Source organism: Bradyrhizobium sp. th-b2 (genome assembly GCF_000426785.1).
Taxonomy (GTDB): Bacteria; Pseudomonadota; Alphaproteobacteria; order Rhizobiales; family Xanthobacteraceae; genus Bradyrhizobium; species Bradyrhizobium septentrionale.
The window spans coordinates 1-41612 of record NZ_AUGA01000060.1 but is presented as its reverse complement, the minus strand read 5'-3'; the positions used below and the strand labels follow the sequence as shown (position 1 = coordinate 41612).

45 protein-coding genes and 1 pseudogene are annotated in these 41612 nt (G+C 60.9%); 30 read left to right on the top strand and 16 right to left on the bottom strand.

All coding sequences use genetic code 11. The annotated features are described in order from the left end of the window. The 8 genes from K359_RS54460 to K359_RS0139120 all read left to right on the top strand — a co-directional run. On the top strand, positions 1–305 hold a 305-nt coding region (locus K359_RS54460), incomplete at its 5' end, for an integrase core domain-containing protein (RefSeq protein ID WP_035977886.1). Between the two features lie 1208 nt (positions 306–1513). Continuing rightward, positions 1514–1750, top strand: coding sequence for a hypothetical protein (locus K359_RS62050; protein ID WP_156928909.1), 237 nt, complete (start codon positions 1514–1516; stop codon positions 1748–1750). 339 nt (positions 1751–2089) lie between these two features. Next, on the top strand, positions 2090–4141 hold the full coding sequence (locus K359_RS0139140; RefSeq protein ID WP_029084109.1) for an AAA family ATPase: 2052 nt from the start codon (positions 2090–2092) through the stop codon (positions 4139–4141). Positions 4142–4400: 259 nt separating this feature from the next. Further along, positions 4401–5165 (top strand): hypothetical protein, encoded by a 765-nt coding sequence (locus K359_RS57665; protein ID WP_051346656.1) that lies wholly within the window; start codon positions 4401–4403, stop codon positions 5163–5165. A 169-nt stretch (positions 5166–5334) separates the two neighbouring features. Beyond that, positions 5335–5457, top strand: a complete 123-nt coding sequence (locus K359_RS65940) for a hypothetical protein (protein WP_256375199.1) — start codon at positions 5335–5337, stop codon at positions 5455–5457. 92 nt (positions 5458–5549) lie between these two features. Next, complete coding sequence (locus K359_RS62045; protein WP_156928908.1) at positions 5550–5708, top strand: hypothetical protein; 159 nt, start codon at positions 5550–5552, stop codon at positions 5706–5708. A gap of 36 nt (positions 5709–5744) precedes the next feature. Beyond that, complete coding sequence (locus tag K359_RS62040) at positions 5745–6797, top strand: hypothetical protein (RefSeq protein ID WP_156928907.1); 1053 nt, start codon at positions 5745–5747, stop codon at positions 6795–6797. Positions 6798–6802: 5 nt separating this feature from the next. Then, positions 6803–7162 (top strand): hypothetical protein, encoded by a 360-nt coding sequence (locus tag K359_RS0139120; RefSeq protein WP_029084106.1) that lies wholly within the window; start codon positions 6803–6805, stop codon positions 7160–7162. 54 nt (positions 7163–7216) lie between these two features. Here the strand turns inward: K359_RS0139120 and K359_RS0139115 are convergent, their stop codons facing one another. Then, positions 7217–7735: a hypothetical protein gene (locus K359_RS0139115; RefSeq protein ID WP_029084105.1), complete on the bottom strand. Its 519-nt coding sequence runs from the start codon at positions 7733–7735 to the stop codon at positions 7217–7219. A 111-nt stretch (positions 7736–7846) separates the two neighbouring features. Here K359_RS0139115 and K359_RS0139110 point away from each other — a divergent pair, with 111 nt between their 5' ends. From K359_RS0139110 to K359_RS57660, 5 genes are all read left to right on the top strand, one after another. Beyond that, positions 7847–8929 carry an ImmA/IrrE family metallo-endopeptidase gene (locus K359_RS0139110; protein ID WP_156928906.1) on the top strand — a complete coding sequence of 361 codons (1083 nt, stop codon included), beginning with the start codon at positions 7847–7849 and terminating at the stop codon, positions 8927–8929. After that, on the top strand, positions 8922–9353 hold the full coding sequence (locus K359_RS0139105; protein WP_156928905.1) for a hypothetical protein: 432 nt from the start codon (positions 8922–8924) through the stop codon (positions 9351–9353). The genes K359_RS0139110 and K359_RS0139105 overlap by 8 nt, the downstream gene beginning before the upstream one ends. A 321-nt stretch (positions 9354–9674) precedes the next feature. Further along, positions 9675–11270, top strand: coding sequence for a DUF2235 domain-containing protein (locus K359_RS0139100; protein WP_029084102.1), 1596 nt, complete (start codon positions 9675–9677; stop codon positions 11268–11270). A gap of 60 nt (positions 11271–11330) precedes the next feature. Then, positions 11331–12422 (top strand): PIN domain-containing protein, encoded by a 1092-nt coding sequence (locus tag K359_RS0139095; RefSeq protein ID WP_029084101.1) that lies wholly within the window; start codon positions 11331–11333, stop codon positions 12420–12422. A 597-nt stretch (positions 12423–13019) separates the two neighbouring features. Further along, complete coding sequence (locus tag K359_RS57660; protein ID WP_165128699.1) at positions 13020–13853, top strand: DUF2971 domain-containing protein; 834 nt, start codon at positions 13020–13022, stop codon at positions 13851–13853. A gap of 68 nt (positions 13854–13921) precedes the next feature. Here the strand turns inward: K359_RS57660 and K359_RS66355 are convergent, their stop codons facing one another. From K359_RS66355 to K359_RS54435, 6 genes are all read right to left on the bottom strand, one after another. After that, positions 13922–14416 carry a hypothetical protein gene (locus K359_RS66355; protein ID WP_371261242.1) on the bottom strand — a complete coding sequence of 165 codons (495 nt, stop codon included), beginning with the start codon at positions 14414–14416 and terminating at the stop codon, positions 13922–13924. Between the two features lie 39 nt (positions 14417–14455). Further along, a complete protein-coding gene (locus K359_RS66350) occupies positions 14456–14959 on the bottom strand; it encodes a hypothetical protein (protein WP_334262044.1) in 504 nt (167 codons plus the stop codon). Between the two features lie 153 nt (positions 14960–15112). Beyond that, a complete protein-coding gene (locus K359_RS54440) occupies positions 15113–16066 on the bottom strand; it encodes a hypothetical protein (protein ID WP_156928904.1) in 954 nt (317 codons plus the stop codon). 11 nt (positions 16067–16077) lie between these two features. Continuing rightward, complete coding sequence (locus tag K359_RS0139075) at positions 16078–16548, bottom strand: hypothetical protein (RefSeq protein WP_156928903.1); 471 nt, start codon at positions 16546–16548, stop codon at positions 16078–16080. Between the two features lie 244 nt (positions 16549–16792). Next, positions 16793–17170, bottom strand: a complete 378-nt coding sequence (locus K359_RS0139070; protein WP_029084099.1) for a hypothetical protein — start codon at positions 17168–17170, stop codon at positions 16793–16795. 36 nt (positions 17171–17206) lie between these two features. Further along, positions 17207–18601 carry a tyrosine-type recombinase/integrase gene (locus tag K359_RS54435; protein ID WP_051346653.1) on the bottom strand — a complete coding sequence of 465 codons (1395 nt, stop codon included), beginning with the start codon at positions 18599–18601 and terminating at the stop codon, positions 17207–17209. Between the two features lie 1011 nt (positions 18602–19612). On the opposite strand from K359_RS54435, the gene K359_RS0139060 reads away from it, so the two are divergent. The 5 genes from K359_RS0139060 (at position 19613) to K359_RS0139040 (ending at position 25500) form a co-directional block, all read left to right on the top strand. Then, complete coding sequence (locus tag K359_RS0139060) at positions 19613–20836, top strand: ABC transporter substrate-binding protein (RefSeq protein WP_029084098.1); 1224 nt, start codon at positions 19613–19615, stop codon at positions 20834–20836. A 93-nt stretch (positions 20837–20929) separates the two neighbouring features. After that, the gene (locus K359_RS0139055) at positions 20930–21805 is read left to right on the top strand and encodes a branched-chain amino acid ABC transporter permease (protein ID WP_029084097.1); all 876 of its coding nucleotides are present in this window, start codon (positions 20930–20932) and stop codon (positions 21803–21805) included. 1 nt (position 21806) lies between these two features. Next, on the top strand, positions 21807–22733 hold the full coding sequence (locus K359_RS0139050; RefSeq protein ID WP_029084096.1) for a branched-chain amino acid ABC transporter permease: 927 nt from the start codon (positions 21807–21809) through the stop codon (positions 22731–22733). After that, positions 22733–24214, top strand: a complete 1482-nt coding sequence (locus K359_RS0139045) for an ATP-binding cassette domain-containing protein (RefSeq protein WP_029084095.1) — start codon at positions 22733–22735, stop codon at positions 24212–24214. Before K359_RS0139050 ends, K359_RS0139045 begins: the two co-directional genes overlap by 1 nt. Before the next feature lie 41 nt (positions 24215–24255). After that, positions 24256–25500: an ABC transporter substrate-binding protein gene (locus K359_RS0139040; RefSeq protein WP_029084094.1), complete on the top strand. Its 1245-nt coding sequence runs from the start codon at positions 24256–24258 to the stop codon at positions 25498–25500. Between the two features lie 52 nt (positions 25501–25552). Here the strand turns inward: K359_RS0139040 and K359_RS0139035 are convergent, their stop codons facing one another. After that, positions 25553–26767 (bottom strand): NAD(P)/FAD-dependent oxidoreductase, encoded by a 1215-nt coding sequence (locus K359_RS0139035; RefSeq protein ID WP_029084093.1) that lies wholly within the window; start codon positions 26765–26767, stop codon positions 25553–25555. Between the two features lie 235 nt (positions 26768–27002). Beyond that, positions 27003–28715 carry a thiamine pyrophosphate-requiring protein gene (locus tag K359_RS0139030; protein WP_256375198.1) on the bottom strand — a complete coding sequence of 571 codons (1713 nt, stop codon included), beginning with the start codon at positions 28713–28715 and terminating at the stop codon, positions 27003–27005. A gap of 244 nt (positions 28716–28959) precedes the next feature. On the opposite strand from K359_RS0139030, the gene K359_RS0139025 reads away from it, so the two are divergent. After that, the gene (locus K359_RS0139025) at positions 28960–29124 is read left to right on the top strand and encodes a Flp family type IVb pilin (protein WP_029084091.1); all 165 of its coding nucleotides are present in this window, start codon (positions 28960–28962) and stop codon (positions 29122–29124) included. Positions 29125–29334: 210 nt separating this feature from the next. Here the strand turns inward: K359_RS0139025 and K359_RS0139020 are convergent, their stop codons facing one another. Then, positions 29335–30312, bottom strand: a complete 978-nt coding sequence (locus K359_RS0139020; protein ID WP_029084090.1) for a Ku protein — start codon at positions 30310–30312, stop codon at positions 29335–29337. A gap of 258 nt (positions 30313–30570) precedes the next feature. Between K359_RS0139020 and K359_RS63625 the strand changes: the two genes are divergently transcribed. The 7 genes from K359_RS63625 to K359_RS0138980 all read left to right on the top strand — a co-directional run bounded on the left by K359_RS63625 (position 30571) and on the right by K359_RS0138980 (position 34068). Next, on the top strand, positions 30571–30723 hold the full coding sequence (locus K359_RS63625; RefSeq protein WP_165128755.1) for a hypothetical protein: 153 nt from the start codon (positions 30571–30573) through the stop codon (positions 30721–30723). 351 nt (positions 30724–31074) lie between these two features. After that, positions 31075–31233, top strand: a complete 159-nt coding sequence (locus tag K359_RS63620) for a hypothetical protein (RefSeq protein ID WP_165128757.1) — start codon at positions 31075–31077, stop codon at positions 31231–31233. Between the two features lie 91 nt (positions 31234–31324). Further along, positions 31325–31642, top strand: coding sequence for a hypothetical protein (locus K359_RS0139005; RefSeq protein WP_198031241.1), 318 nt, complete (start codon positions 31325–31327; stop codon positions 31640–31642). A gap of 230 nt (positions 31643–31872) precedes the next feature. After that, a complete protein-coding gene (locus tag K359_RS0138995) occupies positions 31873–32139 on the top strand; it encodes a hypothetical protein (RefSeq protein WP_029084088.1) in 267 nt (88 codons plus the stop codon). Between the two features lie 55 nt (positions 32140–32194). After that, positions 32195–32611, top strand: a complete 417-nt coding sequence (locus tag K359_RS0138990; protein ID WP_029084087.1) for a hypothetical protein — start codon at positions 32195–32197, stop codon at positions 32609–32611. A gap of 110 nt (positions 32612–32721) precedes the next feature. Further along, the gene (locus K359_RS0138985) at positions 32722–33750 is read left to right on the top strand and encodes an NAD-dependent epimerase (RefSeq protein ID WP_371261240.1); all 1029 of its coding nucleotides are present in this window, start codon (positions 32722–32724) and stop codon (positions 33748–33750) included. A 60-nt stretch (positions 33751–33810) separates the two neighbouring features. Further along, complete coding sequence (locus tag K359_RS0138980) at positions 33811–34068, top strand: hypothetical protein (protein WP_051346652.1); 258 nt, start codon at positions 33811–33813, stop codon at positions 34066–34068. A 413-nt stretch (positions 34069–34481) separates the two neighbouring features. Here K359_RS0138980 and K359_RS0138975 read toward each other — a convergent pair whose 3' ends face one another. Beyond that, complete coding sequence (locus K359_RS0138975; protein ID WP_029084084.1) at positions 34482–34799, bottom strand: hypothetical protein; 318 nt, start codon at positions 34797–34799, stop codon at positions 34482–34484. 109 nt (positions 34800–34908) lie between these two features. Between K359_RS0138975 and K359_RS0138970 the strand changes: the two genes are divergently transcribed. Continuing rightward, positions 34909–35118 carry a hypothetical protein gene (locus K359_RS0138970; protein WP_029084083.1) on the top strand — a complete coding sequence of 70 codons (210 nt, stop codon included), beginning with the start codon at positions 34909–34911 and terminating at the stop codon, positions 35116–35118. Positions 35119–35311: 193 nt separating this feature from the next. Here K359_RS0138970 and K359_RS0138965 read toward each other — a convergent pair whose 3' ends face one another. Next, positions 35312–35500 (bottom strand): hypothetical protein, encoded by a 189-nt coding sequence (locus K359_RS0138965; protein ID WP_029084082.1) that lies wholly within the window; start codon positions 35498–35500, stop codon positions 35312–35314. Positions 35501–36168: 668 nt separating this feature from the next. Here K359_RS0138965 and K359_RS0138960 point away from each other — a divergent pair. Next, the gene (locus tag K359_RS0138960) at positions 36169–36543 is read left to right on the top strand and encodes a helix-turn-helix domain-containing protein (protein WP_029084081.1); all 375 of its coding nucleotides are present in this window, start codon (positions 36169–36171) and stop codon (positions 36541–36543) included. Positions 36544–36557: 14 nt separating this feature from the next. On the opposite strand, the gene K359_RS0138955 is transcribed toward K359_RS0138960, so the two are convergent. Further along, the gene (locus tag K359_RS0138955) at positions 36558–36800 is read right to left on the bottom strand and encodes a hypothetical protein (RefSeq protein ID WP_245284852.1); all 243 of its coding nucleotides are present in this window, start codon (positions 36798–36800) and stop codon (positions 36558–36560) included. Positions 36801–36958: 158 nt separating this feature from the next. Here K359_RS0138955 and K359_RS0138950 point away from each other — a divergent pair, with 158 nt between their 5' ends. After that, the gene (locus K359_RS0138950; RefSeq protein WP_029084079.1) at positions 36959–38401 is read left to right on the top strand and encodes an undecaprenyl-phosphate glucose phosphotransferase; all 1443 of its coding nucleotides are present in this window, start codon (positions 36959–36961) and stop codon (positions 38399–38401) included. Positions 38402–38443: 42 nt separating this feature from the next. Here the strand turns inward: K359_RS0138950 and K359_RS0138945 are convergent, their stop codons facing one another. Genes K359_RS0138945 through K359_RS0138935 form a run of 3 tightly spaced genes read right to left on the bottom strand, consistent with a single transcriptional unit; the run spans position 38444 to position 41121 of the window. Then, entirely contained in the window at positions 38444–39028 is a 585-nt protein-coding gene (locus K359_RS0138945; protein WP_029084078.1) for a hypothetical protein, read from the bottom strand. A 4-nt stretch (positions 39029–39032) separates the two neighbouring features. Beyond that, a complete protein-coding gene (locus K359_RS0138940) occupies positions 39033–39821 on the bottom strand; it encodes a metallophosphoesterase family protein (protein ID WP_029084077.1) in 789 nt (262 codons plus the stop codon). Between the two features lie 7 nt (positions 39822–39828). After that, the gene (locus tag K359_RS0138935; RefSeq protein WP_029084076.1) at positions 39829–41121 is read right to left on the bottom strand and encodes a hypothetical protein; all 1293 of its coding nucleotides are present in this window, start codon (positions 41119–41121) and stop codon (positions 39829–39831) included. A 183-nt stretch (positions 41122–41304) separates the two neighbouring features. Between K359_RS0138935 and K359_RS59510 the strand changes: the two are divergent. Then, positions 41305–41612: pseudogene (locus tag K359_RS59510) on the top strand (transposase); the annotation flags it as partial.

Below are 41612 nucleotides of genomic sequence, written 5' to 3'. Positions count from 1 at the left end.
ATATGCGCTGCCAAGAGAATGGCATCGAACATCGGCTGACCAAGATCAAGCATCCCTGGACCAATGGGCAGGTCGAGCGCATGAACCGCACGATCAAGGAAGCGACCGTCCAACGCTATCATTACGATCGACACGATCAGCTCGAAGCACACCTTGCTGACTTCATTAACGCATACAACTACGCTCGGCGGCTGAAGACCCTGAAGGGCCTCACGCCCTACGAATATATCTGCAAAGCCTGGACAAAGGAGCCCGAACGATTCACCCTCAATCCGCTCCAGCAAATGCCGGGACTAAACACCTAGTGCGCAATTGCGCACGGGAGCCGGGACCCATGACCACCGATTTTGGTTGTCGTAGCGATCGTGGCCGCAGCGTCGCGCAACAATTGCCATTTGGGGTAATGGGTCCTGGCTCCCGTGCGCAATTGCGCACTAGGCCAGGACGACGATGAGGATGGTTCTCGATTCAACCTGTCAAACCGCGCGGTGTCATCGCCCGGCTTGACCGGGCGATCCAGTATTCCAGAAACAGTTGTGCTTGAGTGGATGGGCCACGGCGTACTGGATCGCCCGGTCGAGCCGGGCGATGACAGTGTGAGTGGGGATACAGCTTCGCGTTCTCACGACATGAATTGCCCGAGTCTTGCTCTTCGTTCCGCCCTCTCGTTGAGCAGAGGGCGCAGGGAAAGCCGGGTGCCGATCGCACCCATGGGCCCCGAGCAAAGGTAGAAAGCTCGGGGGTAGGACCACAGGTGTAACCGGAGCAATCCGGCTTTCCCTGCGCGATGGGTTACGGCTTATTTCGTGCTCTCCCCGGCGAGACTGGGCTTGTTTGTCACCGCCTTCGCAGAAACGCGTTCGCGTTTCGCAAGGGGACACCGGCCACTAGGGCGTCAGGACCACACGGCCTGATGTCCAGCCCCTTCACCGCATGAAAAATGTGGGCTTTTCAATACCTTGGAAAACAGCAGGGACCGAGCGGGTGGCTCAGGCCCCGTTTAGGCCCCAGCACAGATCAGTTTGAAGGCTGAGCCGATCTGGGGCGCCTTGGCCTCCGCCGCCGCGATGCGCCGCCCTGTTCAGCTGGAATCAGCACCGCCAGCTTCTGAAAGCGAGCGCGCTAACGTGCCTGACGGCATCGCCTCGGTGCGGCCACCCTTCCTAAATTTACCTTGCGCGGTAATTCTAGCCGCTGGAGCGCCGCGCGGTGCCTTCGGCACCTTGCCGATCTCTTCTCCGATCGGCACACTCCGCGCGCAGGCGTATCTCGCAGGCCTATCGCTCCGCTTCGATGTTGTGCGTCTTAGCAGCGGAACGAACAAGCGAAGCGCCGATCTCGCTGACGCACGAGGCGCTAAAAACGCGCTGCTCGTTCTCTTATCTGAAAACAACTTCCATCGAGCCCAACTGGCCTCGCTTGGCCTTATCTGTTTGCTTGCACAAAATTGGCCGCAGCGAGATGCTTGCGTGAGGCGGTGCAGTACGCCGCATGATGCCAGAGGATAACGACGATGGCACGCTCCCGCGAAGCAAACAGCAAGAAGTACGCAGCTGTGCCGAGGCTCAGTTACAGCGTTGATGAATTTTGCACCGCGATGAACATCAGCCGGTCCTTGTACGAAAAAATGAAGCGAGCCGGTTGGAATCCGCGCGAGATGCGGATCGGCAAGGCCGTGCGGATCAGCAAGGAGGCCGCCGCGCGGTGGATCATCGAGCGCGAGGGCATGAGCAGGCCGGACGCTGCCTGAACAAACGGGAGACCCCAGAGGCCACGGCCCCTTGGGGCAGAACTACTTCATCGGCGGGCATGCCGGAGATCAACGCGCGGTCCTGTCAACGGGAGACACCGAACAGGTACTGCCAACGCTTTCGCCCCTTGCGTCTATTGCGACGGCTTGAAGCGCTGAACAGCGGCGTTGCTCCCATGCCCAACATCATCCCTTTTTCCACATATCCAAACAAAAGGCCCCGGAGGGGAATCCGGGGCCCTGAACTGTTCTGACCGTTGGCGCGGTCAGACCGAGCAAGCCAGAACCCTCCGTCTATGCCGCGCCCCTGAAAATTTCAAGTGGGACAGGCGCACGCCGATGACCGATCCGCGCGACGACATCGCCCGACAGATGGAGCCCATCGCGCGCAGGCTGCTCGGCGAGCCAAACGAAGCGCTGTCGTCGGAAGGCGAACTGCGGTTTGGCAACCACGGATCGATGGCTATCAATTTGCAAACAGGCTGCTGGTTCGATCACGAGCGCGGTGTCGGCGGCGGCGTGCTCGCCCTAATCAAGGATGTCACTGGCGTCGATGGCCGCACCTGGATCGAGCGCAACGGCTTTGAGGCTGAGCGTGCCGCGCCGCGCAAGGCGAACGGAAGGCAGCGAGCGCCGCTCGGTAAGATCGTCGCTACCTATCCGTACCGTGACGCCAACGGCGAGCTGCTGTTCGAGGTGCTGCGCTATTCGCCTAAAAATTTTCGCCAGCGTCGTCCCGATCGGAACAGCCCCGGCAAGTGGATATGGGATGTCGAGGGCGTGCCGCGTGTGCCCTACCGCCTGCCCGAACTTAACGAGCAGATCGAGCTAGGGCGCAGGGTCGTCATTGTCGAGGGCGAGAAAGATGCTGATCGGCTCTGGGGCCTCGGCGTCCCGGCCACATGCAATGCCGGTGGCGCTGGCAAGTGGCACGATGACCTGACCGCGTTTTTTGTGGGTGCTCATGTCGTCGTCGTTGGCGATCACGATCCGCAGAAGCGACACCAGAAGACCGGCGACCTGATGTTTCATGAGGACGGCTCGGCGATCTTCGCCGGACAGGATCATGCGCAGGCGGTGGCGCGCGCGCTGTCAGGAGTAGCGCGGGTCCGCGTGCTGGATCTTTCCAAACATTGGCCCGATATCCCGCCGAAAGCCGACATCAGCGATTGGCTGGCGCTCGGGCATTCGCGCGAAGACCTCGACAGACTGCTCGATCAGGCCGAGGATCATCGGCAGGCCAAGGTACTTGGCGAGTGGGATGCGGGCACCGATAAGCAATATCTCCCGCCGCCGCGCGGCTGGCTGCTGGGCACCGCCTTCTGTCGCAAATTCATTTCATCCATCGTCGCACCCGGGGGCGTCGGCAAGAGCGCGCTGCGCCTCGCACAGTTGATCTCGCTCGCCATCGGTCGCCCGCTTACAGGCGAGCATGTCTTCCAGCGCTGCCGCGTGTTGATCGTCAGTTTAGAGGACGATGCCGATGAGTTGCGCCGCAGGTTGCGCGCAGCCTGTCTGCATCATGGTGTGGCACAGCCCGAACTGGAGGGCTGGCTGTTTCTGGCATCACCCGGAGCCGATGGCGGTAAGTTGATGGTGCCCGATCAGCACGGCAGGCCCGTGGTCGGCGCGCTGGCGGGAAAGCTGGCCGCCACAATCATGGATCGCAAGATCGATATCTGCTGCATCGATCCGTTCGTGAAGAGCCACAGCGTCGAAGAAAATTCCAATTCGATGATCGACAAGGTGGTGCAGATACTTTCCGACATGGCAGGGGCCCTTAACTGCGCCATCGATCTGCCGCACCACACCGCAAAGGGGCAGGCCGATCCCGGCAACCCGGATCGTGGTCGTGGCGCGTCTTCGATGCGGGACGCTGGCAGGCTGGTTTACACCCTGACGCCGATGACGCCTGAAGAGGCGCAGGCCCTCGGGGTGAGCGAGGCCGAGCGCCGCAGCCTGATCAGACTCGACAGCGCCAAGGTCAACATCATGCCACCGATGACAGCGGCAAAATGGTTCCGACTGGTTGGTGTCGAGATCGGCAACGAGACGGACGGCTATCCGAGCGGCGACAACGTCCAGACGGTCGAGGCGTGGTCGCCACCGGGGCTGTTCGCCGACATCAGCGTCCCGGTCCTGAACGCCATCCTCGACGACATCGAGGCGGGCCTGCCAGACGGGAACCGATATAGCGATGCACCCAATGTCACCGACCGCGCCGCCTGGCGCGTGATCGATAGGCACTGCGGCAAGGGTGAAGGTCCAGCCCGGCAGATCATCAAGATGTGGGTCGGCGCCGGCCTTTTGATCCAACATTCCTATGAAAACCCGACCACCCGGAAGCCCGTCAAAGGTCTTCGGGTGGATGCCGTAAAGAGGCCGTCATGAGGGCTGCGCCGTTGACCCGGTTTCAATGGCGCATCAAGGGCGCAAGCGGTCTGCGCCGTTGTTACCGGAGCGCCTATAGTAAAAACCAATGGCACATTGGGTGCGCCATTATGGTTTTTCTAACGGCGCTCCAATGGCGCAGCATCGGCCAAAACCACGCTAGGACGGAACCCAAGGAATCGCGCCAACGGAGCCGGTATCATGGCGCACGGGCTGCACGCGGTACTGGGGGGACGATGCCGACCGCAGGCGGCCGGTCATGAACCGGGCCGATCCCCGCGCCCTTGAGGCCTATGGCGGTTTGATCGAAGGCGTCCATATCGCGGGCTACACCTTCGAGCGCGCCTGCGGCAAGCTGGAATGGCTGCTGGAGCAGGATCGCTGGCGCGGCGTCGGGAATGGCTTCGATGACGTCAACGCCTTCATGGCTTCTGTCAGGCTCGACAATTTGAAAGCGGTCGCCGAGCAGCGCAAGCGAGTCGCACTGCGGATCAAGCAGCTGCAGCCGAAGGTCTCGAACCGCGCCATCGCCAAGTCTCTGGGCGTTAACCGCAGCACAGTGGATCGCGACACTGGCGCAAATGCGCCACCGACTACAAGGAAGGCCAGCAATATCAACGGCGGCCAGACGCGAGCTGGCGCAAATGCGCCACCTGTCCTGACCGGCGCGGTAGCTGCGCGAACCGTCGAGGCCAAGGAAAGCAAAGAAGAGCGGCAGGCCGAGAAGCTGGAAGCGCGCGTGCAACGCGAGGCCGCGCTCGGATCGAAGCAGCTGGCGCTGCCTGACAAAAACTATGGCGTGATCGTCGCTGACCCGGAATGGCAATTCGAGTTCTATTCGCCGCGCGGCTCGCTCAACTCTTCGCCGGACAACCATTATCCGACATCGCCGCTCGCCGCGATCAAGGCGCGCGATGTGCCGAGCATTGCGGCGGACGATAGCGTGCTTTTCCTCTCGGCCACGGTGCCAATGCTGCCGCGGACGCTGGAGGTCATGGCGGCGTGGGGGGCTTCGCGTATGTAAGCAACTTCGCCTGGATGAAGGACAAGGCGGGCACTGGCTACTGGAATCGGAATCAGCACGAGCTGCTGCTCGTCGGCAGAAAGGGCGACATCCCGGCGCCGGCACCGGGGATGCAATGGGAATTCGGTGATCGAGGCTCCGGTCAGCGACCATTCGGCGAAGCCCGAGCATGATCGAAAGCTATTTCCCGACGCTGCCGAAGATCGAGCTGAACCGGCGCGGCCCTGAGCGAGCTGGATGGGATGCATGGGGCAACGAGGCGGAGGGTGCCGCACATTTTGAAGCCGACTGAAGATGCACAAGCGCACACCACCGGGTCGTAGCAGTTCTCCGGGTGCCGCACGCGCCCGCAACTTTCGGGCTCGGCAGCGCGCCGGATACAAAATGCTGCATGTCTTGGTGGACGAGCGCCGGTTCGCTGCGGCCCTGCGCGCGAGAGATCAGTTGGAAAGCGCTGCCCCAACCAAAGACATCGAGACGGCAGCCAGTGAAGTGCTGTCCAGTTTCTGTGACCGCTGGCTCGGAAAGAAACCGTGCGCGTGACGATCCAGAGCCTAGTTGCGGGCTTATAGTTGTCACATGCAGACCACAAGAGCACTTGTTCCAGAGGATTTGCAGAACTCACATCATGAGCGCCGCAGCTGGCATCGCGCCATCACCGCCAGCGCGCTCGCGACTTTGCAACGCTCCGATCCTGCTGACATCCTAAGAGCTGCCTGGCCCAGAGATGATCAAGCAGCCCTGATCCTGCGCGCCGCACAGAGCCCAACCAGCACAGAGGACTTCCCTGCCTTCGACAAAACGGGCCTATTCCAAAGTCTCAGCCCATCAAGCGCGGCGGTCGCGTTGTTCGAGCGCGGGCTGAAGCTGGACTTGAGGGGCGTCAACACCATCAGCATCCCGAATATCGCCACCTGGGAGCCGCAACCGATCTTCGTTACTGAGGGAGGAGCAGGACCGAACGTGCAGTGGGGGCTGGGCAGCACCACCGTTGGACCGACCCGAAAAATATTAATCATGGCAGCGACGACCGCCGAACTGGAAAATGCCACTCCCGAGGCGGCATCCGCCATCATTGGTCGGCTTCTCGCCGACGCATCGAACAAGTCCATCGATACAGTCGCCTTTGGCACAGCGGCGGCTGATGACGCGCAACCAGCAGGATTGTTGCATGGCGTTGCACCGCTTGCAGCCGTCGCCGCCGGTCCGGATGCAATGGCTGAAGACCTCGGCGGTCTGATCGGCGCTATCGGCACGTCGGGGATCGATTCCTTCGGAGCCGTATTCGTCTGCTCGCCGCGTGAGGCGACGGTCATCAAGACCAAGGTTGGCCCGAAGTTCGATCATCCGGTTCTCTCGACGCTGGGGCTGCCAGCAAAGACCGTTGCCTGTTTCGCGCTCCCTGCGGTCGCATCAGGCTATCAGGACGCACCCCAGATCGAGACCAGCAGGACCGCGACCGTTCACTTTGAAGATGACAGCCCAGTGGACATTGTTGGATCAGGCGGTGCAGTAGCGCTGCCAACCAAGACCGCCTTCCAGACCGATCTGATCTCGATCCGAGTGCGCGCCCGCGCGGCATGGGCCGTCACGCCGGGCGGAGCGCAGGTCATCAACAACGTTAATTGGTGAACGTCATGACCGACAAACACCGCGAGACCGACTGGTCTGCCTGGAACAACTGGTGCGACTCACGGATCGACGCCAGACGCAGCTTTGATCGCGCAGTGCTCGTCGAATTGATCGCCGAATTGAAGGCCATGATCCAGGATCAAGACGAGAAGTTGAATAGACAAGCCGAGAACATTCGCAGCCTTGAACTCAAACTGGTGGAATTGGTGGGCGCGAACGACGTGCGGTCAGCTGAGGACCATGAAACCAGCGTCAGGCTGGCAGAACACCAAATCGCGATTGCCGAACTGCGCCGCTTGGCAAATGCAGAGCAGGCCAAGGTGATCGACCTGCCGGACGCGGTGCAGCGGCCCGGGCTGAACTAAAAAACGCTGTAGCGTCACGAGACACCGGGGGTGTTTATGCAGCGGCGGCACCGCTTATCCGCCCGCCAGATCCGTTCCGGCCGGTGAATTGAGGGCGACTTCTAGCGCCCGCTTCTCGATACTGTCTGCTTTGGATTTCAATGCCTTCACTCGTTTCCGCGCGTCAAACCAAAGGGAGCCAAGTATCAGCGGCGCTGGCAGAAAGGAGCCCGCTATTGCGAAAACGGCAAACCACTCGAAGCCATCCAATATTTGATCATCGGCTTTGAATGCAATGACAATGAGGAATGCGGCCAATATGACCGCTACGGCTGAGTTGAGTGCGACGCACCATCGGTATTCCCGGAAAAATTCAATCTTGAAGAGTCCATATCTACTTTCAACCCAGTTCAGCTCCTCTTCAAGGTCGCGGCAGGGCCGTTCTGCTTCTGGTAAGCTGAATAACCTCTTTATTCGAGCGATACGGCGTTCAAGCGGAGCAACGCCCAGCTCTCCGTAAAGCTGAAGAACGGCAGTCCCGACGTGCAAGCCAACCCCTAGTTGCACAATACTGGAAAGGTCGCCATACTTCATAAATTGACTTTACCCCGTAACGCGCGATTCGTGGCATATAACCCTAATATTCTCCAAGAAGCTCTTCGTGCGCGGCGGCTGACTCCCGCCAAGCTGTCGGAGCGGCTGGGCATGGACCCCACCGAGCTGGCTCGGGAGCTGCGTCGTGACCCAGAGCCGAAGCGAGACCTCCTTCGGTCGGTTGCGCGCGAACTGGTTTTACCAGCATTCGCGTTCTACATGCAGCGGCTCCCCGCCCTAGAGGAGTCCATTCCGGATTTTCGCTCGCTCATCCCCGAGCCAGGTCCGAAATCGCGGGAAACGGTTGAAGCAATCAAACTCGCTGAAGGCATTCAGAAGTCGCTAATCCAGTTTGAAGCTTCCGCCGTAACTGGTCTGCCCGCGTTCACGGCCGAAACGGACGAAGACATCGACCGTTTTGCGCTCAAGGCCCGCGCTCACTTTTCCATAACGCTTGAGGATCAGCAGGAAACCCGAGACGCGAGGACATTCTACGTCCTAGTGCGCAGGAAGATCGAAGAAAAGGGTGTCGTGGTTCTGCAGGACTCGTTTCCGCGCGAGGATGGCAGCGGGTTCTGTCTGGCGCACCGTACTCACCCTCTAATCCTGATAAATACCAAGCAGCAGACCCGGGCGCGCCGACTATTCACGCTCGCGCACGAACTTGCTCACGTACTTATGGGAATGTCCGGCATCTCTGACCCGTTTGTCAGAAGAAATGCGATAGAGCGGCGCTGCAATCGTTTCGCTGGCAGCTTTCTAGTTCCGCAGGCTTACGTCCCCAGTCTACTTGGCGTGCCTGTCACACGTGATCCTGACTTGGATGATGTGAGGTGGGCGGCTCGCAAGCTTAAGGTGAGTCAAGAAGCAACCGTCCTGCGTTTAGAGCAGCTCAAGATTTATAAAAATGGCAGCCACAGTAAGTGGCTCGCATTGGTCCACAACGACAATCCGGACTATTCCGAAAAGGGAGGCGGAGGCAAACAACCGCCTGCCCAAGAGAAGGTAAAGCTGGCAAAATATGGGTTCACGTTTGCCAGAGCCTTCAGGCAATTTTTGGAGCATGGGATCATTAGCGAAATTGATCTCTATCGCGCCTCTGGACTGAAGCCGAAATACCAAAAATCCTACTTTGAGTACGTGAACTCGCTATCCGCTAACGAGCTCCGTAATTTGGAGCTGGATGATGGCTAAGAAGCCGGACTCCGATTGTTCATGTGTGATTGACACAAGCGGGCTGCACGAACTGGCGAATGCCACCGGCAATCTGAAGGCAGCGCTGATTGCACGTCTCGAGGACGGCACGATTGGTGTGCCTAGCTGGGCTTTGCAAGAACTCAGGGACCTTTACGAGGACGATGCAGACGAACTCGCCCCGTACATTGTTAAAAAAATCCAGTTGAGCACGCATGTGGAAGTGCGGGCCGCGCGCATTACGGAAGAGTTGAACTTGGGGTTTTCGCGAGGAGCGTACGACAATCACGTTGAACTCCACACCGCATCGGTAGCGCTGAACAAAGGATACACCGTCCTTACATCCGCGAACAACCTCGCTGCTTACGATGGGATGGATTGCGCCGTTATGGATCTCGCAGATTGGGTGGAAAATGCCGCATAAGTCGGATCGGGATCAGGTGGGAGACCTCCGACGCCCGCAATGTTAGAGCGCTTTGAGCTGCACTATGCACGCGAACTTTACCTGCAGTTTTTGGTCCTCTGATGGTCCGAACGACGATCATAATACGCTGCTGCACGATCCTCCTTTTCGGTCCAACGCGCGACAATTTTGAGCCAGCCGGATAACGGTCGCTGGAGCGCTGCGCCCGCAGCTCTCCAATAGGCGCGGTTCCCGAGGGGTAGGATATTTGGTCAGACTCAACTACTGTAGCGTGTGGTCGCTTTTATGACGTTTGCTGCTTGCGCGGCGGAGCTACATTTCATGCAGAAGAACATTGTCGTCTATTCCGACGGCACGGGTCAGGACGGGGGCGTTCGCCCTGAGCAACGCATCAGCAACGTTTACAAGCTGTATAGGTCGTCCCGCGTGCATCCGGACAACCCGATCAACCCTATCGAACAGGTTTGCTTTTATGACCCTGGTCTAGGAACGGATAGCGGCGCAGGCGGGCTTACCGGCATCATGCGCAAAATTGACAAGCTGCTGCAGTCGGTGACCGGTCGCGGCATCACCAAGAACATGGCCGACTGCTACGAGTTCATCATTAATCACTACCAGGAAGGTGACAGGGTTTACCTGATCGGCTTTAGTCGTGGCGCGTACACTGTCCGCTGCCTTGCCAACACGCTCATGCTGTGTGGCATTCCGACAAAGGCGGAGAACGGACCGCTGCTGCGCTACCGCAAGCAGGTTCACGATATCGCTAGGGAAGCAGTTGAAACCGTCTATGAGCATGGCGCTGGACATGCGCGTGCCGACTATGAGACCGAGCGTGACGAACAGGCCCGAAGATTTCGCGCGAAGTATGGCTCGAATTTTGTCGGTGAGGATACCGACAAGGATCGGTCAAATGCGGCGGCGTACTTTGTTGGCGTCTTTGACACTGTCGCCGCGCTCGGCGCCAGCGGCATGCGCAGGTTCTTGATTCAAGCGGGCCTGACACTTCTCTTCACCGGCGTCGCCACCGTAGCGTCTGCTGTACTCGCGGTCGTGCCGTCGCTAATCGCAGACTACTATCTTGGCTTCGGCTTCTGGTGGTCAGAACTTGCGATAAGTGCTGCTCTGGTCGTGCTGTTGGTTCTTTGGTTTCTGCACAGGCAGCGCGCGCAATACACGAAGACAATCTACGATTACCCCAAGAAGGGCGAAAACCGCTCCCATCAAGCCGAATGGAAGTCGGGGAACTTCGACCGCCTCCTGTCGAGGTATGTCGGCACGGCCCGTTCCGCCAACGCCATCGACGAGAGGCGGAAGGATTTTGACCGCGTCACTTGGGGCCAAGCAGACAGCACGCACTTGTCGCAAGCGTGGTTTGCGGGCAACCACTCCGACGTCGGTGGCAGCTATCCGGAGACGGAGTCTCGGCTTTCTGATATTTCGCTGCAGTGGATGCTGGAAGAGATCCTTGCGCTAGAACATCCGATCAAGTTCGGACCGGTAACGGTCAACGATGAAGCCGTGGCCGGTACAAGCACAACAGGCACACCTCTGCATCTCTACCCTGATGCAACGAGCATGCAGCACAGCGAGATTGCGGGTACGAGAGACGCAATTGATGCATTTAGAGAGCGGTTGCCCCGCATCCTTCGAGGCCTTCTGGCTAACGCCAACTATGAGATTATCAAGCGATCCATTCTACCTCAAGCGAAGATTCATCCGACGGTGAAGGAGCGGTTTGCGCTGGAAACGATTATTGATTGCGCAAGCGACAAAGTCGGCGAATACCGCCCGGAAGCACTTCGTGAACACGATGACTTCAAACAGTTTTACATTGTCTCACCGGCTTCGGATGCGCCGCCCGGCAGAAGCGAAGAACCGGGACCTCCAGCTGCATCCAGCCCGGCACCCTCGGCCTAACCTGCCGCCTCGACTGCGTAAAGATGCGCACGCAGTACGCTTGTCTGGAGAAGATGCAAAGTGAAATACGATGCCGTCACATTAGACACCAACATATTTGACCAGAAGCACTTGAATCTTGAGCGCGGCATTCTTGCGCAGTTTAAACAATTCGCCGAAGGCTCTGCAACATTCGTTCTGTCTGAAGTTGTGCTGAGGGAAGTTTTCCGACACCTGCAATCTGACGCCGATCTCGCGAAACAACAGCTAGAAACCGCTATACGTCAAAGTGCACTTGCACGGCTTTTCGACGCGAAAACGCTAGCGTCGCTAAAAACGCTCGTCGGCGGTGGCCTCGACGCATCCGACGCGGCGAACCGTAGTCTCAGGAACTGGACTGGGCTCACCGGCTGCGAGATCGTTCGCGCGTCAGGCGCGAACATCGAACGCTTAATCGAAATGTACTTTGCTCCAGAGGTGCCTTTTGAGGCGGGCAGAAAGCACGAATTTCCGGACGCAATCGCGCTTATCACACTTGAAGATTGGGCGAAGACCAACGGCAAAAAGCTGCTCGCGATTACGCGCGACAAGGGCTGGATTTCCTTTTGTGGAAAGTCCGAATGGATTGACGCAGAGCAAGATGTTTCAAGTGCGCTGCAGCGCTTCCAGGCCCACACGGAAAGCGCCCGCCGGTTAGTTGCATCCCTGCTTAGCTCAATAGCTGCGGGCGGTCGACAAGACTTTAAAAACGAATTGGACCAACGGCTGGGTAGAGAAATCGCAGAAATCGAACCGGAGATCGAGGCATATTCGGACGACTTTTACTGGAGCGTCGTTGATTTTGATGTCCGACTGAAGGACATCAGCCCCCTTACGTCTGCCGACTCCTTCAAAATCATACAAACACAAAAGGATGGTTTTGTTGCTCAGATAACCGTCGAGACTACCGCTCGAGTGAACGCGGAGTTCAATTACTTTGCTGACGCAGCTCATGACCGCAAGATCGGTGAGAGCCGTGAGAGCATTGCGGCGGAGTTTCGCGCCGATGTTCTCGTAAGCATACGAGGGGACGCCGTCGATGACTGCACGTTGGCCGATGTTGAATTGGTCAACGCCCCCGTTGAACTGGACTTTGGTGACATTGGCCCGGACTATTCAGGCTATGAGGAATGACGATCCGGTCAACCGCGCCGCCGGAGCGAAGACAGCTTCTGTAGCAGACCTCGTGCGATGAACTACTTGTGCCCGCATCAGCGGACATCGGCCTCTTGTTGGTTTCCTTAACAAAGTGCGCGCCTGCTGAGCGCACTTTTTATCATCAGGCTCTCAAAAGTGCGCGGATGGCTGCAGCGGTTTGAGGCTATCTCCGCTATGTGGTGGGGGCAACTCGGTTTGACGCATGTAGCGCGGCTCCGGCCAGCCGGGCGGGACATTTGGGCGGGGGGGATGGTCGCCGTTTGTAGACGGGCACCGTTCCCGAGCGCTGGCGGCGCTGCCGAATGAACGGCTGCACATTGTCAATTTGCCTCAAGAACAATTTTCCATCAACACCCTGTGAGGCCGGTGACATGCGCGCATCCGCCTTGCGACTCACCGATAAACGTCGCTGATGGGATGGCTCTCCGCCTGCAGCGCCAGCCGCATCACTCCCAGTGACATCCAGGCCCGTCGGGGTGAGTGCGACGGCATCGACGCAGAACGCGCCAAGGGCTAAATCGCGCTTTGTTGCCGCTCATGGTAGACCTTAAGGGGGAGACCATGGGGGCATTGATGATCTACAGTCGTAAACTAGGCGACGAGGAGTTCCTTTGGCGTAAGACGATGAACCGCCATTTTCGAGCCCTCTGGGACAATGCAGGCTATGGAAATAAAGAACATCCTGGCCGAAAGTACGGGAGTGCTGCAGTTGTCCGACCACCGAGCGCCGAGTGGTTTCGCGCTTACCACCTTTGCCCGTCCGAGTACGCGATCAGCAACATCGTTTTCAGCAGGCTTAAGGTCGGACAAATTTCTGATCTGAATGATCCGTTCGAGCTGCTTGCATACCAGAAGGGAGGAAAGCATCAGACCTTCCTCGACTACCGGAAGGAATTTGACCATTCATCGGGACTGCTTTGTTTCAGTGAAGATTGGACCGACCCCGTCTTATGGAGCCACTACGCAGCCAAACACAGTGGTATGTGTCTTGGTTTTGATATTGATCGAAGCCTAGTACTTAGAAAGGTTAGCTACAGAACCGAACGCCTAGGCCGCCGAGTAGGCTCATTGCCAGCGGAAAGCCCCTTGCCAGTGGAAATAGATCAAGAATTGGCAGGATTGCTCATGACAACAAAATTCAGCAGTTGGAGCTACGAGCGGGAGTGGCGAGTGATCTTGTCTCTTCAAGATACTATCGAAGAGAAAAGTCTTCGGTTTTATCCAGTTGGAAAACTTATTCGTCTCGCCGAAGTGATCATCGGCGACACCTGCAGCATACCATGGGAGCAGGTCCGCGCGGTCGTCAAAAAGCATCATCCTGATGCAAGCGTAATCAGGGCACGGCTCGCCGACCTTTCCTTTAACGTCGTGCCCCGCGAGGAAACAGTTGCATACGTCGCGCCTTAGTCGTTGCGCTAAGGAGTCTTGCCTTCTGCGCCGGCGCACAACGTCTGCAGCAAGTGGTGACTTGCTGATTACATCCTACGAACAAGGCTTTTGATCCAGATCATCGCATTTTCGATGGCCCAATTCGTCTGATGCTCAGTGAGGCTCGGCATAGGTGCCGCGCCGGGACCGTGTCCAAATGGATTGCGGACTTTCGCAAAGAAATGGTGGAGCGCCTCCAATTCCCACACCTCGATCAGCTCCGCGCCTCTAAGATTGTTGATGTAGTTGGCTGCGCCTTTCTCTTTGCCCGTGGTAAGCTGCTTTTCGCCTGAGATTATCTTAATTGTGCTCTCCAACGAACGGGCTGCATAAAAGGCCGGGTCACGACCGCCAGTATCGCGCAAATCAATCGCCTCTTTCATGTCGTGATCGACGTTGTGCCACTTCGGGTCCGCCACTAGTCTCCAGAACGGATTTTCAATCTCTTGCGCAACCGTATCGTCCTGAGAGATTTGGATAAAGCCATTGTGGTAATGCAATTTGCATTCAGCCTGGCGAAGCCGGGAATTTAGCTCCGCCACGGCCTCGCCAAAGTCCTTGTTGATTTTGTCGTTTGCCGCTCAAAGACCATCAACACGGCTCCCTGGAACGCGAGGCTTTCCGCTACGTGAGGCGCGCGAGTCGTAGAAAATGTCCACTTGCCTAATAGCGGATGGTAAGTTGGCGTTATGGGTGGCGACGCGCTCCTCAATAAGTCGAAAAGCAAGTTCAATGAAACTCATTCGCTCCTTAAAAAATCTGTCTGCGGATTCGCCTCCATCGAAATCGGCCAAGAACCACGTTTTGCAAACATCATTCATCCCCCACGATCCATGATAGTGGTGCGGTTGGCCGTTCCATGTCCCCATGAAGTTGTAGGTCAGTGGCGAAAGGGACGTTCGCCCCAATTCCATTGACAGCCTGCTTTGAACGTCCGACCAGAGGGTCTTGTTGCCGTCGTTGAACGGACATAGCTGTTCCGAGAACAATCGGTACGCCTGAACCAACAGCCGTCGCTCGGTGTCTGTGAACATGGTCCAAAGCGTCGTCAGCTTGTAACGCTCTGCAAAAATATCTGTCAGCATTGGTTTTACTACCGCAATGCCCGTTGCGAATCGGGAGCCTACACGGTGGCACAATGCAGGGTAGCGTTGAGGCGATTAGGACGCTTGTCCCGGTTATTCACAGGCGTGGCCGGTGCCAGCGCTCGGTTGCGGGCTATAAACACGCGGGCGAAGCTATGATTTAGAGGGGTTGTGATTTTCAATAAGCTGGCGGGAGACAACTTTCGCCGGGTCACGCTCTCGGTACTGCTTTGCGAAGTCCTCGTCCGTCATTTCCACATCGCCGTAATCGACGTAGTCGAGATGAGTCCAGCTCCCGTCGGGCAGCCGCTCCATTCCGTACAGGTATCCTACAAACCCGCTGCGCGGCACAATGTACGCGCGGACGAACGGATTGTGCTCATGCGCCTTCTTTATAAATTGAGCGCCCGGCGTGCCTTCGATGAACCATGGCTGATTGCCGAAGTACCCGAACTGTTTGGAGATGATGGCATTGAGCCGCTGCAAGGCTGAGAGGGCGTCTGCGCGCAAGGTCTGATAAGTCTCCGGACTGAAATGAATAGAGCGATTGCGAAGTTCGCCGAGAGCAAGAAAGTCCGGTCTGACACCATCCGCCAATGCGCGCCAGTCCGATAAGACCGAAGTCGCGAACTCCCAGTTATCAAACGAATCCTTGCGGTAGACCTTCTTGTAGTGTTCGGATGACTTGAAGAAATCACGCAGGTCGAGCACCAGATGGTTCAAGATGCGCTCACCTAATGCGCAGGCAGCAACGAGGGCGGGATAGTACGCCTCAGCTACAAAGGCTCGACGCGCCTGTTCGTGCAGCGGATTATGATACGACAGCATAGACATCGACTTCGGTCCCAGATCGACCGTATTCCTTACGACTTCCGCGATGCGCAAGGTGCCGTACCGTAGCTTCAAATGCTCAATCGCCCGCTCGCGGCTCTCCGAATGCTGCTGCTTTACTTGCTCGTCCCAGTGCTCTCCGGGATCATCGAGGCTCATTGGGGTCGAATCGAAGTCGAATGAAAAAGGATGATAACGGCGGGCCTGGCGGTCAGACAGATTGGGATGACCCGCGTCGTAGACGCCACGGGGAAGGTCGGCGATTGTTGTTCGCATCGGCGACCGAACTAAGTCCAGCCGCCAGAACGAGGCGGAAGCTGCCTATTAAACTTCCTCGCTTCGTCTGAATCGAAGCGCAGTCTCGTCTTGCAATCGGGACACATTAGATGTGCTGCATCGGAGCGTTGCAAGATTTTCTTTTTGCGATCTTCGTAGCAATTCGGACAGATGTAATGGGACGGGAGGTTGCCGGCAGCGGGGGGCTTGCGCAAATAGGCGAAGGTGTCGGCGCTGATGGTCACAAGTTGGTAGTTTTCCTTTTCAACGTCCCATCTGTCAAAATCAGCCACCGTCTTTTCGAGTTGACCGACTTTTTCCAAGAGCGCTGTCTGTTCCTCTCGCGCGGCCAGTATCTTTTCTTGAAGTTCAATGACCGCCGCATTTCGGATGGTGGCGTCGTTGATGTCCTTGAGCGCTTTTGTCATATCAAGCGCAGCTTTGAGTGCGCTTAAGCCGCCGAGAGTTTCGGCTACAACCATGTCGACCCCCTCGAGTTTCAACAATTGACGGAGTGAAACATATCCGCGCCAAGGGAAATCTACTATGGCGCAAGCAAAAATGGCACGTTTATACACTGACCTAACACTCGGGCGATTGCCGATTGATTTTATTCGACAATTCCCGCTATTGACTTTCCCGCAAGGCGAGAATGTACGACGCCAAAGAGCCCGCCTCGATCTGGAGCGGGCTCTCTGCTGCTAAGATCAGGCACTTAGCGGCGGCTTACGAGTTGAGTGGTGGCAGCTTGTTAAAGGCACGGCGGGAGGCAGTGCTCTCGTATTCGTCTCGCTGGGACTGTTCTTTGACGGTTGCGACATGGCGCTGCGCCGCTTCAATCGAACCGTCTAAGCCATCGGACAGCAAGACGGTATGCAGCGCCTCTTGAAGGTCGGCCAGCTTCAGCACAGCGATGCTGGAGAAGCCAGTCACGGCGGCGATTTCACGCATGATATGCATGGCCATGAACTCGTCGTAAGCGACGGCCCCCTCGACGTTGGAGTCCGGGGTTGCGCAAATGAGCTTGCGATAGGTTTCGCCGCGCGCGATCAGGCTATGATGCAGTGCTCGAACGCCAGTGACGGCTTCGTCGGTGGTCGCCATAGTAGTTGCTCCTCTCTTGGCAATTATTTCCTTGCGTCATGCTGCCAGCCGCGGCCCAGCATCAGCGGCTTCCATGGGTTCGGCGACAATGCGCCTGATCTCATTAGCCAGTTTCTGAAGGGCCTCGCGCTTTTCGCCGATGCGCGGGTCCTGATCGTAGACCTTGCCGGTGATCGCCGAGACATCCCCGTGCTCGTCCTTCGCGACGGTATGGTCGAGGCATAGCGAGATGATCGAGCGCGGGATTCCGATGCTGCCCATCAGGCTGGCGGCGGTGCGGCGCAGATCATGGGGCGTGAAAGGTTTGATGCCGAGCAGTTCGCAAAGCCCGATGGACCGCACGACCACCTTGCCGTTCCGCTTGGTCTTGTTGCCCCGCAGCGCGCAGGCCATCGCCTTGCGGTTCAAAGGCTCGTCCTGCCAGCGGCCCGCGAACAGCCACGGATAATTGCCCATGGCTTCCTTGGCGATCTCGACCGCCAGATCGGACAGCGGCTGATGAATTTCCCGGCCCGCCTTGACGCGCTCCTCGGAGATCACCACCAGCGGCGCGGCGCTGTTCAGATCGCCCTGCAGTTCATCGCGATGGATGTGCAGCAGCTCGACCGACCGCAGCATGCTGACCAGCGCGAACTTGATCGCGAGGCAGATGCGGCGATCCGTGGTGATGTCGGGCCGGTCTAGCCCATGCCAGAGCACCTTGATCTCGTCAGGGCTCAGCTTGCGCTTGCGCGGCTCCTCGGGGGGCAACAGGGGCAGGTTCACGCAGGGCGATGCGCAGACATAGTCGCGGCCAGCTTCAGCCGCCCAGTTGAAGAGCCCCGATACAGCCTTGCGCATATGCCGGGCGCTGGAGACCGATGCTTTCAGCGGCTTGCCGTATAGGATCAGCTTGCCTGCGAGGATGTCGGCCTGCAGCTGCGCGATGTCGTGCTTTGTGACATCACCTGCGACCATCCTGCCGAGGCGCGGGCGCACGAATCGGTTCAGATGGCGGCTTTGTTCTTCCCAGCTCTTCATGCGCGGGGCTTTTTTGATGACCACGCCATGCTCAGTGTGGCGGCGCGTCTGGACCTCCTCGCTGATCCAAGCGATGCGCTTGTCGATGATCTCGCCAACCGTGATGCCTGCCTGCTTGGCTTGCCGACTGCGGACCTGCCGGGCTGTCTGCGCTACATCCTCGCCATTGGCGATCCTTAGCTTCAGCTTCCACGCTTCCTTCCGCCAGAACGCCAGGTCATGCTCGGGCATTTGGTAGACGCCCAGGCGATGCGTGCCGCGCCTCTTGGTGATCGGGCAGGTATATTTCAGGGAGAAGGTCGGCGGCGCTGTCGGGCTCAGGCTGACGTAGAAGCCAGCGCAAGAGGCGTCATAGATCTTGCGGCGCTGCTTGACCTGCGCGCGGCAGTTTTTCTCGGTGATGTTGGGCATGGGGTGCTCTCAGGCGGATCGGGGCGGATACCGCGCTGGGGCCTTGCCCCAGCAGCGACGGTTCAGCGAAGCCCCCAGCGGCCTTGATGGAAAAGCGTATTACCAAAAGAGCCTAGTTTTAAAGGGTTTTCATAGGCTCGATGGAGGCCAGTGGGGCTCGCCTGAGATCAAAATAGAGCCCACACGACTTCACCGTCCGCCTCCAATCACGCTTCGTCCGTCGTGATCTCAGCGTCCACCGCGTCTCACACCGCGTTCGTGACGACCGCGAAGCGCCCCTCGATCGGGTGAGACGGACGGATTTATACACTGGGCTAAACTTCTGATAACGCGAAATATTTTTGCGCGAGGGGCTTGCGCCGTCGGGCAACTCAGTGATTGGCGTGTAAGGGAAGCACCGGCGGACGGGTTCCCTCTCCCCTTGCGGGAGAGGGTTAGGGAGAGGGGTGCTACACGACGTGCTCTCTCAATGTGTGCTTGAATGCTAGGTGATCGAAATTGCGAGAACGAGCTTCATGGCGACTATCTCGCCCGCGGCTTACCCCTCTCCCCAACCCTCCCCCGCAAGGGGGGAGGGAGCCCAATCGGCGTGCTCACCTCGCTGTCATTCCGCGACATCGCGATGCGACGAGCAGGAATCCATGTCACCCAATGCATGCTGCTCGATGGATTCCGGTCTCTCGCTTCGCTCACCCCCAGATGCGCAATTGCGCACCGGGGAATGACGAGAAGAGAGATCGGCGTTCGTCGGACTGAAAGGAGTCGTCAGCCATTCCGCGTCCTGCTTCACGGAAGATCACGGCGCCGAGACCCCACTGCCTCATCTTTGTTCAGCCCGAAAGCGCCGACCCACTACTTTAGTTGCCGTCGATGCATGGCGATCTGCGCGCAGTTTCACTTGCTGCGCATTTTGTCGCAGCTATAGTCCCGCCCCAAGAGCTCGAAGCGGCCGAAGAAGAACAAGAGGAGTGAAACAGGGTGAAAACAACATCGCGACTGCCTTTTCATGCGATGCAGCAACTTACCGGAGCGGCCGTGTTGGGCCTGCTGGCCGCGGCGCCGAGCGGAGCGCTGGCCGCCGATACCCTCAAGATCGGCGTGATCGCCGAAGCGCAGGCGATCGCGGGGGCGTCGATCCCGCAGGCGGCGCAGCTGGCCGCCGACGAGATCAACGCCAAGGGCGGCATCGACGGCCGCAAGATCGAGATCGTCTCTTACGACAATCACTCATCCTCGGCGGATTCGGTGCGCGCATTCCAGCGCGCGGTCAACGAGGACAAGGTCAACGTCGTCATCTCGAGCTATATCAGCGAAGTGGTGCTGGCGCTTGAGCCGTGGGCCTCGCGCCTGAAGACGCCGTTCGTCACGCCCGGCGCCGCCTCCAACGAGATCAGCAAGAGCGTTCACGCCGACTATGAGAAGAACAAGTACACCTTCCACGGCTATCTGACCTCGGCGGCGCTGGCGCTGTCGGTCTGCGATGCCGCCAAGGATCTTTTGGTCGATCAGAAGCACATGAAGACCGCGGTCATCATGAGCGAGGACGCGGCGTGGACCAAGCCGCTCGATGTCGGCTATGAAGAATGCCTGCCGAAGATCGGGCTCAAGGTCGTCGACCATATCCGCTTCTCGCCCGATACCACCGACTTCACGCCGATCTTCAACAAGGTCGAAGCCGCGAAGCCCGACGTGATCATCAGCGGCATCTCGCATGTCGGCGTGCAGCCGACGGTGCAGTGGAAAAACCAGCAGGTGCCGATCCCGATGTTCGGCATTTCCTCGCAGGCGACCAACGAGACCTTCGGCAAGGACACCAACGATGCGGCGGAAGGCGTGCTGTATCAGGGCGTGTCGGGCCCGAACGTCGCGGTGACGCCGAAGTCGGTGCCGTTCGCGGAGGACTTCAAGAAGCGCTACGGCAACTATCCGTCCTACGCCGGCTACACCGCCTATGACGAGGTCTACTACATCGCCGATGCGGTGAAGCGCGCCGGCTCGGTCGAGGCCGACAAGATGGTCGATGCGCTGGAGAAGACCGATTGGGAAGGCACCATCGGGCGCGTCCAGTTCTACGGCAAGGACGATCCGTTCACCCATTCGATCAAGTACGGCAAGGGTCTGATCACCGGACTGATGCTGCAGTGGCAGGGCGGCAAGCAGGTCGCGGTCTGGCCGAAGGAGGTCGCCAAGAGCGATCTCAAGTTCCCGAGCTTCGTCAAGGTCCCCACGAACTGACCGATCAGCATGCTCCCGAGTCCCTCCCGGGAGCATCCGTTTCGGTTTCGCGTCCTCCACAACAGGCAGCCTTGCTGCCGCGGCCAATCTGAGATGCTCGCCTTACAAATCCTGATCGATGGCTTTGCCATCAGTGCGCTCTATGCGCTCGGCGCGACCGGCTTCACCCTGATCTTCGGTGTCTCCGGCGTTCTCAACCTCTCCCACGGTGCCATCATGGTGGCCGCAGCGGTCGCGGCTTGGGCCGCGGCCAGCGTGTTGCACCTCGACATCTACACCGGCGCGCTGTTCGGTGTCGGCGTGGCGCTGATCGTGTCGTTCGCGACCTATTTCGCGGTCGTCAAGCCGATCCAGAATTCCAGGCGAATCCCCAACGAGGAGAAGGAAATCTTCGTCCTCACCGGCACCTTGCTGTGGGGCATCATGATCCAGGAACTGATCGCCTATTTCTTCACCAACAACGCCAAGACGGTGCTGCCGATCGTCGAGGGCGTCGTCGATATCTTCGGCAACCGCACGCCGCGCAACAACATCTTCACCGCGCTGGTGTGCTGCCTCGTGATCGGCCTGCTCTGGCTTTTGGTGAACCGCACCCGCACCGGCAAAGCAGTGCTGGCGGCCTCGATGAACCCGCGCGGCGTCACCTTGCTCGGCCTCGAACTCACGCAGATCTATATCGTGGTGTGGGCCATCTACGGCATTCTCGCCGGCATCGCCGGCGTGCTGCTCGGCATGTTCCTCGGCGTCAGCTCCTACAGCGTCGGGCCGCTGACCGCGAGCGCGTTCTCGATCGTGGTGCTCGGCGGCCTCGGCAGCGTCTCGGGCTCGCTGATCGCGGCCTTCGTCGTCGGCTATCTCGAGACCATCACGGCCTACATGATCTCGCCGGCCTACCGCACCATTCCAGCGCTGCTGCTCTTGGTGTTCGTGATGTATATCCGGCCCCAGGGCCTGCTCGGGAGGCGCTGACATGGCCAATTTCTTCACGTCGCGCCTGTTCTTCATTTCTCTGGTCTGCGTGGTGCTTGCCGCAACGCTGCCGTTCTACGTCTCGGGCTACATCCTTGGCCTCCTCACCGTTGCGTTCTATTTCGGCGTGTTCGCGATGGCCTGGGACCTCTTGTTCGGCTTCGCCGGCGAGGTCAATTTCGGCCCGACCTTCCTGATCGGCACCGGCGCCTACACCGCGGGCATCCTCAACAACCAGTTCGGCTGGTCGGTCTATCTCTGCATCCTGCTCGGCGCGCTGGCGTCGGTCGTCGCGGGCTTCGTGCTGGCGCTGCCGGCGCTGCGGGTGAGGGGGCCGTATTTCGGCCTGACCACACTGGTTGCTGTCTTGATGCTGCAGAATTTCATCGTGGTGTTCGCTGACCTGACCGGCGGCGAGATCGGGCTCACCATTCCCGATGTCATCACCATCAATGCCGGCGCCAATTACTGGATCGCGCTCGGTTTCATGACCATCAGCGCGGCTATCCTCTACGGGCTGTCGCAATCGCCTGTCGGCCTGGTGCTGCAGGCGAGCGGGCAGGACCCGGTGCAGGCCGGCGCGCTCGGCTTCAACATCGTCAAGCACAAGCTCGCGGCGTTCATCGTCAGCGCCTTCTTCTCGGGCCTGTCGGGGGCGCTGCTGGTGTTCTACTTCGGCACCGCCTCGGTCGGCACCGTGGTCGACGTCGCGGTCGGCGTGAACGTCATCGTGTCTGCCGTGCTCGGCGGCCGGCGCACCGTGCTGGGTGCTGCGCTCGGTGCGATCTTCCTGATCGTCGCCGGCGAATTCCTGCGCCCGACCGGCGAGCTTGCGACCTTCATCGTCTCGGCGGTGGCGCTGCTCGTCGTCCTGTTCTTCCCCGGCGGTTTCCTCGGAGCGGCCCTGTCACGCGAGGCGCGCTCCTGATGGACCAGACTGTGATCACCACCCCGACGCTCGCGGTGCGCGGCCTGACCAAGCGGTTCGGCGGCCTCACCGCGGTGAAGAATCTAAGCTTCGAGCTGCGCCCCGGCGAGATCCTCGGCCTGATCGGGCCGAACGGCTCCGGCAAGTCGACCGCGATGAAGAGCGTGATGGGCATCGAGCGCCCGACCGCGGGCGAGGTGCTGTTCGAGGGCGAGAACGTCGCCGGGCTGCCTGCGCACAAGATCGCGCGCAAGGGCTTTGGCATGGTGTTCCAGCACTCGCGGCCGCTGAACCGGCAGACTGTGCTCGAAAACATCATGGTCGCGCTGCTGCCCGACAGCCTGTTCATGCTGTTTCCCGACAAGGCGCTGACCGAGCGCGCCAAGTGGATCGCCGAGCGCGTTGGCCTTGGCGCGGTGATGAACCGTCGTCCACCGACGCTGCCATTCGCGGATCTGCGTCGGCTGGAACTCGCCAAAGCGATCGCGCGCGATCCAAAAGTCGTGCTGGTCGACGAGCCCTTCGCGGGCCTCACCAGCACCGAGGTCGGAACGTTCTCGCAATTGATCCGCAGCTTCCGCGATGAGGGCCGCGCGGTGATGCTGGTCGACCACAACGTCAAGAGCGTCGCAGCGCTGGTCGACCGCGTGCTCGCGATGTATCTCGGCGAGGAGATCACGACCGGCCGCGCCGACGAGGTGATGAAGAACGAGACCGTGCGTCGGGTCTATCTCGGCGGCGCGATCGAAACCCATGCGCGGCCCGAGACCTCGTTCAAGGACAAGGTGCCGCTGCTGCAGGTCCAGAATGTCAGCGTGCATTACGGCAAGGCGCAGGCGCTGGAGAACGTCTCGATCCACGTCCATGAGGGCGAGTTCGTCTCCATCGTTGGCCTCAACGGCGCCGGCAAGACCACGCTGTTCAACACCATCTCGGGCTTCCTGCCCTATACCGGCGAGATCCTGCGCGGCGGCGAGAAATTGCACGGCACGGGGCCGGCGAAGATTGCCCGCTCGGGCCTCGTGCAGTGCCCGGAATCGCGCGAACTGTTCGGCGAAATGACGGTGCGGGAAAACCTCGATCTCGGCGGCCAGCATCTCGACGACGCGGCGCGGGCCAAGCAACTTGCCTGGCTGTTCGAGCTGTTCCCGATCCTGAAAGAACGTCAGGGCCAGATGGCGCAGACGCTGTCCGGCGGCGAGCAGCAGATGCTGGCGATCGGCCGCGCGCTGATGATGCAACCGCAGATCCTGATCCTGGACGAGCCGACGCTTGGACTTGCGCCGGTCATCCTCGAACTGCTGTCGAAGGCGCTGGAGAAGCTGCGCCAGACCACCAGGATCACGGTGCTGCTTGGCGAGCAGAACGTGACGTTTGCGCTTCCGCATGCCGACCGCGTCTATGTGCTGGAGCACGCGCGGATCGTGTGGGAGGGCGACCCCGGCCGGTTCGCGGCGGAGGCCGGCAAAGACTTTCTCTGACGTTCGACCATCAACAACAAGAAAGCAAAGCAAGGGAGATCATGATGCCAGGATATTCGACCGCCACCCGCGTGAGCTTTTTGGCCTCCGCGCTCGCGCTATGCCTCGCGGCGCCGGCCTATGCGCAATCCAACGACCCGATCAAGATCGGCGTCATCGCCGAGGTGCAGTCGATCGCGGGTGCGGCGACGCCGGGCGGCGCGCAGATCGCGGCCGACGAGATCAACGCCAAGGGCGGCGTGATGGGCCGCAAGATCGAGATCGTGACCTACGACAACAAGAGCTCGTCGGCGGACTCGGTGCGCGCCTTCCAGCGCGCGGTGAGCGAGGACAAGGTTTCCGCCGTGATCGCAAGCTACATCAGCGAGGTCGTGCTCGCGCTGGAGCCGTGGGCCTCGCGGCTGAAGATGCCGCTGATCACGCCGGGCGCCGCCTCGAACGAGATCACCAAGGCTGTTCATAACGACTATGAGAAGAACAAGTACACGTTCCACGGCTATCTGACCTCGGCGGCGCAGGCGCAGCTGGTCTGCGACGCTGCCAAGGAGCTGCTGGTCGACCAGCTCAAGATGAAGACCGTTGCGATCATGAGCGAGGACGCGGCCTGGACCAAGCCGCTCGACGTCGGCTACGAGGCCTGCCTGCCGAAGGCCGGGCTGAAGGTGGTCGAGCACATCCGCTTCTCGCCCGACACCACCGACTTCACGCCGATCTTCAACAAGATGGAGAGCGCAAAACCCGACGTGATCGTCACCGGCATCTCCCATGTCGGCGTGCAGCCGACCGTGCAGTGGAAGAACCAGCAGGTGCCGATCCCGATGTTCGGCATCAGCGCGCAGGCGCTGAGCCCGTCGTTCTGGGGCGATACCAACGGCGCGGCGGAAGGTGTGCCATCGCTCGCGGTGGCGACGCCCGACGTCGCGGTGACGCCGAAGACAAAGCCGTTCGCGGCCGCCTTCAAGGCCAAGTTCGGCACGCCGCCGGCCTATACCGGCTACACCGCCTATGACGAGGTCTATATCATCGCGGAGGCGATCCAGCGCGCCGGCTCGACCGATCCGGACAAGATGGTCACCGAGCTCGAGAAGACCGACTTCGACGGCACCATCGGCAAGATCCAGTTCTACGGCAAGAACGACGAGTTCACCCACGGCATCAAGTCCGGTCCCGGCGCGGTCACCGGCCTCGTGTTCCAGTGGCAAAGCGGCAAGCAGATCACGGTCTGGCCGAAGGCGATCGCTGAGGGCCAGCTGAAGTTTCCGAATTTTGTGAAGCTGTCGCAGTAAGGGAGCGAGCCGTCACGTCTAGAGAGGGGCGGTCACACGGTGGCCGCCCTTCTTACTTGCGCGTCGGCGGTGCCGCCTGGGTGGTCGGCGCCGCCGCGGCGAGCAGTGCGGCGCGATCGCCGTTGCGCGGCGGATAGATGCGCTGCTGGTTGATGGTCTGCTTGGTGAGCTTTGCGGCGGCGCCGGTGGTGTGCACCTCGCGGTCCCAGCCGGTCGTGTAGAGCGCGCCCCAGGCGCCGAGATCGAGAACCGTCACATACCAGTCGATATTGAGCGGCAGCAGCTTTTCACCGAACAGATCCGCCACCACATTGTGGCCGGCGAAGCGGCCCATCGGCCGCGCGAACTGGCAGGACATCACGGTCGGATGCTCGCCGTCGATCAGGCAGGCGGCGACATCGCCGGCGGCGAAGACATCAGCAAGGCCCTCGGCGCGCATATAATCATCCACCGTAAGGCGGCCGAGCCCGTCGCGCTTGACCGGCAGCGTTGCGGCGAGGTGGCTGGCGCGCATGCCGCCGCACCACACTACGGTCTCCGTCGGAATGATCTCGCCCGAGCTTAGTGTGATGCTCGTGGCATCGACGGCGTTGACCCTGACATTCAGCCGCGTCTCGACGCCGAGCGCGGACAGCGCCTCGTTGATGACGGGACGGCCATGCGCGCCGAAGGTTGCGCCGACCACGGGATTGGGATCGACGAGAATGATGCGGCGGTCGCCCGTGATGCCGGCGTGCGCGAGCTTGGCCGGCATCTCGGCCGCGACCTCGATCCCGGTGAAGCCGGCACCGACCACCACGACCGTCGCGCGGGCCTGCGACGGCGGCTGCTTGCCGAGTGCCGAAAGATGCGCGTCGAGCTTGATGGCGGCTTCATAGGTGTCGACGTCGAAGCCATGGGCGGCAAGGCCTGATATCGCGGGGCGCACCAGCTCGCTGCCGGTCGTCAGCACCAGCCGGTCATAGCCGAGGTGCTCGGTGCCTGCGCTCGTTCTGACCGTGACCTCACGCTTCGCCGGATCGATCGCCGCGACATCGGCCACGATGTGCTTGACGCCGACCGGATCGAGCAATTCCTTGAGCGGCAGCGCGACATCGCCGAGATCGACCTCGTAATTGCGCACCCGGATGTTGTGATAGGCGTTGCGATCGACGACGAGAATCTCGGTGTCCGCCGCCCGCGCGCCGATCTCGTCGCGCTTGCGGGCAGCACCAAGCGCAGCCCACAGCCCGGCAAAGCCGGCTCCCAGCACCAGGATGCGCGCCATCTCTCCCTCCGATCTTCTGTCGGAGGGAGCTTGCCCGCGCATGCGAGGTCAAATCAAGTGGGCTGTGAAATTGGACATTTGAAACTCGTCATGCCCGGCCTCGTGCCGGGCATCCACGTCTTTGCTTCAGTCAGTCAAGAAAGACGTGGATGGCCGGGACATAGGCGAGCGGAAGCGACGCCGTCCTTCGGACGGCTATGCCCGGCCATGAAGGTGGGTCACATTCTGATGCTGCTCACGTCCCCGGCCGCGACACCTCGGTTTCCTTGCTGGTGATGAACTCCAGCAGCACCGGCACGCCTTCTTTGGTTTTCTGGATGCCGCGCTTGATCGCGGCGATGATGTCCTCGGGCCTGGTCACCCGCTCGCCGTAGCCGCCGAAGGCGCGGGCCATCGCGGCGTAATCGCCGGAGATATCGGTCGAGCGGTATTTCTCGGTCGAGATCGGCATCACCTTCAGTTCGATCGCCATCGAGAAATTGTTGAGCAGGATCGACATGATCGGAATCCGCTCGCGCACCGCGGTCTCGAAGTCCATCCCAGTAAAGCCAATCGCGGCATCGCCCCAGACATTGATGCAGAGCTTGTCCGGTTTTGCCAGTTTGGCGCCCATCGCGAGGCCGAGGCCGTAGCCGAGCTGCGTGGTCTTGCCCCAGCCGATATACGACAGCGGCTCGACCGACTTCCAGAACGGCGAGAGCTGGTCGCGCGGGCTGCCGGCGTCGTGGGTGATGATGGTGTTGTGGATGTCGACGGTGTGCTGCAGGTCCCACAGCACGCGGTAGGGATTGAGCGGCGCGTCGTTGTGCGTCAGCTTCGGCATCCATTTGGCGAGCCACTCCTTGTGGGACGCGGCGATCTCCTCGGCGACGGCGCTCGCGCTGCGATCCGCGGGCACGGTCTTGCCGATCTGCTCCAGCAGCGCGTCGAGCACGAGGCCGGCATCGCCGACCAGGCCAATCCTGGCCTCGACATCCTTGTTGATGTGGTTCGGATCGAGCGTCGAATGGATGATGGTCTTGCCCTTCGGCATCGCGATGCCGAACGACGTCTCGGTGAATGAGCAGCCGATGCCGAAGATCACGTCAGCTTCGGCCAGGAATTTCGGCACCGCGCGCGGCACCGCCAGGCCGCCGGAGCCGAGCGAGAGCGGATGGGTCTCCGGGAAGGACGACTTGCCGCCGAGGCTTGTGGTGACCGGGATCGCGAGCCGCTCGGCGAGGCGCTTCAGCTGCGGCCAGGCCTTTGCGTAGTGCACGCCCTGGCCGGCATAGATCACCGGACGCTTGGCGTTGACGAGCAGGGCGGCCGCCTCCTTCACATGGACGGGGTCGGCGCCGTAGCGGGTACGCAGCACCGGCGTGTAGTTCAAGGGCTCCGGCACCTCCTCGTTCCACATGTCGGCGGGGATTTCGACGATCACGGGCCCGCCGCGGCCGTTCTTCAATTTGGTGAAGGCGCGGCGGAAGATGTTGCAGACCTCCGAGGCGATGTTGATCGGCTCGGACGACTTCGAGAACGCCTTCATCGCCTGGCTGGAATTGAAGTTCGGATCGATGTTGGCAAGCCTGCGCGCATAACCCATCGGCAGCACCAGCACCGGCACGGATTCGCCATGGCACTGCGCGACGCCGCCCATCGCGTTCTCGGCGCCCGGGCCGTGCTGCATGCAGAAGGCGCCGATCTTCTCACCCGAGGTGACGCGGGAGATGGCGTCCGCCATGTGCACGCCGATGCGCTCCTGGCGCACCATCACCGGGCGGATGTCGGCACTGGCGGCGTATTCGATCAGGTGGTTGACCGGGTAGCCCGTGAGGATCTCGATCCCCTCGCGCTTCATGATTTCCGCGATCGCGGTGCCGAGCTTCATGACGGTCACTCCCTTTGGATGCGGCCGGTTTGGTCCGGCCTCGTTGTCGTCCTGTCCGATAAAGGAACAGGATTCCATCGACCGGTAAAGCGCGGCCGAGGCCGGATCAGGTAGTCCTGATAGGCGTTTACGCCCAATCGCGGCTTGGCGCCTTGCCGGCTGGCGGGAAGCCGCAGGCAGAACTAGCATCCAGTTTCTGTGCAACCTTTAAGCGACCGTTCATCCTGTCCCTCAACGGGCCGTCAACCAATGTGACCTAGTTTTGCTGGCATATTGCTACGGCGCGGGCGAAAAAGCCGCGAGCGTCGGACAGGAGCTTTTCATGCGCGCGTTGCTTGCAAGATTTCTGGGTGATGAGGTCGGCGCGACGGCGATTGAATACGCCATCATCGCGGGCGGCATCAGCATCGTGATCGTCGCCGGCGTCAGGGGCATCGGCACCAGCGTGAGCGGTCAATTCAACGCCGTCAGTTCGGCCTTCAAGTAAGCGGGGTCGGAAACGCTTCGCATTCTTCCGGATTCAATCGTCCCCGTTCAACGCGCGCAACATCGCGATGTGCGCAAACATCAGCCAGCCCGTTATTGCGCCGTGTTGATCGGATGCTCGAGCGATCTGCCAGCGTGCCTCCCGCCGGGCGTCTTCCAATAATCTCATGATGTAGCCGGCGGCCTGTTGCTATCGCCGGGTGACGCCCGCTCAGCCCGCCTTCTTGCGCGCCGTGGTGCCTTGCGCGCGCGCCGGCTTCTCGGCCTTCTTCGGCTCGGGCTTGACCGCCTCCTTGGGCTCGCGCTTGCCGCTGCCCGAGATCGGCAGCAGCATCTCGCGCTGGCCCTCGATGCGCTTCTTCGGCTTCTTGCCCTTCGCCGCCTTCGCCTCAGCCTTGGCGGGAGCTGCCTGCTTCTCGTTGGCGAGGCTCTTCTTCAGCGCGTCCATCAGGTTGATGACGTTGCCGCTGGTCTTCGCCGCGGGCTTGGTGATCTTGATGCCGTTGCGCTTCTGGTTGATCAGGTCGATCAGCGCCTGCTCGTACCGGTCCTCGAAATCCTCCGGATCGAACTCGGCGGACTTCTGCTCGACGATATGCTTGGCGAGATCGAGCATGTCCTTGGTGATCTTCACATCCTGGATGTCGTCGAAATACTCCTTCTCGCTGCGCACCTCATAGGGGTAGCGCAGCAGCGTTCCCATCAGCCCGTTGTCGAGCGGCTCGAGCGCGATGATGTGCTCGCGATTGGTCAGCACCACGCGGCCGATCGCGACCTTGTTCAGGCTGCGGATGGTCTCGCGGATCACCGCAAAGGCGTCGTGGCCGACCTTGCCGTCGGGAACGAGGTAGTAGGGGCGGATCAGATAGCGGCTGTCGATCTCTGTGCGCGGCACGAATTCGTCGATCTCGATGGTGCGGGTCGAATCCAGCGCGATATCGTCGAGCTCTTCCTTGGTGACCTCGATATAGGTGTCGGTGTCGACCTTGTAGCCCTTCATGATGTCGTCGGTGGCCACTTCCTCGCCGGTCTCCGCGTCGACCTTGGCGTATTTGATCCGGTGGCCGGTCTTGCGGTTGATCTGGTTGAAGGAGACCTTTTCGGTATCCGAGGTCGCCGGGTACAGGGCAACCGGGCAGGTCACGAGCGAAAGGCGCAAAAAGCCCTTCCAGTTGGCGCGGGGGGCCATAGGCAAAACTCCGATAACGCAACCGACGGAACGGTCAAGGATAACACCGGGAACCCCAGTTTGAAACAACACGGGCCGGTGAATCTCGCAACGGCGTTAACCGTGGCCTCGAGCCTGCGCCGGTTTGACGCGGTCCGCGGCGGTATCGCCGGCCGGCCGCGCACAGAAGGCCCGGAACATCGCCCCCGATCTGGCGTTGGCTTTTCGAAGGGGAGCGGCAACCGCCGGAATTACAAGCACTTAAGCACAGACGTCGCCATGGCAACGGAACGGCACGGTCAGATCGTTGAAACCCCGACCGCGGTGCGCCAGGCCGAGCCCGGACCTTCGGTTCTCGCGCTTCTCACGGCCTCGACAGGGCTCGCGGTCCTGATCCTCGGCATCGTCTGGTTCGCCTTCTTCCGCGTCTGAAGCCCTTATCGGTTACGGCGCATGCGAGGCCTCATTGTTAAACGAGGCGCGGCGCAACGCTCTACCCGCAACACGCGCGCCTGGTCCTCTGAAAATCGCCTGAGCGCAAAAGATAGCTGCGCGGAGGCGCGCAATCGATCACGGTTGCCGCAGTCCAACTGCGGATCATGTCGAGTAGAATTTTCTTGAGCCAAACATTTTTTCTTGAGCGACGGCTCGCGCCTCTCGGCCTCACAAAATTCTGCGATGACGATCAGTGATGCGCGGGGCGAATAGCTGCCTCGCGCCGCGTCACGAGATCATCGAAATTGACTGCTAGCTGATTTGAATCAGATCTGCCTCGAGCTTGAGATGTTCTATCAACAGGAAGAAAAAACCTCGCTGCTGGCGCGCTTCAAGGAGAAAAGCGTTTCAGGCGCGTTCGTCGGATTGACGGTTCTGGCGATGGCGGGATGGATCTATCTTCTCAGCTCGATGTTCCTGAAATTCATGCTCTGGTGGTTTTCCTGAGACGTCGCTGTCGAGAACGCTTCTCTCTCGAGAACACTTCTCTCTCGCCAACACCTGCCGCGCGAGAACACCTGACGTCGGCGCCTGATTATTGTCGCGCCGTTCGGTTGCACAAAAATTTCGGCCGCTGAACAATTTTTCGGCGCGCCCAATCATGATGTCGTCACAACTCGGAATGTTAATAACATCGGGGCTGATGTGGACGATCGTGATGCTTTCTTCTGTTGTTATTCTCGCGGCGGTGTTCGTCGCAGGCTTTTTCGCCGGTTTCGCCGCGCGTTCGTGGCGATCGCACAGGCGCCGCGCGCGGTATCGGATCTATGCGCCGTATGTGGCGCCGTCAGCCGCCAGATCGTCGAGACCGAAACAGCCGGTCACCGCGTTCGGCCACATGCGTCGCGCGTTCTAAAGCATGATCCGGAAAAGTGCGGAGCGGTTTTCCCTCGCGACAAACGCGAAGCGTTTGCGCGGGGATCATGCTCAAACAAGCGAAACGGGCTAGTTCGATCGAGGTAGCGCGACGTTGTGGTGAGTTGGGGTTGGCGGGCGACATGCAATCGGTCATCCTGTCTTCGTTGCGGCAGCCGGGCTCGGTTCGCGTGCCGTTGGCCCTGCGCATCGTGAGGGAACTTGCACAGCATGAGTGATCTCAGGGGTCATTCGCCGAGGCGGTATGTCGTCGATGTCAGTGGCCGGCGCGTGCTGGTCGGTCTTACGCTCGAAGAGACGTCGGAATTCGAGGGGCTGGACACTTCCCTCCCGCAACTGCCGGACCGGGGCGAGCAGGGTGCATCGGCCGTCGAGGGACGGTGGCTCGAGCTCTATGACAAGCACGACAAGGCCTGGATCAAGTGGAAGGCCGACCTGAGGGCCGGGCAGCAGGTCAATTCACCCTTTTTTAACTAAGACCGGGCGATTTTGATCTATGCCGCCTGAATGGGCCCGAACCGGATACTGACAGATGTTTCAGCTGTTTCTGCGGGCTCGCGCGCATGACCTGTCCCGGTCGCGGCGTGGCGAGGAAGGCTTCAAGGCACGCTCGGCCGAGCGGGATGCCGAGACCGATCGCGCCCGGATCGGATCGATCATCGCCGCCATCGACGCCGCGCTGCAGGCCGCCGAAAGCGAGCAATCCGGCCTTGGCCGCCGTGTCGATGATGTGCTGGCCCGCGCCGCGGTGACGCTTGGCAACGGCACCGACGAATATCTGGAACGCGAGGCGCTTGACAACCATCATCAAGACCTGTTTGACGCCGAGATCTTGAACGGCCAGCGCCGGCTGAAGGAATTGGCGACCGAGATTGCGCACTTCAAGTTCGTGAAGGCCGCAGTCCTGAGCCGCTTTCCGGACTACAAGGCTCCGGCCGCCAGCAACTGACGCGTCAACCGAGGCGCCTTGCGGCCCGGAACGCACAGCCAGTCGCTGCGGCCGCGTTTGAGGGCGGTATCCGGCCGGCTTCGGCGCAAGGCGAAAGGCACAGGCAGGACGTGGTGATCGCAGGCAATCTACTCGTCACGGGCTGCGCCGGCTTTATCGGCTTCCATCTGGCAGAGCACCTGCTGCGGGCGGGGCAGCCGGTCATCGGCATCGACAATCTGAACGATTACTATGACCCGGCGCTGAAGCGCGCGCGGCTCGACCTGCTCAAGCAGCACCGTGGCTTCACCTTCCAGCAACTCGACCTCGCCGACCGCGCCGGGATGAAGGCGCTGTTCGAGCGCTATCGCTTCGAGGTCGTGGTACATCTCGCCGCCCAGGCCGGCGTGCGCTACTCGCTGCAAAACCCCCATGCCTACGCGGATTCCAATCTGGAGGGGTTTATCAACGTGCTGGAGGGCTGCCGGCATACCGCGTGCCGGCACCTGCTGTTTGCCTCCTCATCGTCGGTCTACGGCGCCAATACCAAGCTGCCGTTTTCGATCCACGACAATGTCGATCATCCGGTCAGCCTGTACGCCGCGACCAAGAAGGCCAACGAACTGCTCGCCCATTCCTATAGCCACCTCTATCGCGTCCCGACGACCGGGCTGCGCTTCTTCACCGTGTACGGGACGTGGTATCGGCCGGACATGGCGCTCTATGCCTTCGCGGACGCGATCACCAAGGGGAAGCCGATCCAATTGTTCAACAACGGCCAGATGCGGCGCGACTTCACCTATGTCGATGACGTGGTCGAGGCGATGGTGCGCCTGATCGGCCGCGCGCCCGAGGGCGATGCCAACTGGTCGGGCGCGCATCCCGATCCGGGCTCGAGCAGGGCGCCCTGGCGGGTCTACAATATCGGCAACTCCAGGCCAGAAGAACTGATGCATGTGGTGGGGCTGCTGGAGCAGGGCTTCGGCCGGCAGGCCGAAAAGCAGTTGCTGCCGATGCAACCTGGGGATGTTCTGGAGACGGCAGCCGATGTCTCCGATCTCGAGCGCGAAATCGGCTTTCGGCCGCAGACGCGGATCGAGGACGGCATCGCCAGATTTGTCGATTGGTATCGGGCCTATCACAACGTCGATCGGACGTAGTGCGCTGCTTGCGAATCCGGGCGCCAGAAAAGCTGGTTCGGCGTGGAACGGAGTTTCACAATGAGAGTTATCATCGGTTTTGCCGTCGTTTCGGCCGTGACCATCGTCTCCAGCGCAATCGTTCCGGCGCGCGCGATCGACGTCAAGGTGGCACGCGCCTGCGATGCGCTGGTGGCGAAGGCATTTCCGCCCCGGCAGCCGGGCAATCCGGCATCCAGCAGCGCGAACGGCAATGCGAAGGTCCAGCGCGACTACTTCAACAAGTGCGTCGCCAATGGCGGCAAGATGGACGACGCCGCCGCTGCCAAATCGAAATAGCGTGCGATCGCGACGCGTTGCGAATTAGCGATGCTTATGGCAGTTGGCGCACGAATTGCCGCTCGTCGCGATGATTGCGCCATGCGCCAATGCGGGGACGAAGCGCGAAGGCGTTCGGCCCATCCGTCCAGGCCGAAAGCGCATCGATGCCATCTCTCGAATTGGAATAGCATTGTCGCGTTCGGCTCCGGTTCGAGGCGAATATTGTGCGTGGCCGGACGTCGCGCGTTGAAAGCTTCCGCTGCATCGTCAGAGCCGATCGGAACGGATCAAATCAGAGGATGTCTCACTATCCGTAATGGATCGAAACATTCTGCGATCCGTGCAGATGGCGGCGTTCGCTGCCCACATCCATGCTGCTCGGTTCAACCTGTTATGCGCAGAGCGAGTCCGATCGATCGGCAGCAGCAGATTTAGTGTGTGCGCGCTGCCTTTGGTGGAATATCTGGTTCGGCGTCGGAACTCCTCTTCAACGCGCGAGCCTTTGACGCGGCGGCATTTTGATCGCTCGAACGCGCGCCTCCGGTTTCAATAGCGATCGCTTCAATCAACGATCGCCGAATGATTTCATGCGCTTGGTCGCGTTCAACGCTCGGCGCGACCTGCGCCGTTTCGGCGCGCATCTCATAGCTGCCGCTGACTTCCCATCGCGACGACACAATACGGTCATCGATTAAATGTTTCGCGATCTGGTTGTGGAACCCGAATGGGAAAATTTCTGTCAGAGCCATGTTGGTCGCAAACCTGCCCCATTAATTTCCTTCCATGTGCGTGATCAGCTCTGTCATTCAAACTTCAATCACATCGCTCATACCCGTAACCGCAGAGCGAGGGCGCGCCATGAAGCAGCACAAGATTCAACATTTGCATCGGCCGATCGAAGAGGCGTTGCTCGCGACCAATCGATCGCTGCGCGACGAGGTCGTTGCGCTGATGCTGGATATCGCTGAGTTGCGTGAGCTGCACGAAGGCCCGGTTGCGTCTCGTTCGTTCGGTGCATCCTGTGAGCAGACCCGCCCGCGCGTCGCGCTGCGCCGGGTTCATCGCTGACATTCGTCCGCGAATTCCTCCCTGAGCAGTTGTGTCTAGTCTGCGCCGGCGCTAGCGAAGGCCGCCGGCTCGCATGTGGTTGCGGGTGATTCAATCCAGAGTTGAAGAGTATTCGGCCCTCTCCGCAATGCGGCCGGGGCCCCTGACGGCTTTTCCCGGCAAGTCCGCGTATGAGGGAGGGCAGCTGGAGCGATCAGTGCTCTTGCGGCACGGACTTGTGCGCCCCGACATCGGACAGACGCTCGCGCAGGATCCAAGTCTGCAAGACCAGCTCGACGGCGGTATGTCGGAGTTCGAAATTCTCCGCGACGAGCCGTTCCAGGGCGTCGGTCGCATCGCTGGAAGCGGACTGGTTCCCCTCGAAGACCTTGAGACGCGCCATAGTGTCGATCCTCGCAAAAATGTTGATCAGAGACGGGCTCTGACAAGCGTCAGCACAGAATAGTTCGCAGACTCTCAGGCGGTCGTGGTTCCGCCTGATCGCCAAGGGTGGGAAAGCGCTTAATCGTTAATTTGTGGGTCGAGCGATCAACGTTAGGTTTCGTGAAAATAATCCTCAAATATGTTGAAACCCTCATGACACCCAATGTCTTCGTACGTACCGCTGCGCATGCGCGCCCGCAAGCCGCCGGACGCGAAGGTCGAGAGATTAATTTGTTAGGATTTTGTGAAAGTCTTGCTTGACTGGCTGCGCGGATATCACAGAGGGGCATGGTGCACTCACAATCTGTCGAGGGACCGATTGGGTATTTCTCATTTGCTTCTCACTTGGGAATGCAAACGGTGCGCCAGTTATCCAGATCAAATTCTCATACGTAGAAAGTCGTATAACTTTTTCTCCCTGATACCATTTGCGGGGGAATATTGCGTACATATTCCGGGTAAATACCTTGCAGCTTCGGCGTTTCTTCGCACAATGCGTCGCTGCCGACGGCAAGTTCGAGGCTCCCGAAGGCCCCCCGGGATATCCTCAATTTGAATTTCCTGTTGCATTTACATAGCTTATAGGCCATGCGATTATTGCTAATCTAGGGGGCAACGAGATGACCAATGAGGCGTCATTCTACTGAGGAGATCACTTCCAAGGTCAAACAGGCCGAGGAACTCATGGCGCGGGGGCAATCACAGGCCCAAGCGTGCAAGGTGCTGGGCGTGAGCGTGATGACGTTTCACCGCTGGCGCAAGCAGGAAGCCGCGCGCGGTCACCATGGGAATGGTACTGTTACTGAGCTCGTCGCTCGTACCGATGATCGAGATGGGAGCCCCCCCGTCCGCAACCGTATTGACGAATTGCGGCTGGAAAATGAACGGCTGCGTCGGATCGTAACCGACCTGCTCCTCGAGAAAATGAAGATTGAGGAGAAGCTTGCGCTCAGGTCCAGCGGCGGCAGCGGTTTGCCCCGCCGTGGTGAAGTCCAGAGCTAACGTAAGCTGATCCGTTAATGGATCCGTGAGGGCCTGGGCGCCAGCAGCAGCTGGTCGCTCAGATGCGCTTTCTCTGATCGTGCGCGCAGCTCCTCGAAGATCGGACGTAGTCTGGCCTGCGCCAGGTCCAGACCTCCGACAATGTCCTGATTCGGCATTTCTGCCGGGAATCGGGCCGCTCTCAGCTTTGTTTCGATCGCCTTGACCAGCACCTCGACATCGTCGCGATGCTGGCCTGCGACCAGCTCGGCGCCCATCAAGCGGATCAAATGGAGGAGGGCCACCAGCGCGGCCTCGGTTTCGCCAGCTGACGAACTCATCGTCGTTCTCTGCCCGATATGTGCGGCAGGTCTTGCGAGCTTATCACCTGCCTGATAAGAGAGATATGAATTGTTAACACGAATGTTAATTCCCGATGACCGACCTTTCGGACGCTCGATTAGCGAAGGCACCGGTTAGCTTCGGCGCCTTTTCATTCGCTTTCGCCTCTCTCGAGGCGTTCGCCGTCACCTTCGAGATGATCATCGTCGTGCTGTCCAGCATCATCGGCGGCGCGGCCTATCATCTGTTTTACTACCACACGGTTTATAGCAACAGCTTCGAGGGTTTTCTAGGGATCGGCGTCCTCGCCGCGATCCTTCACATGTTCGTCGCCAAGTCGCAGGGCCTCTACAATGCGCAGGTGCTGGCCGGCCTCGACCGGCGCTGGAGCAGCCTGCTCGGCGGGTGGCTGCTGGTCGTCCTGCTGATGACCCTGATCATCTTCCTCCTGAAGGTGGGTTCCGGCGTCTCGCGCGGCTCGGTGATGTCGTTCGGGCTGATCGGCGGCCTCGGGCTGGTGACCGGACGGATGCTGCTGCAGGCGCCGCTGCAACGCGCGATCGACCGCGGCATGCTGGCGACGCGCCGCGCCGTCGTGGTCGGGATGGCGGACGAATTGTCCCGGGTGCGGCAATCGAGCCTGCTGCGCGATTTCGGTCTCAGCGAGGTGCGACGGGCGCAGCTTTCCGGCACGTCGGACGACGACGGCGACCGGGCGGCGGTCGCGTCAGCCATTCGCGCCGCGCGGGAGTGCGGCGCCGACGAGATCGTCCTGGCGATGCCATGGCAGCAGGAGCCGCGCATCCAGTTCGTGTGCGACCTGCTGCGGGCGTCGCCGCTGCCGGTGCGGCTGTTGCCCGACCGGACGGCTGAACGGTTCCTGGCGCTGCGGATGGTGGCGTCTGGCCCGATCCCGACGCTGGAAATGCAGCGCTCGCCGCTCACCTCGTTCGAGCGCGCCGGCAAGCGGCTGTTCGACATCGTGGCGTCCAGCGGCCTGCTGCTGCTGTTCGCGCCGCTGCTGATCGGGACGGCGATTGCGATCAAGCTCGACTCCCGCGGGCCGGTGCTGTTCCGGCAGCGCCGCAACGGGTTTGACGGCAAGCAATTCCGCATCCTCAAATTCCGCTCCATGCATGTGCTCGAGGACGGCGATGTCATCACGCAGGCCCGTCCGAACGATCCGCGGCTGACCGGGATCGGCGCGACGCTGCGCCGCCGCAGCATCGACGAGCTGCCGCAGCTGGTGAACGTGCTGCGCGGCGACATGTCGCTGGTCGGGCCGCGGCCGCACGCACTGGCGCATGACGACAAATATTCCAAGCTGATCGCGAGCTATGCGCAACGCCAACACGTCAAGCCGGGCATCACCGGTCTCGCGCAGGTGCAGGGCTTGCGCGGCGCGACGCCCGCGATCGAGGACATGCAGCTGCGCGTCGCCCACGACCTCGTCTACATCAAGAGCTGGAGCTTCATGCTGGACCTGCGCATCCTGTTGCGCACGATCGGCGCAGTGCTGCGGCACAAGGGCGTTTGAAAGTTGGGTGTTCGAAGGTTGGGCGTCTGCCGGCTGCTCGCGCTACTGCGGAATGCTTTGATTGGCGTCCCTGAATTCCTGCTCGATGATGCGCCGGTTGGCGTCATCAGCCACGCGATAGGCCTGGCCGATCGCGCCCTTGAGCTCCGGCGCGCGGGTGAGGATCAGGCGGATCTGCCGCCGCAACAGATCGACCAGCTCGACATCGCGCGTCGTGTCGACTTGCGCCAGCAGGATCAGGCGTGGCGCAATCAGATCGCTGCGGTTGAAGCCGGTATAGTAGGACATCTTCAGCGCCCGCGACGCGGTCGGATTCAGCCAGTCGAACCGGCCGGTCGCCGAGGCGAGGCCGAACCAGGCGCCGGCGTCCATCGGCGAGAGCCGAAGCGCGCGCGTAAAGGCGGCTTCGGCCGCCTCTGGCGATGCCGGCAATTCGCTCCAGCCGTCGGCGAGCCACAGCTCGCTTCTGACCATACCGACCTCGGCAGCGAGCCCAGGCTTGCCGCGCAACGCATCGGCGACGAGCCACCAGGCCGACAGCGCCAGCGTCGCGGCACCGATTGCCACTGCGGCCGGCAGGAAAGCCGGCGACAGGCGTCGCGCGTGCCGGCGGACCGCGTCAGCCATTGTGTTAGCCATCGTTATAGCCATGGCGCGCTGCGCGGTTGCCGGTCATCAGCAGGGTTCGCCGCGGTCCCTCCAGCTTGACGCAGGTCAGGCGGCCGGTGGCGTAGGCGCCGGTGTCGACATTGATGCGGTTGCGCAGCAACTCGGCCTCGCGCACCGGCGTATGGCCGTGGACGACGACCTTGCCGAAATCATCTTCCGACACCAGGAAATCGTCGCGGATCCACAGCAGGTCCTCCTTGCGCTGTTGCTTGAGCGCGATGCCGGGCCGGACGCCGGCATGCACGAAGAAGTAACGGCCGTAGGAAAAGGTGATCGGCAGCGCGCGCAGGAAGGCGAGATGCGCCGGCGGCATCTGACGGATCAATTGTTGCGCCAGCGCCCTGCGTTCGGCGGCGTCGGGATTGGGCGAGGGCGACAGGCCGTAGGACATCAGTGTTTGCAGACCGCCGAACTGCCGCCATTGCGCGAGCATGTCGGGATTGACGAGAAACTCCAGCAGGCAGGCCTCGTGATTGCCGAGCAGGCAGACCACGCTGTGGGTTCGGCGGCGTTGATCGAGCATCGCGATCACATCGCGCGAATCCGGTCCGCGATCGATGTAGTCGCCGAGGAACACCTGGATCGGCCGTGCCGGCCGGAACTTGCGGATATCGGCATCGATGCGCGCGCAGATATCGTGCAGCAGCTCGGCGTGTCCGTGGATGTCGCCGATGGCGTAGATGCAGGTCTCGTCGCCCTCATGTTCGAGGTCGCCGGGCTGGCCGACAAGGCGCCGGAAGAGGCTGCGCATCTTTGGTCTAGCCCGCCTGCAACCGTGAACGGCTGATCCGCTGTGCCAGTCCTGTTCCGATCACGGCTCCCAACACGATCACTCCGGGCAGCGCCGGTAATTCCGGCAAGGTGAAGGCGCCGAGCAGCAGCGTCAGCAGGACGGCTGCAGCGGATGCGGGATAGGACCAGTCGCGGCCGCGATTGCGCGCACCGGCCGTGAAGGCAGCGATGCACGTGACCGTAACCGCGAGTAAAGTCCAGAACATGGCGGAACCGAACTGGGCGATCAAGGCGGCCGCGCTGGTCGCCACCACGGGGCGCGTGGCTGCGCCTTGCCAGTCCATATAGGTCGACGCCAGCGTTGCGGTGGTACCGGCGCCGCTGCCGAGCGCGGGCAGGTCGGCGAGCAGAGTGTGGGTCGACTGCACGAGGTCGGCCGGGGCATCCGCGAAGGCGACGGCAAAGGCCAGGTCGGGATGACGGTTGGCGACCGCCGTCGCCAGCGCGATCAGCGCGACCGCCGTGGCCGCGCCGGCGCTGCTCCAGCGATGCAGATGAAGCTTTCGCGCGGCGAAGGTCATCAGGACGAGCCCGATGCCCGCAGCGAGTGCGATCGCGGCGCCGCGATGCCCGTACCAGCAGGCGCTGGCGGCGCAGAACAGCGCGCTCGCGGCGAACAGCGCGCGCAGCTGCGCGAGCTGGGCCGCGCTGCGGCCATCAGCGTGACCGCCGATGTCGAGCGCGCGCGCGAGGCCGAGCGGAGCGCCCACGAGAACGAGCATCAGAAATCCGTTTGCTGTCTCATCGCGCGCAGCTCCGGCAGCGCCAAGCCAGGCCTGGAGCGGATCGCTGTGCAGCAGCACGATCAGTGCGGCGACCACGGCCGTCGCCGCAATGCTGCGGCTCATCATATCGGCGCGGCGGGCATCGATCGCGATCGCGGCGGCGGCGATCATCACCGACAGCAGCGACAGCCAGAGCAGCAGCGCGCCAAGGCTTGCGCCGGTATCGACCGTGATGCTGCCGCTGAACGGCACGCCTAGTGTTTCGCCGGCGAACTTCCACACCGGATGCGCCCAGAACGATAGCGGAAGCATCTGCAGGATGATCCAGACCGCCGGAACCAGCGCCGCCGCAACCGCAGGGCCGACAATTTGTTTCAGGAAGGACAGTTCACCCGGACGGATCGCGGTCAGGCCTGCCAGCAGGCCAAGCGACGTTGCGGCGCCGACGAGACCGGTGGCGAGCGAGGCGTCGAGCAGACCCAGGGGAATCGACGCCCCGATCAAGATGCAGATGAAAGCCGTGACGTTCCACACGAGAGGGGCAGATCCTGCGGAAGATGACAACGCAAGGCAGCGGGATGCCCCGGGCTTGTCGCGAGGTCAACGGAAATCGGGCGCGCCAACTGAGGCACCGTTATGCCGCGTTAGAGCATTTTCGGTTCTGATTAAATCCACCGGCTAAAGCGCCGGAACACGCTGTTCCAGTCGCCGAACGTTTGGGCACGGATTTTCGAGGCGATGTCGGACGATCCGGACTTCGAATATCTGATCGTCGACTCCACCATCGTCCGGGCGCATCAGCACGCCGCCGGAGCGAAAAAAGGGGGTCTGAAGATCAAGCGCTCGGCCGCTCGCGCGGCGGCCTGAGCACCAAGATACATCTGGCCGTCCGAGGCCTGGGATGCCCGGTGCGGTTCACGCTGACCGCAGGCCAGAAGGGCGACGCGCCGCAAGCTGCCGAACTGATCGAGGGATTGCCTGCCGAGGTCGTTATGGCTGATACGGCCTACGACGCCGATCATTCG

Coding starts and splice junctions, on each gene's coding strand:
- K359_RS63620 (WP_165128757.1), top strand. CDS start 31,075: ATGTTCTATCAACAGGAAGAAAAAACCTCGCTGCTGGCGCGCTTCAAG.
- K359_RS0138965 (WP_029084082.1), bottom strand. CDS start 35,500: ATGGCGCGTCTCAAGGTCTTCGAGGGGAACCAGTCCGCTTCCAGCGAT.
- K359_RS54440 (WP_156928904.1), bottom strand. CDS start 16,066: ATGCGAACAACAATCGCCGACCTTCCCCGTGGCGTCTACGACGCGGGT.
- K359_RS62040 (WP_156928907.1), top strand. CDS start 5,745: ATGCAGACCACAAGAGCACTTGTTCCAGAGGATTTGCAGAACTCACAT.
- K359_RS0139035 (WP_029084093.1), bottom strand. CDS start 26,767: ATGGCGCGCATCCTGGTGCTGGGAGCCGGCTTTGCCGGGCTGTGGGCT.
- K359_RS57660 (WP_165128699.1), top strand. CDS start 13,020: ATGATCTACAGTCGTAAACTAGGCGACGAGGAGTTCCTTTGGCGTAAG.
- K359_RS66350 (WP_334262044.1), bottom strand. CDS start 14,959: ATGCTGACAGATATTTTTGCAGAGCGTTACAAGCTGACGACGCTTTGG.
- K359_RS0139020 (WP_029084090.1), bottom strand. CDS start 30,312: ATGGCCCCCCGCGCCAACTGGAAGGGCTTTTTGCGCCTTTCGCTCGTG.
- K359_RS0138975 (WP_029084084.1), bottom strand. CDS start 34,799: ATGGCTCTGACAGAAATTTTCCCATTCGGGTTCCACAACCAGATCGCG.
- K359_RS65940 (WP_256375199.1), top strand. CDS start 5,335: ATGATCGAAAGCTATTTCCCGACGCTGCCGAAGATCGAGCTGAACCGG.
- K359_RS0139055 (WP_029084097.1), top strand. CDS start 20,930: ATGCTCGCCTTACAAATCCTGATCGATGGCTTTGCCATCAGTGCGCTC.
- K359_RS0139045 (WP_029084095.1), top strand. CDS start 22,733: ATGGACCAGACTGTGATCACCACCCCGACGCTCGCGGTGCGCGGCCTG.
- K359_RS0139115 (WP_029084105.1), bottom strand. CDS start 7,735: ATGAAGTATGGCGACCTTTCCAGTATTGTGCAACTAGGGGTTGGCTTG.
- K359_RS0138950 (WP_029084079.1), top strand. CDS start 36,959: ATGACCGACCTTTCGGACGCTCGATTAGCGAAGGCACCGGTTAGCTTC.
- K359_RS62050 (WP_156928909.1), top strand. CDS start 1,514: ATGGCACGCTCCCGCGAAGCAAACAGCAAGAAGTACGCAGCTGTGCCG.
- K359_RS0139070 (WP_029084099.1), bottom strand. CDS start 17,170: ATGGCGACCACCGACGAAGCCGTCACTGGCGTTCGAGCACTGCATCAT.
- K359_RS0138990 (WP_029084087.1), top strand. CDS start 32,195: ATGTTTCAGCTGTTTCTGCGGGCTCGCGCGCATGACCTGTCCCGGTCG.
- K359_RS0138940 (WP_029084077.1), bottom strand. CDS start 39,821: ATGCGCAGCCTCTTCCGGCGCCTTGTCGGCCAGCCCGGCGACCTCGAA.
- K359_RS0139100 (WP_029084102.1), top strand. CDS start 9,675: ATGCAGAAGAACATTGTCGTCTATTCCGACGGCACGGGTCAGGACGGG.
- K359_RS0139075 (WP_156928903.1), bottom strand. CDS start 16,548: ATGGTTGTAGCCGAAACTCTCGGCGGCTTAAGCGCACTCAAAGCTGCG.
- K359_RS0139110 (WP_156928906.1), top strand. CDS start 7,847: ATGGACCCCACCGAGCTGGCTCGGGAGCTGCGTCGTGACCCAGAGCCG.
- K359_RS0138980 (WP_051346652.1), top strand. CDS start 33,811: ATGAGAGTTATCATCGGTTTTGCCGTCGTTTCGGCCGTGACCATCGTC.
- K359_RS0139140 (WP_029084109.1), top strand. CDS start 2,090: ATGACCGATCCGCGCGACGACATCGCCCGACAGATGGAGCCCATCGCG.
- K359_RS57665 (WP_051346656.1), top strand. CDS start 4,401: ATGAACCGGGCCGATCCCCGCGCCCTTGAGGCCTATGGCGGTTTGATC.
- K359_RS0139025 (WP_029084091.1), top strand. CDS start 28,960: ATGCGCGCGTTGCTTGCAAGATTTCTGGGTGATGAGGTCGGCGCGACG.
- K359_RS0138995 (WP_029084088.1), top strand. CDS start 31,873: ATGAGTGATCTCAGGGGTCATTCGCCGAGGCGGTATGTCGTCGATGTC.
- K359_RS0139040 (WP_029084094.1), top strand. CDS start 24,256: ATGATGCCAGGATATTCGACCGCCACCCGCGTGAGCTTTTTGGCCTCC.
- K359_RS62045 (WP_156928908.1), top strand. CDS start 5,550: ATGCTGCATGTCTTGGTGGACGAGCGCCGGTTCGCTGCGGCCCTGCGC.
- K359_RS0138945 (WP_029084078.1), bottom strand. CDS start 39,028: ATGGCTGACGCGGTCCGCCGGCACGCGCGACGCCTGTCGCCGGCTTTC.
- K359_RS0138960 (WP_029084081.1), top strand. CDS start 36,169: ATGAGGCGTCATTCTACTGAGGAGATCACTTCCAAGGTCAAACAGGCC.
- K359_RS63625 (WP_165128755.1), top strand. CDS start 30,571: ATGGCAACGGAACGGCACGGTCAGATCGTTGAAACCCCGACCGCGGTG.
- K359_RS0138970 (WP_029084083.1), top strand. CDS start 34,909: ATGAAGCAGCACAAGATTCAACATTTGCATCGGCCGATCGAAGAGGCG.
- K359_RS0139120 (WP_029084106.1), top strand. CDS start 6,803: ATGACCGACAAACACCGCGAGACCGACTGGTCTGCCTGGAACAACTGG.
- K359_RS0139030 (WP_256375198.1), bottom strand. CDS start 28,715: ATGGAATCCTGTTCCTTTATCGGACAGGACGACAACGAGGCCGGACCA.
- K359_RS0138955 (WP_245284852.1), bottom strand. CDS start 36,800: ATGGGCGCCGAGCTGGTCGCAGGCCAGCATCGCGACGATGTCGAGGTG.
- K359_RS0139050 (WP_029084096.1), top strand. CDS start 21,807: ATGGCCAATTTCTTCACGTCGCGCCTGTTCTTCATTTCTCTGGTCTGC.
- K359_RS0139105 (WP_156928905.1), top strand. CDS start 8,922: ATGGCTAAGAAGCCGGACTCCGATTGTTCATGTGTGATTGACACAAGC.
- K359_RS54435 (WP_051346653.1), bottom strand. CDS start 18,601: ATGCCCAACATCACCGAGAAAAACTGCCGCGCGCAGGTCAAGCAGCGC.
- K359_RS0139060 (WP_029084098.1), top strand. CDS start 19,613: ATGCAGCAACTTACCGGAGCGGCCGTGTTGGGCCTGCTGGCCGCGGCG.